The organism is Stenotrophomonas sp. STEN033 (genome assembly GCF_056856655.1).
Genome location: NZ_JBXFWM010000020.1, coordinates 1 through 57478 on the forward strand (window position 1 = coordinate 1; position 57478 = coordinate 57478).

A 57478-nucleotide genomic window follows, 5' to 3' on the forward strand; every position below is an offset into this window, starting at 1 on the left:
CCTCAATGCTACCGTCTTTTGTGCCGAGCCAGGGGGGGCAGGGGGCTTTAGCGGTAATGACTTGCCGAGCATGTCTCGGCACTACGTGAACCACGCAGGCTGTAAGCCGGGCAATAAAAACGGGGGCCTTTCGGCCCCCGCTGCATTAAACCCGGTAAGGCCGGATCAGAAGCTGGCGCGCACGCCGACCGAATACTGGGCGAAGTCGCCCTGCCATTGGCCTTCAGCAACCACGCCCCAGGTCTTGTTGAACTTGACCTGGCCGCCCAGCACGCCGACGAACTCGGTGTCCATGTCGCTGCCATCAAGGGCGCCGCCCTTGATCCAGGCTTCGGTCCGTGCCGACGGCTTGCCACGCAGGCCGATGGTCACACGACCGGCGTTGGTGTGGTCCTTGTAGGTGCCATTGAACTCGCCGGCGCCACTGACCTTTTCTTCAAGGCTCAGACGCAGCCAGGCGATGTCGGCGGTGAAGTCGACGCGCTCGCTCATGTTCATGTGGTAACCGGCACCCAGCTCCGGCTGGCCCAGCTGGAACTTCGAACGCACGCCATTGCCCCAGTTCACCGACTTGCGGACCTGCGAATAACCGGCGAACAGGTTGACCTTGTCGGCGATATCGTACGAACCGCGCAGGTAGGCGCCGTCCAGGCTCGGGTCGTTCAGGTCGTTGTCGTTGATCTGGACCTGGGTCCAGCCTGCTTCGGCGTAGGTGTAGCTCAGCTCGTCAGCGGAGGCGGCAACAGGTGCGGCTGCCAGCATGGCGGCCAGAATCAGGGTCTTGCGCATGGAATCCTCTTCGGTGCGATATCCGTGTCAACCAGCCCATTGCGGGCCGGGACCGTCACGTCATGTAACGGCGGGCGCAGTCTAACGAAATTTTCACATATGGCAAGTCGTGTCACCGAGCAATGATTTTGGATGATCAGCGGAAAATTGATTGTTTTTCCAGATGTTTGGCGACTTTAGTGCTTATTTTGGCGATGAAGCCGCTGTTGAGTCATCTCGGCCCTGTTCTGGATACGTGGTCATTTTCAGAACGATCCCAATGTTCATCGGCTGATCCTGCCTGTTTGCCTGCTGTCCCGCGGCAGGGCGTGATCGCAAAGCCTGGGGCTGCCTGCTCCTCGGTGCGAAGGCTCCCGCCACCGTGTTCCACGGATGGGAAGCACTTGTTCAGCCCGGCCAAGGGCCAGCCTGAAGTGGCGCTGGTACAATCGACGGGCCGGTTCGCCGGCACTCACAAACGTCTTCAGGGCGGGGTGCAATTCCCCACCGGCGGTAGGTGCAGGTCCGCGATAGCGGTGCTGCATGAGCCCGCGAGCGCTCCAGCAAGGGCCGTACATGTACGGATGCCCGGCCGGAGGTCAGCAGATCCGGTCAGATACCGGAGCCGACGGTCATAGTCCGGATGAAAGAAGACGGTGTCTCGGGCCTCTTGCGGGGTCCGTGCGCCTGTTTGCCTTGCGGCGTTTTTCGCTCACATATCGCGGAGAACGTTAGTGTTTACTGGAATCATCGAAGGCGTCGGCCGTCTGGCTGCACGCGAACCCATCGGCGGCGATGTCCGCTTCACCTTCAATGTCGGCAACCTGCCGTTCGAACAAGTGCAGATGGGCGAGAGCATCGCCGTCAACGGTGTCTGCCTGACCGTCATCGACTTTGACGGCAGCAGCTTCAAGGCCGATGCCTCAACCGAAACCCTGGCCCTGACCACGCTCGGCGACCTCGCCGAGGATGCGGTGATCAACCTGGAACGCGCCATGCGCCCCACCGACCGTCTCGGCGGCCACCTGGTCAGCGGCCATGTCGATGGCCTCGGCAAGGTGCTGTCCATCCATGAGGATGCGCGCGCGCTGCGCTGGCGCTTTGCCGCACCCAAGCCGCTGTTGAAGTACATCGCCAAGAAAGGCTCGATCTGCGTGGATGGCGTCAGCCTCACCGTCAACGACGCCGATGACGAGGGCTTCGAGGTCGCGCTGATCCCGCACACCGTCGCCAATACCGCGTTCTCCGCCACCGGCGTCGGCAGCGCGGTGAACCTGGAAATCGATCTGGTCGCCCGTTATGTCGAGCGCCTGCTGGGCCAAGGAGCCGCACAATGAATTTCGCCCCCGTCCCCGAATTGCTGGAAGAGATCCGCGCCGGTCGCATGGTGGTCATCGTCGATGACGAGGACCGCGAGAACGAAGGCGACCTGATCATGGCCGCCGAGCTGGTCAAGCCGTCGGACATCAACTTCATGGTCACCCATGGCCGCGGCCTGGTGTGCCTGCCGCTGACCCGCACCCGTGCCGCCGACCTCGGCCTGGCGCCGATGGTGCAGGCCAATACCGCGCAGTTCCAGACCAATTTCACGGTCAGCATCGAAGCCGCCGAAGGCGTGACCACCGGCATCTCCGCGCATGACCGGGCCCACACCATCCGCACCGCGGTGAAGGCCAATGCCAAGCCGTCCGACCTGCACCAGCCGGGCCATATCTTCCCGCTGATCGCCCAGCCGGGCGGCGTGCTGACCCGCGCCGGCCACACCGAAGCCGGCGTCGACCTGGCCATGCTGGCCGGGCTGGAGCCGGCCGGCGTGCTGGTGGAGATCCTCAATCCCGATGGCAGCATGGCGCGCCGCCCCGAGCTGGAAGTGTTCGCCCGCGAGCACGGCTTGAAGATGGGCTCCATCGCAGATCTGATCGCCTACCGACTGGCCACCGAGCACACCGTAGAGCGTGTGGACGAGCGCGAGATCGACACCGAGTTCGGCGCTTTCAAGCTGGTTACCTACCGTGACCGCATCGCCAACGACCTGCATTTCGCGCTGGTCCGCGGCACCCCGGACAAGGACACGCCGACCCTGGTACGGGTGCAGGTGGAGAATCCCTTGGCCGACCTGCTGCATTGGCGGCGTGATGACTTCGGCGTGGCCAGTACCGATGCGCTGCGCGCCATTGATGCCGCGGGTGCTGGCGTGATGGTGGTGCTGTCGGCACCGCGCGATACCAACGCGCTGCTGGCCCGCCTGCGCCAGCAGCCGGCGCCGGTCATCCCGGGCAAGGACAAGGATGTGGGCCAGTGGCGCCGCAACGGTGCCGGCGCCCAGATCCTGTCGGACCTGGGCCTGGGCAAGCTGCGTGTGCTCGGGACCCCGCGCCGGCAGATCGGCCTGGCCGGTTACGGCCTGGAGATCGTCGAGACCGTCCAGGTCTGAGGCGGTCGCGGACAGGTTGTGCACGCATCCTGTCCCATCGCCCTTGTTCCCCTTCCCGGCGTCAAAGGCGCAGGGAAGGGGCGAGGAGAGGAGAGGTCGCATGGCGCGTTCCCGCAGGCGTCAGCCCTTCCGCTGCTTTCGTGCCGCTCCTGTAAAGCCCGCGCGCGGTAAACTTACCCACCTTTTGGAGTCCTGCCCCCTATGAGCCACTACGAAGGCTATCTCCTCCCGCCGGATTCGGCCCGTTTCGCCATCGTTGCCAGCATGTGGAACCCGCGTATCACCGATACCTTGGTCATTGGTGCCCGCGAATTCCTGGCCGGCAGCGGTGTCAGTGAGGAGGCCATCGATGTGGTGCGTGTGCCGGGCGCCTGGGAGATCCCGCTGGTAGCGGCCCGCCTGGCTGCGGCTGGCCATCATTCGGCAATCATCACCCTGGGCTGCGTGATCCGCGGCGACACCCGTCATTACGAGCATGTATCCGATTGCTGTGCCGAAGGCCTGATGCGCGCGCAGCTGGATTTCGGCGTGCCGGTGCTCAACGGTGTGCTGGCGGTGGAGCGTGAGGAGGATGCCGACGCGCGTGCGGGCGGCAGCCATGGCAACAAGGGTACGGAGGCCGCGAAGGCGGCCTTGGAAATGGTCAATCTTCTGGAGAAGTTGCCGTGAGCAACAAGAACAACGGCAAGCCTGCCGGAAAACCCGTCCGCCGTGACGGCATCGACCCGGTCTTGCGCTCGCGCGCACGCCGCCGCGCCCTGCAGGCGATCTACGCTTGGCAGATCTCCGGCGGCAACGCCGAGTCGCTGCTGGCCCAGTTCGCCCACGAACAGGCCCACGAGATCGCCGATCTGGCCTACTTTGAAGGCCTGCTGCGTGGCGTGCTGGACAACCGCCGTGACCTGGACGAGGCCTTGGCCCCGTTCGTCGACCGTGCGGTGGAAGAAGTGGATGCCATCGAGCGCGCGGTGCTGCGCGTGGCCGCCTACGAGCTGCGCTATCGCCAGGATGTGCCTTACCGCGTGGTGATCAACGAAGCCATCGAAACCGCCAAGCGTTTCGGCTCCGAGCACGGTCACACCTACGTCAACGGCGTGCTTGACCGTGCTGCGCTGGAGTGGCGCAAGACCGAATCCAGCCAGTAACCGCCGACGGCGGCTTTGCTACGACGGATGTTCTGCAGCGCCGGGCCGGCATCATCGGCACCGGCGCTGTCGTTTTTTGGGGAGTGCGATCATGAGTCTTGATGAGTTTGGCCTGATCGAGCGTATCCGCCGGCGTACCGCTGCGCGCGCGGACATCGTCTTGGGGATCGGCGATGACGCCGCGCTGCTGCAGCCGGCTGCCGGCCAGCAACTGGTGGTGACCACCGATACCCTCAACAGCGGTGTGCACTTTCCTGCGGAAACCCCGCCAGCCGATATCGGTTGGAAAGCCCTGGCGGTGAATCTGTCCGATCTGGCGTCGATGGGCGCGCAACCGGCCTGGTGCAGTTTGTCGCTGTCACTGCCGGATGCCAGTGCGCAATGGGTGGACCAGTTTGCTGAAGGTTTCTTCCCGCTTGCCGACCTTCACGGTATCGCCTTGATCGGCGGCGACACCACCCGTGGACCCTTGTCGATCTCGATCACCGCGATGGGCCAGGTGACTGCAGGGCAGGCGCTGCGCCGCGATGGTGCACAGGTTGGCGACGATATCTGGGTCAGTGGCGTGCCCGGTGAGGCTGGGCTGGCCCTGGCGTTGTGGCAACAACAGGCGCTGGATGTCAGTCGCAGCGCGGGTGATGCGGCGCTGGAGCATCTGCGCCTGCGTCTTGCGCGGCCGACGCCACGGGTTGAACTTGGCCTTGCTTTGCAGGGTTTGGCGACTGCGGCGGTTGACGTGTCCGATGGGCTGCTGGCCGACCTGGGCCACATCTGCGCACGCAGCGGGGTTGCCGCGGACGTGTTGGAGGCGGCGCTGCCAGCCTCACCGGCGGCAGAGCAGGCAGGCTTGTGTAAGAGCTTCACTACCTTGCGTATCGGTGCTGGCGACGATTACGAGCTGTGTTTCACCGCACCGCCGGCGCTGCGCCAGGTGCTGCACGAAACCATGGCATCCGTAGCAGTTCCGCTTACCCGGATTGGCTATATTCGAGCCGGAACGGGGGTACAGGTGATCAACCAGGAGGGCGGTGTGCTGGTGGCATCAAGACAAGGCTACAACCACTTTTCAAGCTTCGGGACCTGAGGGGGAGCCCCGCTCGCAGTAAGCTGGATTTCAGTGTTCACGCGGCGTCCACGTATTCATATTTACCATCTCATTCGTGATGGAAGTCGCGGTTTGATGCAATCGAGAGTCTGCATCCAGCGACGGCAAACAGGGGGAAGCGGTGGTGGAATCGGCAACGTTGGAAAAAGTGAGGGCGAAGATGAGTGATGTAGGTACGCCCTCGGTCACGGTGGACAGCCGTGCCTTGGACACAGCACTCGATACCGTCATCAACAGCAACGCCGGCATTTCCATGCTGCTGGTCTCCACGGCAGATGGCCGTGCCATTGCTCACCGTTCGTTGAACAAGCTGGATCCACGACGCTTGTCGGCGATGAGCAATTCTTTCCTGACGCTAGGGGAAACCTTGTCGCGCGAACTCGGCCTGACAGCGGCCGACTACGTGACCATGTCCACCTCGCAGGGCAGCATGGTGCTGGTCCGCGTTGCCGCGGACCGTCCCTATACGCTGGCCGCGCTCGGCCATGCCGATACCTCCCTTGCCATCCTGCTGTATGCCGCTCGCGATGCCGCGGCGCGGATCAAGGTGTTGTTGTAACTCTCTTGCTGTAAATCAACTGCGTCGCGGTTCGCCTGGCATGCCAGGGAGTCGGCGCGGGTGAGTAAGTTCGGGTAAGACAATCAGACGTGTTGCCAGTGCCGCACAACGGCCTGGCTGCACGCGACACTTGGATAACAATCGATCAGGAACGGAGAATCACATGGCTGGGAACGTCAAGCTGGACAAGTTGAATGAAATTGCGGGTTTCGTCGGTGCGGCATTGGTCGACAGTGACAGCGGCATGGCCCTGGGCATGCTGGGTGGTGGCCCGGTCAATCTGGAAGTTGCTGCTGCCGGCAATACCGAAGTGGTGCGCGCCAAGCGCCGCGTTGCCGCCTCGTTGGGCATCACCGATGCGATCGAAGACATCCTGATCACCCTGACCAAGCAGTACCACCTGATCCGCCCGCTGGAAAGCAACGCGGACCTGTTCCTGTACGTGGTGCTGGACCGTTCGCGCGCCAACCTGGCGCTGGCACGTCATGAGTTGAAGTCGTTCGAACAGACGCTCGATTTCAAGTGATGCGATGACATGTCGCTGCTCCATGATGGAGCAGCGGCACGTCGCTAGCGCTTCGACTCACAGACGTCATCGACACCATGACTGCACCTGTCCGCAAGATTTCCGCCGCCGTGATTGGCTGTCAGGGCCTGGATGTCCTGCACATGATGCGACTGAAGGTTGCCAGCTCGCTGCTGATGGCCGAGTACATCCAGGCGGAGGTGCAGGAGTGGAATCACCAGCAGGTGGATCTGCTGGTGGCCTGTATCGATGACAGCAACGGCCAGCAGTTGTTGCGCGAGGCAAGCCAGCAGGGGCTGCCAGTGCTGGCGGTGACACGCAGGATGCTGTCGGGCCTCACCATTCCCGGCGTGGCTTACGGCGCCAGCGTTCGCGATATTTTCCAGCAGTTGCGGCAGATACTGCTGGCATCGGACAGCAGTGGTGAGCGTTTCCAGCCGCGCACGCTGTTCCGTAGCCTCGGGGACACCCGCGGCAAACCCTGCTTGCTGCATATGGGCCTGGTCAAGGTACTGATGGATGCCTCGCACACGCGGGTGACGTTGCTGCGTGATCTGCCCTATGAGAACTGCCTGAAGGCCGCCGCTGAGCCCGGTTGGACCGTGTCGGTGCTGGGCAGCAACGAGGCGCTGGATGAAGGAATGGCTGACGCAGTCAGCACCCATGCCTTCGAGGACTTCTGCTGGCAGGCGGCCGCTCTTTCGCCCGAACCGCTGTTGCAGCGCGAGACCACCAACCCCTGCCAGCTGCGCGGCTGGCCCGAGGTGGAGACCGGCAAATTGCCAATGCAATGGCTGCTGCCGATGGCGGCGATGATGATACGGCCATGGCAACCGGGCGAACTGGCCCAGGCGACGGGCACGTCGTTGGACGATATTGCCCGTATCATGGCGGCGGCGGCGTGTACCGGATTGCTGGATGGCAGTGGCGCCGCCCCGGCACCGGCGCGTAGTGCCGGCAACAAGGTGTCCGGCTTCTTCACACGTATCGCCAAGCGATTCGGGCTCAACTTTTCCAAGGGGCTTCAGGTCTGACGGCTATGGCAACCAAGTTGGTTTTTGTCGGTGAAATGGGTGCGGGTAAAACGACTGCGATCCGGTCGATCTCGGACATGGAACCGATCAGCACCGAAATGCCGATCAGCGACGAGGCAGCGCTGGAGGCATTCGAGGACAAGTCCCACACCACGGTGGCGCTGGATTACAGTTCCATTGAACTGGGTGACGGCGAGTTGCTGCATGTCTATGGCGTGCCGGGGCAGGCCTATCTGGACTTCATGTGGCCTATCGTGGCGGAAGGGGCCATTGGCGTGATCGTACTTGTGAGCGCACTCAACCCGCGCGCGCTGCCAAGTACGTTGACACTGCTGGAGCGCTTCCGTGGTCTGGCACCGGAAGCCTGTTTCGCGGTGGGCGTGACCTGCCAGGACCGCGAGCCCGATTTCAGTTTCAGTGAATTCCGCAATGCCCTGGCCGGCGAAGGCCACCGCCTGCCGGTGATGTGGGTGGACGCCCGCGAGACCAGCCAGGTCGATTTCCTGATCAAGGCATTGCTGTCCTGCCGTTACGCCGAAGCAATTGCCTGAGCCTGCGATGGTGCTGGTTGTGGGAGCGGGGTAAGCCGCGAAGCCAGTGAATCTTCCGACGTTGCGCTTGTGAGACCCCTGCCGAGCATGGCTCGGCACTACAGCCAGCCCAGCGCTACGCCTCCGGCAACACCTTGCCCGGATTGAGGATGCCGTCCGGGTCCAGCGCCTGCTTGATGGCGCGCATGGTTGCCAGCGTGCTTGCCGAAAATGCCTGCGCCATGAAGTCGCGTTTGGCCAGGCCAATGCCATGCTCTCCCGACAAGGTGCCACCCAGCTGCAGGGCCAGCGCAAATACCTTGGGCAGGGCTCCATGCGCGCGTGCGTTTTCGTCGGCGTCGTCCGGGTGATAGAGGATGTTGACGTGCAGGTTGCCGTTGCCGGCATGGCCAAAGGTGACGATCGGCAGCCGGGCCTGTGCCGACAATTGCTGCACGCCTTCCACCAGTGCGGGAATCTGCGATACCGGCACCACCACGTCTTCATTGATCTTGCCCGGCGCGATGGTCTTCAGCGCTGGCGACAGTGCACGCCGTGCCGCCCACAGCTTGTCACGTGCACTGCCATCGGTGGCCACATCCAGCGCCAGCATGCCGTCGCCTTCGGCGGCTTCGGCCAGTGCATTGAGCAGGTAGGGCAGGGTGTCCTCATCGCCGTCGGCATCGATCAGCAGCATCGCGCCGGCGTCGGGCACCTGCGCGCCGTTGTGGCGCAGCAGCTGCAGGCTGCGTGCGTCCATGAACTCCAATGTGGTTGGCGTCACCGGTTGCGCCATCACCCGTGACACCGCGGCGGCCGCCGCCTCCGCGTCGCGATACAGCACGCGCAGGCCGGCCTGGCTGCGTGGGCGGGGAGTGAGCTTGAGCGTGGCTTCGACGATCAGCGCCAGCGTGCCTTCGCTGCCCACCAGCAGGTGGGTGAGGTCGTAGCCGGTCGAGTCCTTGGTATAGGGTCCGCCGCAGTGGATCAACTCGCCGGTACCAGTAACCGCGACCAGCCCCAGTACATTGTCGCGGCTGGTGCCGTACTTCACCGCGCGCGGGCCGCCGGCATTGCAGGCCAGGTTGCCGCCGATGCTGCAGATGTCGGCGCTGGACGGGTCCGGGGGCCAGAACAGGCCATGCGGCATCAGGGCGTGTTGCAGGTCGCCATTGAGCACGCCGGGCTCGACCACCGCGCAGCGATCACCCGGTCGTATCGCGACGATGCGGTTCATGCGCGCGAACGACAACACGATGCCGCCGGCCGTGGCTACCGCGGCGCCGGTGGTGCCGGTGCCGGTGCCGCGTCCGACCAACGGCACGCCGTGCGCGCGACAGGCGCGGACGATGGCCTGCACCTGTTCGCGCGTGCTGGGCATGGCTACGCCCTGTGGCAAGGCGTGCCGCCAGGAGTTGTCCTGCGCGTGCGCTTTCAGCGCTGCGGCGTCGGTGCGCCAGTCGTCACCGAGCAGTTGCGACAGGGTTTGTGCGAAAGCCGTGGGCAGGAGGGTCATGGGGTTTGGCGTGCCTCGGGGGTACGGTGCTGGATCGAGCGCCAGCCGATAACGGCGACCAGCAGTGGTAGCCACACCCAGCGCAGTTCCGACAGCACGGTCTGCAGGCCACGGGCGCTGAAGAAGTTGTTGGCGAACGGTGACACGCGGATGGGTCGCCAAGGCGCGAACAGGCGTTGATCACTCCATGGCCACCACAGCGCGACACCAAGGCCGCCCGATGTCAACGCATCCAGCAACGGGTGCGACAACGCGCAGATGAAGACGAATGTGGCAGCCTGCAGGCGGCTTGCGCGCAGCGTGCTGGCAAAGGCGGTTGCCAAGGCCGCCAACAGCGTGGCGAACAACAGTGAGTGACTGGCGCCGCGATGACCAAAGGCATCGGCATAGGGGACATGCAGGGCGAAGGCCAGTACATCGGCATCGGGCAGCATCGCTGCGACAACGCCGGTGACCAGCAGCCGGGTGGAAATACGTCCGCGTTCGCTGGCGCACCACAGTGCAAGCGGGACCGCGGCGTGGGTGAATATGCTTGGCATCAACAGTCGTCGGCGCGGAAGGCGTCGCGTATCCAGTTCAGGCGGGGAGGCTCGCCGCTGGCTTCGACCACATCGAAGCGGCAGGGGCTGTTGGCCAGTGCAGGGTGTTGGCTCAGGTAAAGCTGCGCGGCGCGAATCAGCTTGCGGCGTTTGTTGATGTCGACGGAGGCTGCGCCGCCGCCAAAGCCGAGCGAGCGCCGATAGCGCACTTCGACAAAAACCAGGCTGGCGGTGCTGCGGTCGTACATCACCAGGTCGAGCTCGCCGCCGCGAAAGCGAACGTTGCTGGCCCGCCACTGCAGGCCAGCGTTCTCCAGCAGCACACGGGCAGCGGCTTCCACCGCTGCGCCGCGTTCACTCTGCTCAGCGGCCATCACCGATAGCGACCGGGCGGCCGGCACTGAAGGTGGACCAGGCCGGCGTGCGCAACACGTTGCCGAAACCGTCCAGATGCAGGGTGCCGGTGGCACCGCTGAGGCCGCCACTGGTGCTGGTGGCCAGCTTTTCCATATAAGCGGTGATCTTCCAGGCGTCGTAGCCGAAGGCGAACAGGCGACCCGCACCGCCGCGTGCGGTTGGCAGGGTGGTGGCGACGCTGGCAGCGGCCGGCAGGCCGGCCACGCCACGGCTGTTCCAGGCTTCGGTCGGGAAGGCGATGCCATCCAGGGCGACGTCGTCTTCGGCCTTGCCAGTGCCTGCGGTCAACTGCGAGGTGCCGACACGGCTGACGCCGGCCAATCCGGCCAAGGCCAACTGCGGCGCCAGTACGCGCGCCTGGTTGCCCTTGACTGCGAGCAGGATCGCGTCGACGCCGGTTGCCTGGCGCAGTTGCGCGGTGATGTCGGCAGGCACTTCGCCGACAGTGATGGTGGTTGCGATCTTGCCGCCACGCTCGCTGAAGCGTTCCTTGAAGGCACCACTGGAGCGACGCCCGGCATCGTCACTGCTGGCGATCACCAGCACGTTGCGGCGCTCGCGACCGAGCAGGTACTCGGCGGCCATCAGGCCATCGTCCTCGGGTGCCAGCGAGAAGGCGGCGTTGCCTGGCGGCGGCGCGTCCTTGCCGCGATTCAGGGCCAGCAGCGGCACCGGCAGCTCGCTGCGGTGGAACAGCGCATCCACCTCGTCGCGGCCGAGTGGGCCGACAATGAAGTCGACACCGTTGCCGACCGCCTTGTCGTAGGCCGCGCCAGCACCGCTGGCCGTGCCCTTGGTATCGATGAAGTCGATGGGCGGGCGACGACGGCTTTCGCCGTAGTAGCCGGCCAGCAGGCCGTCACGGACCGAGGCACCGGCAGCGGCCAGGTTGCCGCTGAGCGGCAGCAGTACCGCCATCTTCACCGGCGGACGATAGCCATCGGGATCGGCGGCCGGGCGCTTGCTGGTATCCAGCTGCGCGGCGCTATCGCGGTCGAACGGCCGCGGCAGCGGCAAGCCGCGGCCGATCATGGCGCGACCGGCGTGGTTGTAGAGCGGATCGCCGACTGGCAGCGCAGCAGCACGGCTGCTGAGGGTGGCGTCGTTCAGGCCGGCCAGCAGGCGGGTGATGGCGCGCTGGTTGTCATTGCGCTCGGTGCCATTGAGCAGGGTGCCGGCACGGGCGCGCTCGGCAGCCGCGGCAAAGGCATCGCCCGTGGTTTCCAGTGCCTGCGCCCGGGCCAGGTACCAGCGCGCCTGCAAGGGTGCCGGCAGCGATGCCGGGTTCTCGGTCAGTACCTGCAGCACCGTGGCCGGCTGCTTGTCGCCCAGCGCCAGCTCGGCCTGCAGCAGGTTGAAGCGCTGGCGGGTCGCAGCGGACAGCTGGCGCGGTTGCACCTGTGCCATCAGCATCCGTGCGCGGGCGCTGTCACCGGCTTCGTGCCAGGCAAAGGCGGCGTCGGCCAGCAATGGGCTCTTGCCGGCACCGCGTACCAGTGCTGCCTGGGCTTCGAGTTGCTGCGCGGCATCGCGCGGTTTGCCCTGCTCGAGCAGGGCGATGGCTGCCTGCTGGGCGGGCGAGCTGGTCGGGGCAACGCTGGTGGTGGCGCAGCCGACGAACAGCAGCATCGACAATGACAGGGCGGAAATCCGTGCGACTGGCTTGTTCATTTAAGGTCCGTTCGACAGGGCGCGGCAGTGCCGGGCGGGGGAAACGGTACGATTCTACCCTTGGCCCACGGAAATACCGATGATGAGTACTGCTGCTGCCACCTTGTATGTCGTTGCCACGCCGATCGGCAACCTTGCCGATCTGAGCCCGCGCGCGCAGGAGGTGCTGCGTTCGGTGGCCGCCATCTGCGCGGAAGACACCCGCCATACCGGTCAGTTGCTCTCGCATTTCGGCATCAGCAAACCCTTGGTGGCCCTGCATGACCACAACGAAGAGGCGATGGCCGAACGTGTCGTGGCACGCCTGCTGGGCGGCGAGTCGTTGGCGGTGGTCAGCGATGCCGGCACGCCGCTGGTCAGCGACCCGGGCTTTCGCCTGGTGCGTGCGGCGCGTGCGGCGGGGGTCAGAGTCAGTCCAATCCCAGGTGCCTGCGCGGCAATTGCTGCCTTGAGTGTGGCCGGATTGCCCAGCGATCGCTTCGTATTTGAAGGCTTCCTGCCGGCCAAGGGCGCGGCCCGCCGCGAGCGTCTCAACAAACTGGCGGCCGAGACCGGCACCCTGGTGTTCTACGAGTCCTCGCACCGAATCGCCGAATCGCTGGCCGACATGGTGGGTGCGTTCGGTGCCGAGCGGCCGGCGGTGGTGGCGCGTGAGCTGACCAAGCTGTTCGAGACCGTGCTCGATGGCAGCCTGGAGCAATTGCTGGCCAAGGTGCTGGCCGATGACAACCAGCGCAAGGGCGAGTTCGTGGTGATGGTGCAGGGTGCTGGCGACGATGAGCAGGCCAGGATTGCCGAAGGCCGTCGCCTTTACGCCAAATTGAACGAGCACCTGCCGCCTTCCACTGCCGCCAAGCTGGCGGCCGAACTGAGCGGCGCGCCGCGCAAGGCCTTGTATGGACAGGGCAGCAACGACTGAGGCGATGTGGGCGGCGGCCGATGCTGCCAGCCTGCGCCAGCAACTGGACCTGCGCGAGCACCCGCTGGCGGGCGGGACCGGCGGCGAGATCAAGACCCAGCGCGAACGCTGGATGATGGTGCGCTGGTTGAATGCCTGGGCGTCGGAGCTGGTTTATCCGCTACGGGTGGCCAAGCGCGAAAGCCCTGACTTCATGGTGGACGCCGGCGATGTCCGGGTCGGCGTGGAATGCATGGAGGTGGTACCCGAGGCCTTCAAGCAGGTACAGGCCAAGTTGCACGGCGTCAATTCTGGTTGGGTGCGGCCGGTACCGCAGCGGCGCGCCGAGGAGGCGCGGGCTGAGTGGGACAGCCCGCTGCTGCGTCAGTTGCTGGCCGACACCTATGAGGGCAGCCCGTGGTCGGGGGATGAGCCGGAGCGGTTATGGGTGGATGTGATGCGCTGGGCGGTGGAGAAGAAGCGTCAGGTGCTGCACAAGCCTGGCTTCGCGCGGCAGTCGCGCAATGTGTTGCTGTTGTACGACAACTGGCCGTTGCCGCGGGTGGCCTTTGTTGAAGATGCCGATCCAGCGGTGTTGCGCAGTTGGGCGCTGGCGGCCCTGGATGAACTGTCGCGGCAATTGCAGGAGGGCGGCGCGCATGCTGACTTCCAACAGGTCGATATCCTGCATGAAGGCTGGCTCCTCTCTTTTACAGAGGCGGGGGTACGACCGTTGCGTTACCAACTGGATGCAGCTGAATGAAATGATCGGCCGGTCAGCTGCTGGACGTGCGACAATGCGCGCGGCGGAGTCGGCCAGACAGTCGCGTCATTCCTTCGGGAATGCCGAGGAAAGTCCGGGCTCCACAGGGCAAGGTGCCAGGTAACGCCTGGGCGGCGCGAGCCGACGGAAAGTGCAACAGAAAGATACCGCCGAACGGCCTTCGGGTGCGTGGTAAGGGTGAAATGGTGCGGTAAGAGCGCACCGCGAGTCTGGCAACAGACCGGTACGGCAAACCCCACCTGGAGCAAGACCAAATAGGGACCTAATGGCGTGGCCCGCGTCGGGTCCGGGTAGGTTGCTTGAGCGTTGCGGTGACGTAGCGCCTAGAGGAATGACTGTCCACGACAAAACCCGGCTTATCGGCCGGCTCCGCCGCTTTCATCGCCTGGCGGGCGATGAAAGCCCCAAAGTTTTGCAGCGCAAAACTTTGGGCCCCGGGCCTCTGCCCTCCAATTCCCTGCGCCTGTCGGCGCGCCCCCTTTACTAAAGGGGGCTGTTGCTCTTCGGATTTAGTGCTTGGCTCGCTGCGCATCGTGGTGGGGAGGAGCGTGGCTGTGGCTTTTGCTCTGGTTTCCGCTCCTGCTCTGGCTCTGATTGTGGCTTTTGCTTTTGCTCTGGCTCTGGCTCTGGCTCTGGCGCTGGCTTTGGCTTTGGCGCTGGCTTTTGTTGCGGCTTTGGCTGTTGCTCTTGCCTTGCTGTTTTTTCTTTCCCTTCTCCCGCCTGCGGGGGAAGGTGCCCGAAGGGCGGATGGGGGGAGCTTTTGATGTTGCTTTGGCTGTGGGTCAAAGCCAAAGCACCCCTCCCTAACCCTCCCCTTCGCCTGCGGCGAAAGGGAGGGGACTAGGAGCCAAAGCCTTCTTTCCCAATTTCCATGCGTGTTTCCCCCAGATACACACCATCCGGGCCGAAACGGCGTTCGTGGATGAAACCGCCGCCATCCTGGCCGATCGCCACGATGGTGCTGGCGCGGGTGCCGTAGTCGGTTCCACGTATGAAGGCGCTCGATAGCAATCGCTCCAACTCCAGTGGAACGCCGGTAGATGGCAGTTGAGCGTCCTGCGCCTGCTGCTCATCGGCCAGCGCCGCCCAGAGTGGCTCCAGGCCGCCATCACCAGCAGTCAACCAATCCTCAAGCACGCCCATCAAACGGCGGGTCTTTGGCCAAGGCGCATCCAACGCGCCGTTGGACATGCCGTGCACGCCGGGCGGCAGGTCCTGCCGGGCGGACGGGTGGTTGCCCAGATAGCTGCAATTCCCGGCGTCGGCAACCAATAGATTGAAGGGGGCAAACGCTGGCGCCCGGCTGGCCAGGTTGTCGGCATAGTCCTTGGCCCCCTGTCCGCCAGCCAGGTAGCTGGCGATCAGTTCGCCGCGCGAAGGTCCGCCTGTAGCTGCGCTTGGGTCACGCACATTGGTGACCACGGCGGCTTGCCCGCGCAGATTCACCCCCATCCAACTGCCGCCCGAACGCAGGTCGCGGCCGGCAATCACGTTGTCGTGAGGGGGAGGCCAGCGCTGCAAGGGGGCGGTGGGGCGGGCATGGAACTCGTCACGGTTGCCGACCATGAACAGGCGCCAGTGCGGGTGGGTTTTCCAGGCGAGGGCGACGAGACACATGCACGGAGTGTGCCGTTTTGCGCGCTTGTCAGCCATCGGCGGCTGAATGGCGGCTGGGCCGTGGCCCGCTTTTCACGCGGCCTCTACACCACTGAATTTCATACAAATCTCAAAATTTGAGACGAAACAGTAACTTGTGGATAAACCTTGAACAACTCTCTAAACATTGGCGCAAACCATTGATGCGGCACGTGATTTTGTGCGCGGAAAGTTGTTGACAACCCTAGGGTCGCTGCTAAGGTGGGCATCAGAGGGAAAACCGGGTTTTTTGTGGTTTTTCGTGGTTCAATGACTTCCCAAGCAAAACGAACGAACGGGTGCCTCAGGCGTGTTTCAGGGTGAGACTGCCATCACGGTTGACGACAAGGGACGCATGGCGGTGCCAACCGCCTACCGCGACCTGGTTGCGCGCGCCAGTGGTAATCGCCTTGTGCTGACCTATAACCCGTTCGAAGCCGGTTGCCTGTGGTTGTACTCAGAGCAGGAGTGGGAGCGGGTGCGGGACGACGTAATGGCAAAGCCCAATACCCAGCGTGTAGTACGCACCCTGCAGCAGAAGCTTGTCGGCTCGGCCGCCCATCTGGAACTGGATGGCAATGGCCGTATCAGCCTGCCGTCCAGTCACCGCAGCGCGGTGGGCATCGAGAAGAAAGCAGTGCTGATGGGCATGGGTGAGAAGTTCGAATTGTGGAGCGAGCAAGCGCATCGCGCACTGATCCAGCAGACGTTGTCTGACGAGGATCTGGGCGATGGGCTTCTCGATCTGAAGTTGTGAGCCGGGGTGCCCGGGTGCGCGGTGAAGCGCAGGCCGGTCACCCTCCGGTGTCGCAGCCGCCGGCGGCTCACCTGCCGGTGCTGTACACCCAGGTCCTTGACGGCCTGAGGGTGATCGAAAACGGTACTTATCTGGATGGCACGTTCGGTCGTGGCGGTCACGCTGGCGGCGTGCTGCGCCAGCTCGGCCCGGAAGGGCGCCTGCTGGTGATGGACAAGGATCCCGAGGCCATTGCCGTGGCCGAGCGCGATTTCGCGCCGGACAGCCGTGTCGCTATCTATCGCGGCAGCTTTGCCGACCTGCTGGACTGGAGCGAAACCGCTGCCGGTCTGGATGGCGTTCTGTTCGACCTGGGCGTGTCCTCGCCGCAGCTCGACGTGGCCGAGCGTGGTTTCAGCTTCGGCAAGGACGGCCCGCTGGACATGCGCATGGACCCGGACTCGGGTGAAAGCGCTGCGGATTGGTTGAACCGCGCCGAAGACCGCGAAATCGCCGACGTGCTGTTCACCTATGGCGATGAGCGGCAGAGCCGTCGCATCGCCCGCGCCATCGTTGCCCGTCGTGAGAAGCAGCCGTTCACGCGTACAGCTGAACTGGCCGAGCTGATCGCCTCGGTGATGCCGCGTGGCAAGGACAAGATCCATCCGGCGACGCGCAGCTTCCAGGCCATCCGCATCCATATCAACCGCGAACTGGCCGACCTTGAAGCCGGTCTGGACGCGGCAATGGCGCGGCTCAAGCCCGGTGGCCGTCTGGCCGTGATCAGCTTCCACTCGCTGGAAGACCGCATCGTCAAGCAGTTCATGAACCGCCATGCCAAGGCGCCGCCGACCAATCGCCGGCTGCCGGAACTGCAGGCCTTCGTGCCGACGCTGGAACTGATCGGCGGCGCCATCAAGGCTGATGACGACGAGCTGGCGATGAACCCACGCTCGCGCAGCGCCGTGCTGCGCGTGGCGCAGAAGTGCGAGGTGGCCGGATGAGCCGCCTGCTGTTGATCGTCCTGCTGGCATGCACGATTGCCTCGGCAATCGGCGTGGTGTTCATGCGCCACCGCCACCGCCAGCTGTTCGTCGAGCTGTCCAAGCTGGAGCACGCGCGTGACGAACTCAACATCGAGTTCGGCCGCCTGCAACTGGAACAGGCCACCCTGGCCCAGGCCACGCGCGTGGACCAGGAAGCCCGTGGCCGCCTCGGCATGAAGTTCCCCGAGGCTGCTGACATCGTGGTGATCCGGCCATGAACAAGCCCAGCCGCAACCGTACCCGCACGCAGTTCAACCTGCGTAACCGCATGCTGATGGTTGGCGTGGGGCTGGGTCTGTGTGCGGTGACGCTGGTCGGTCGTGCGGCTTACGTGCAGCTGATCAACAACGATTTCTACCAGCGCGAGGGCGAAGCCCGCTTCCTGCGCGATGTGCCGATCCCGACCTCGCGCGGCATGATCACCGACCGCAATGGCGAGCCGGTGGCGGTGTCCACGCCGGTGGCATCGATCTGGGTCAATCCGCAGGAACTGCTGCGCGCGCCGGAGCGTATTCCCGAGTTGGCGCGCGCGCTGTCGCTGCCGGTGGATGAGCTGACCACCAAGCTGACCCAGAAGGCCGACAAGGAATTCATGTACCTGCGCCGCCGGATCAATCCGGACGTGGCCGAGCAGGTGGTCGCGCTGAAGATTCCGGGCGTGTTCTCGCAGCGCGAGTTCCGTCGCTATTACCCGCAGGGTGAGGCGATGGCACACGTGCTCGGCTTCACCAACATCGATGATCTCGGCCAGGAAGGGCTGGAGCTGGCCTTCGACGAATGGCTGCGCGGCAAGCCGGGCGCCAAGCGTGTCATCCGCGACCGCAAGGGCGCGATTGTCGAGAGCATCGATCTGGTGCGTCCTGCCGAGCCGGGCAAGGACCTGACCCTGAGCATCGATCGCCGCATCCAGTTCCTGGCGATGCGCGAGCTGCGCAATGCGGTCACCACCAACAAGGCGGCTGGCGGTTCCATCGTGATCATGGATGTGGCTACCGGCGAAGTGATGGCCATGGCCAACCTGCCGACCTACAACCCGAATTCGGTCAGTGGCGCGACCCCGGACACCCGCCGCAACCGCGCCGTCACCGACCTGGTCGAACCCGGCTCGACGATGAAGCCGCTGACCATTGCCACCGCGTTGCAGAACCACGTGGTGACGCCGGACACGATCATTGACACCAATCCGGGTTACATGTCGCTGGGTCGTTACACCATTCGCGATGTGCCGCGTAACAACGGTGTGCTGAATGTCACCGGCGTGATTACCCGCAGCTCGAACATCGGCGCGGCCAAGATCGTGGCGCGCATCCCGGACCAGACCTTCTATGACTCGGTGCGTGGCTTCGGCTACGGCGTCGCCCCGAACAGCGGCTTCCCTGGCGAATCGTCGGGTGTGGTCGCGCGCCCGGGCAGCCCGAGCTGGTATGGCACCACCAAGACCACCATGTCCTACGGCTACGGCTTGTCGGTGACGCCGCTGCAGATCGCCCAGGCGTACTCGGCGCTGGCCAATGGCGGGCAGGTGATCCAGCCGACCTTCATCAAGGGCCAGCGCAACGAAGCGCGCCAGGTCATCGACCCGGAAGTGGCGCGCGAGGTCGTGCGCATGATGGAAACCGTGGTCACCAATGGCGGTGCCAAGCAGGCGGCGATCCTCGGCTATCACGTAGCCGGCAAGACCGGTACCGCGCGCAAGAACGGCCCCAATGGCTACGAGCGCGGCCACTACAACCTGCTGTTCGCGGGTGTGGTGCCGGCAACCAACCCGCGCTACGCCGCGGTGATCGTGGTCAACGACCCGCAGGGCTCGCTGCAGTACGGCGGTCTGGTTTCCGCACCGGTCTTCCACCACGTGATGGAAGGCACGCTGCGCCTGATGGACGTGCCGCCGGACGACATTCAGTCGTGGCTGGCCGCGCAGGCCGCAGGCAAGGTGGGCGGCAAGCCGGGTAGCAGTGCTGCGCCGCTGCCGATTCCGCAGGACCCGGACGAGGCGCCCAATGCCACGGCCGAATTTGATGCCGCACTGCCGACGGCCGTCGCTCCGACGCCTGCCGCCACGGAGGTGCGCCAGTGAGCCACACAATGAAATTGTCACAGTTGCTGCCGGATCTGGTCCTGCCGCAGGACCCGCAGATCGGCGGCCTGGTTCTGGATTCACGGCATGTGCGCGCCGGTGATGCGTTCGTCGCAATCGCCGGCTTTGGCGCGCATGGGCTGGGTTTTGTCGAGCAGGCCAAGGCTGCCGGCGCGGCCGCAATCCTGTTTGATCCGCCGGCACCGGCCGAACTGCCGGCACCAGCCGATGCCATCGCCGTGCCCGGTCTGCGTTCGCGCATGGGCGCGATGGCCGACCAGTTCCACGGCCAGCCCTCGCGGGCGATGACCATGGTTGGCGTCACCGGCACCAACGGCAAGACCTCGACCGTGCAGTTGCTTGGTCAGGCCTGGCATCTGCTGGGCAAGCCCAGTGGCTCGATCGGCACGCTGGGTGTTGGCCTGTACGGCGATGTGGTGCCGACCGGCTTCACCACGCCGCTGGTGCTGCAGATGCATGAAGTGCTGGCCCAACTGCGCGATGGCGGCGCCAAGGCGGTGGCGATGGAAGTCAGCTCGCACGCACTGGACCAGGGCCGCGTTGATGCCGTGCACTACGACGTGGCGGTGTTTACCAACCTCACCCGTGACCATCTTGATTACCACGGCGACATGCAGGCCTATGGCGCGGCCAAGGCCAAGTTGTTCCACCGTCCGGGCCTGAAGGCTGCGGCGATCAATCTGGACGATGCGTTTGGCCGCGAGCTGATCACCACGCTGGCAGCCGACGTGCAGGCGATTGGCCTGAGCTCGACTGGCCAGGCTGGCGCCACCATCCGCGCCGAGAAGCTGGTGCTGGACGGGCGGGGCCTGGGTTTCGATCTGGTCATCGGTGATGAACGCCACGCGCTGCGCTCGCCGCTGCTGGGCCGCTTCAACGTCGACAACCTGCTGGCCGTGGCCGGTGCGCTGCATGGCCTGGGCGAAACCAGCGCCAGCATCGCCAAGGTGCTGGGTCAGCTGCAGCCGATCCGGGGTCGCATGAACCGCCTCGGCGGTCAGGGTGAACCGACCGTGGTCATCGATTACGCGCACACGCCCGACGCGCTGGAACAGGCGCTGCGCAGCCTGCACGGCCATCTGGATGGCCGCCTGCTGTGCGTGTTCGGCTGCGGTGGCGAGCGTGACACCGGCAAGCGCCCGCAGATGGCGGCAATTGCCGAGGAATTGGCCGACGTGGTGTTCGTCACTGACGACAATCCGCGCGGCGAGAATGGCGACGTGATCGTCGCCGACATCATGGCCGGGTTCGTGACGCCTGCGCAGGTGAACGTGGTGCGCGATCGCGCCCGCGCCATCGACGCCGCGGTCGCACAGGCAGGGGCTGGCGACATCGTGTTGATCGCCGGCAAGGGCCATGAGCCCTACCAGGAGATTGCAGGTATCAAACATCCTTTCGATGACACCGATGTGGCATCGCGTGCGCTGCAGGCGCGCCGTTCCGCTGCTGCGGAGGTGCGTCCATGAAGCGCACGCCGCTGTCGCTGATTGCCCATTGGGCCGGTGGCGAAATCCATGGCGACGACGCCAGCATCGATGCGGTCAGCAACGACACGCGTACGCTGGCAGTGGGCAGCCTGTATGTCGCCCTGCGCGGTGAGCGCTTCGATGGCCACGACTTTGCCGCCAACGCGGTCGCGCAGGGCGCAAGCGCCTTGTTGGTGGATCGCCTGTTGCCGCTGGAAGTGCCGCAGATCGTGGTTGCCAACACCGAGCTGGCGCTGGCGAAGATTGCCGCGGCGATGCAGGCGCAGCGCGCTACCCGCGTGTTCGCCATCACCGGCAGCAACGGCAAGACCAGCGTGAAGAACCTGCTGTTGGCTGTGATGCAGCACGCTGCTGCGGTGCTGGGCCAGCATGTCTACGCCACGCCGGGCAATCGCAACAACGAGATCGGCCTGCCGCTGGCGGTGATCGATGCGCCGGAAGATGCCGACTTCGCCATCTATGAGATGGGTACCGGCAAGCCGGGCGATATCGCCTACCTGACCGCCATCGCCGCACCGGACGTGTCCATCGTCAACAATGTCGCCCCGGCGCACCTGGAGCGCATGGGCAGCCTGCTGGAGATCGCCAATACCAAGGCAGCCGTCTACGACGATCTGCGCGATGGCGGTGTTGCGGTGGTCAACGCCGACGACGCGTTCTCTCCCTACTTCGCTGCGCGTGCTGGTGACCATCAGGTGATCCGCTTCGGTCTGGACGTCAGCGCCGACGTCACCGCGACCGGCATCGTGCTGGACGAGGCGGGTTCGCGCTTCCAGCTGCGCACGCCGCAGGGCGATGCGGAGGTCGCGCTGCAGTTGCCGGGTCGGCACAACGTACTGAACGCACTGGCCGCCGCCTCGATGGCACTGGCCGCCGGTATTGCGTTGCCGCTGGTGGTCGAAGGCCTGGCGCAGGCGCGCCCGGTCGCCGGCCGCCAGGTCGCCCACGTGCTGGACAATGGCGCGGTGCTGATCGACGACAGCTATAACGCCAACCCGGGTTCACTGGCTGCGGCGATCACCGCGCTGGCCGCTGGCAAGGGTGAAGGCTGGCTGGTGCTGGGTGATATGCGTGAGCTGGGCCCGGACGCACAGTCGCTGCACGCGCAGGCTGGTAAGCGCGCCCGTGAGGCGGGGCTGAAGCGACTGTATTCGCTGGGTCCGCTGAGCGCAGCGGCATCGGCGGCGTTCGGCGAAGGAGGGCGCCATTTCGACTCCCATGCCGCGCTGGCCGCTGCACTGGAAACCGAACTTCATGCTGGTGTGCGTTGTCTGGTCAAAGGCTCGCGCGGCAGCGCCATGGACAAGATCGTGACCGCGCTGTTGAAGCGCGGCGAGGACACTACACATGTTGCTTGAATTGGCCCGATGGCTACAGCAGTTGGACGGCCTGTTCCGGTTGTTCAACTACATCACCTTCCGCGGCATCCTCGCCGCGCTGACCGCCTTGTCGCTGTCGTTGTGGTTGGGCCCGATGGCGATCCGCCGCCTGGCCCAGCTCAAGGGCGGCCAGCCGATCCGCAAGGACGGCCCGCAGTCGCATTTCTCCAAGGCCGGCACGCCGACCATGGGCGGCGGCTTGATCCTGACCACGGTACTGGTGTCGGTGCTGCTGTGGGGTGACCTGCGCAACCGCTACGTGTGGCTGGTGCTGGTGGTGATGCTGTGCTTCGGTGCGATCGGCTGGTACGACGACTGGTTGAAGATCGCCAAGCGCGACCCGAATGGCCTGAAGTCGCGCTGGAAGTACCTGCTGCAGTCGATCTTCGGCCTGGCGGCTGGTCTGTTCCTGTACAAGACCGCGGTGGTGCCGGCCGAATTGACCTTCTACATCCCGATGTTCAAGTCGATCGCCTTGCCGCTGGCGGGCATCAGCTTCGTCGCGATTGCCTACTTTTGGATCGTCGGCTTCTCCAATGCGGTCAACCTGACCGATGGTCTGGACGGTCTGGCGATCATGCCGACGGTGCTGGTGGCCTGTGCGCTGGGCGTGTTCGCCTATGCCTCGGGCAACGCGGTGTTTTCCAGCTACCTGCAGATCCCGCAGATTCCCGGTGCCGGTGAACTGGTCATCATCTGCGCGGCGATTGCCGGTGCGGGCCTGGGCTTCCTCTGGTTCAACACCTATCCGGCCATGGTGTTCATGGGCGACGTCGGCGCGCTGGCGCTGGGCGCGGTGCTCGGCACCATCGCGGTGATCGTGCGCCAGGAACTGGTGCTGGTGATCATGGGCGGCGTGTTCGTGATCGAAACCCTGTCGGTGATGATCCAGGTGGCGTCGTTCAAGCTCACCGGCAAGCGCGTGTTCCGGATGGCGCCGATCCATCACCACTTCGAGCTGAAGGGCTGGCCGGAGCCGCGCGTGATCGTGCGCTTCTGGATCATCTCGGTGGTGCTGGTGCTGATCGGCCTGGCAACCCTCAAGGTGCGCTGATGGACGACTACTCGCGTCAGGCAACCCGACTTGAAGCCATTGGTGGCAGCTACGACAAGTGGCTGCTCGGCGCCGCCGTGGCGCTGGCTTCGATCGGGATCGTGATGGTGGCTTCCAGCTCCATCGCGCTGACGCAGAGTCCGTTCTACTACCTCACCCGCCACCTGGTCTTCATCGCCATCGGCGTGATCCTCGCCGCGGTGACGATGCGGGTGGAGCTCAAGGAAATCGAGAAGTACAACCAACTGCTGTTGCTGGGCTGCTTTGCCCTGCTGATCGTGGTGTTCGTGCCGGGCCTGGGCAGCAGCGTCAACGGCGCACAGCGCTGGATCAACCTGGGCTTCTCCAAGTTCCAGACCGTGGAAGCGGTCAAGGTGCTGTACATCGTCTGGTTGTCCAGTTACCTGGTGCGTTTCCGCGACGAGGTCAATGCCACCTGGCAGGCCATGCTCAAGCCGGTCGGCGTGGTCGGCGTGCTGGTCGTGCTGCTGCTGCTGCAGCCTGATTTTGGTTCGTCGATGCTGCTGCTGGGCATCACCACCTGCATGCTGGTGTTGGGTGGTGCGCAGATCAAGCGCATCATCCTGCCGGTGCTGTTGCTGCTGCCGGGCCTGGTCGCGCTGGTGATCTTCGAGCCCTACCGCATGCGCCGTGTCACCTCGTTCATGGATCCGTGGCAGGACCAGCTGGGTTCGGGCTACCAGCTGTCCAATGCGCTGATGGCGATCGGCCGCGGTGAGTGGACCGGCGTGGGTCTGGGCGCATCGATCCAGAAGCTCAACTACCTGCCCGAATCGCATACCGACTTCATCTTCTCTGTGATCGCCGAAGAGCTGGGTTTCCTTGGCGTGTGCGGCATCATCAGCCTGTACGTGCTGCTGGTCGGCCGTGCGTTCTGGCTGGGCCTGCGCTGCATCGAGATGCGCCGCCATTTTGCCGGCTACATCGCCTTCGGCATCGCCCTGTGGATCAGCCTGCAGACCTTCGTCTCGATTGGCGTGAACCTGGGCATGCTGCCGACCAAGGGCCTGACCCTGCCGCTGATTTCTTCCGGTGGCTCCAGTGTGATGATGACCTGCGTGGCAATGGGCCTGCTGCTGCGCGTGTCCTACGAATACAACCGTGCGGTGCGCCGCCAGGAAGTGCGCGAGGACCTCGAGGGCGCCGAACTGGATGTGGTCGAAGTGCGTGATGCCGCACCGGCCGAGCCGCGCATGGACACCGCCACCGCGGTTGCCGCAGCAGCGCAGAGCAGTGCCGCACGTGGCACCAGCCGCATGCAGCAGCGCGTCGAGCCGACCTTCGGGAGGATCGCGTAATGGCCTTGGCGAACAGCAACAAGGACCTGCGTCCGGTGATGATCATGGCCGGTGGTACCGGTGGCCATATCTTCCCGGGCCTGGCCGTGGCCAAGGTGCTGCGCGAGCGCGGCATCCCGGTTACCTGGCTGGGTGCAGACGGCGCGATGGAAACCCGTCTGGTGCCGCAGCACGACATCCACGTCGATACGCTGGCCATCTCCGGCCTGCGCGGCAAGGGCAAACTGGCCCTGCTGGGCGCGCCGATCCGGGTGATGCGCGCGATCCGTAGTGCCGGCTATGTGCTGCGTGATCGAAAGCCGCGCGCAGTGGTCGCCTTTGGTGGCTTCGCCTCTGGCCCCGGTGGCATGGCCGCGCGCCTGCTTGGCCTGCCGCTGCTGGTGCACGAACAGAACCGCGCGCCGGGCATGACCAACCGCATCCTGTCGCGTTTCGCACGCCGCGTGCTGTCGGGGTTCCCGGGCAGCTTTGCCGGTGGCAAGGAAGAAGTGGTTGGCAACCCGGTACGTGCCGAGATCGCCGCATTGCCGGCACCCGAGCAGCGTCTGGCCGATCGCAGTGGCCCGATGCGGGTGTTGGTGCTGGGCGGTAGCCAGGGCGCTCGCGCGTTGAACAACGCCATGCCCAAGGCATTGGCCGCGTTGGGTGACAGCGTCGCCATCGAGGTCTGGCACCAGTGCGGCGAGAAGCTGCACGAAGAAGCGCTGCAGGCCTACCGTGCCGCTGGCGTGGAAGGTCGCGTCGACATGTTCATCAAGGACATGGCCGCCGCCTACAGCTGGGCCGATCTGGTGGTGTGCCGTTCCGGCGCTTCGACCCTGGCCGAGTTGTGCGCTGTCGGTATCGGCAGCGTGCTGGTGCCGTTCGCCGCTGCGGTCGACGACCACCAGACCCGCAATGCCGAATATCTGGTCGAGCGCGATGCCGCCGAACTGCTCAAGCAGGACGACGCATTGGCAACCAATCTGGAAGGCGTGCTGCGCACGCTGGCAAACAATCCCGGCCACCGCATGCAGATGGCGCAAGCCGCGCGTGGGTTGGCCAAGGTCGATGCGGCCGAACGCATCGCAGACATCATTCTTGAGGAAGCAGCATGAACACGGCACCGCGCACCCGCGCCAGCCACACCGGAGGCCAGGCATGATCCGCCGCCTCAACGACACCACCGACCTGGTTCGCGCGTTCCCGCGTGTGCATTTCGTCGGCATCGGCGGCACCGGCATGAGTGGCATCGCCGAAGTGATGCTGACCCTGGGCTATGAAGTCTCCGGTTCCGACAACGCCGACAACGCAGCCACCCGTCGACTGGCGCGGCTGGGCGCGCGCGTCATGCGCGGCCATTCCGCGGCCAACGTGCTGGGCACCGATTGCATCGTGGTTTCCAGTGCCATCCGCGAAGACAACCCCGAGCTGATGGAGGCGCGCAGCCAGCGCATTCCGATCATGCCGCGCGCGGCGATGCTGGCCGAGCTGATGCGCTTCCGTCGCGGCATCGCCGTCGCCGGTACCCACGGCAAGACCACCACTACCTCGTTGACCGCTGCCATCCTGAGCGAAGGCAAGCTGGACCCGACCTTCGTGATCGGCGGCCAGCTGCTGGCGGCCGGTGCCAATGCCAAGCTTGGCGGTGGCCAGTGGCTGGTGGCCGAGGCCGATGAAAGCGACGGCAGCTTCCTGCGCCTGAACCCGCTGGTGGCGGTGATCACCAACATCGACGCCGACCATCTTGAGAACTACGGCAACGACTTCGCCCGTGTGCAGGCAGCGTTCGCCGAGTTCCTGCAGCGCCTGCCGTTCTACGGTCTGGCGGTGCTGTGCATCGATGATCCGGAAGTGGCTGCGCTGGCCGCCAAGACCCCACGTCACGTGATGAGCTACGGCCTGAGCAGCAATGCCGACGTACGCGCCGAAGACGTGGTGCAGGATGGTCCGCGCATGCGCTTCACCCTGCGCCTGCCGGAAGGCACCAGCGTGCCGGTCACGCTGGCACTGCCGGGCAAGCACAACGTGCTCAATGCGCTGGCCGCTGCTGCGGTTGCCTGGCAGTTGGGCGTGTCGCCGGAAGACATCGCCACCGCGCTGGAGAAGTTCGAAGGCGTTGGTCGTCGCTTCAACGATCTTGGCGAAGTCACCACCCACAAGGGCGCCAAGGTGCGCGTGATCGATGACTACGGTCACCACCCACGTGAGCTGGAAGCGGTGTTCGCCGCTGCCCGTGGCGGCTGGCCGGACAAGCGCCTGGTGGTGGCTTTCCAGCCGCACCGTTACAGCCGTACCCGCGATCAGTTCGATGCGTTCGCTGCCGTGTTGTCGGAAGTGGACGCACTGGTGCTGAGCGAAGTCTATCCGGCCGGCGAAGCGCCGATTCCCGGTGCCGATTCCAAGTCGTTGGCACGTGCCATCCGCGCGCGCGGCCGCAGTGAGCCGGTGGTGGTGGGGCATGCCGCCGACCTGGGCTCGGTGCTGCCGGACGTACTGCAGGACGGCGATCTGCTGCTGATGATGGGCGCCGGCGACATCGGTGCCGTTGCCCAGCAGGTGATCACCGAGGGCTTCAAGGAGAGCAAGGGCGAATGATGTTTGCCGCGCTGCTGCTGCGCCGTACCCACGCAACCGCGATGCGGGCTGCGACGGCTGCCTGCGGCCGCGCTGCAGGGCAGGGCGCGCGATGAATGCCCTCCTGCGCATGCTTGCCTGGCTGCTGGCCATCGCCTTGGTGGTGTTGCCGGTCGTGGCCGTGGTCAACGGTTGGGTCGGTGCCGAACGCTGGCCGCTGGCCAAGCTGCGCGTGCACGGCGAGTTCAAGCGGGTGCCGGCGGAAGAACTGCAGAAGACCTTGCTGCCCTATGCACGCTCCGGCTTCTTCGCAGTGAAGTTGCAGGACGCGCAGGCGGCAGTGGAAAAGCTGCCGTGGGTGGAAAGCGCGCAGGTCCGCAAGCAGTGGCCGGATGTGCTGGAGGTGAGCATCGTCGAGCACCGTCCGTTTGCACGCTGGGGCAAGGACCGCCTGCTGTCCGAGCAGGGGCGCTTGTTCGCGGTGCCGCACGGTCTGGAAAACGCGCCGCTGCCCGAACTCGATGGCCCCGATGGCATGACCACCGAAGTGGTGGAGCTGTACAACGATTCGCGCGCACTGTTCGCACCGGCCGGTGTAGACGTACGCAAAGTCGCGATGGACGCGCGCGGCAGCTGGTCGCTGGCACTGGACAACGGCACCGAAGTGGTCATCGGCCGCAACGATGCACGCTCACGCCTGGGTCGCTTCGTGCGCGTGTTGCCGCAGCTGACCCGCACCCAGGTGCCGATCGTGCGCGCCGACCTTCGCTATACCAATGGATTCACGCTGAGCTGGGGAACCCCGCCGCCGGCAACAAAGCAGACGCAGGACAGGACATGAACCGCAAGGGAGACAAATCACTGATCGTTGGCCTGGATATCGGCACCTCCAAGGTGGTGGCGTTGGTCGGCGAGTACTCGCCGGGTAGCCCGATCGAGGTCATCGGCATTGGCTCGCACGAGTCGCGCGGTCTCAAGCGCGGCGTGGTGGTGGACATTGAATCCACCGTGCAGTCGATCCAGCGCGCCATCGAAGAAGCCGAACTGATGGCCGGCTGCGAGATCCGTTCGGTGTACGCCTCGATCTCCGGCAACCACGTGCAGTGCCGCAATTCGCAGGGCATCACCCCGATCCGCGAAGGCGAGGTGAGCTGGGGCGACCTGGACCGCGTGCTGGAGGCGGCCAAAGCCGTGGCCATTCCCGCCGACCAGAAGATCCTGCACGCGATCCCACGCGAGTACGTGCTGGACGATTCGCAGGAAGGCATCCGCAATCCGGTTGGCATGACCGGCGTGCGCCTGGAAGTGCACGCCCACCTGGTCGTGTGTGCGCAGTCGGCCGCCGCCAACGTCAGCAAGTGCGTGCAGCGCTGCGGTTTGCAGGTGGACGACCTGGTGCTGTCCTCGCTGGCTTCCAGCGTGGCGGTGCTGACTGCCGACGAGCGCGAGCTGGGCGTGGTGATGGTCGACATCGGAGCCGGCACCACCGATATCGCGGTGTTCGTGCAGGGCGCGATCTGCCACACCGCCTCGCTGCCGATTGCCGGTGACCACGTCACCAACGACATTGCCCACATGCTGCGCACGCCGACCCCGGAAGCGGAGCAGATCAAGGTGCGTTACGCCTGCGCGCTGGCGCAGATGGCGACCGCCGAGGAAAGCATCCAGGTGCCATCGGTCGGCGACCGGCCGCCGCGTCGCATGCCGCGTCATTCGCTGGCGCAGGCAGTGCAGGGGCGTTACGAGGAAATCTTCGAGATGGTGCAGGCCGAACTGCGCCGCTCGGGCTTCGAGGAAATGGTGCGTGCCGGCCTGGTGCTCAGCGGCGGCGCCTCGAAGATGGAAGGCGTGGTCGAGCTGGCCGAGGAAATGCTGCAGATGCCGGTACGTGTGGGCATTCCGCAGCACGTCACCGGCCTGGGCGAAGTGGTCGGCAATCCGGTGCATGCCACCGGCGTGGGCCTGCTGCTGATGGGCAGCCAGATCGAACACCCGCGCCGCCCGTCGCTGCCCACCGGGCGCGCCGGCAGCATGTTCAACAAGTTGAAGAATTGGTTCCGCGGCGAGTTCTGAGCGCGGCACCGGTGGTAGGGCAGTGAGGCAGTCAGAAGGGCAAGCAGTAAGGCAAGACGAAGTGCAGTAACGCAGTCATTGAAGCAAGCAACAACCACCGTGCAGGGGCAACCCGAAGCGGTACACCTAAAACAACTCGCCGGTGCGGGCGGGCGCAGAAGGAGAAGGATTCTTCCCGGATGCCCGAACCAATCACGGCAATAGAGAGGACATGGACATGGCGCATTTCGAACTGATTGAAAAGATGGCACCGAACGCGGTGATCAAGGTCGTTGGCGTGGGCGGCGGCGGCGGCAACGCCGTGGCGCACATGGTCAACAGCAGCGTGGATGGCGTGGAGTTCATCACCGCCAACACCGACTCGCAGGCCATCAAGAACTGTGGTGCCAAGCTGCAGCTGCAGCTGGGCACCAACGTAACCAAGGGTCTGGGCGCAGGCGCCAACCCGGAAGTCGGCCGCCAGGCCGCACTGGAAGACCGTGAGCGCATCATGGACGCCCTGCAGGGTGCGGACATGGTGTTCATCACCGCCGGCATGGGTGGCGGCACCGGCACCGGTGCGGCACCGGTGGTGGCACAGCTGGCCAAGGAAATGGGCATCCTGACCGTGGCCGTGGTCACCAAGCCGTTCCCGTTCGAAGGCCGTCGCCGCATGCAGGTGGCGCTGAAGGGCATCGAGGAGCTGAGCCAGCACGTCGATTCGCTGATCACCATCCCGAACGAAAAGCTGATCACCGTGCTCGGCCGCAACGCCACCATGGTGCAGGCTTTCCGTGCTGCCAATGACGTGCTGCAGGGCGCGGTGCAGGGCATCGCCGATCTGATCGTGCGTCCGGGCCTGATCAACGTCGACTTCGCCGACGTGCGCACCGTGATGTCGGAAATGGGCCTGGCGATGATGGGCACCGGCACCGCACGTGGCGATGACCGCGCCCAGGCTGCCGCCGAAGCCGCGATCCAGAACCCGCTGCTGGACGACGTGAACCTGGCCGGCGCCAATGGCGTGCTGGTCAACATCAGCGCTGGCACCGACATCACCATGAGCGAGTTCGACGAAATCGGCCGCACCGTGCATGCCTTCGCTTCGGAAGACGCCACTGTTGTGATCGGCACCGTGATCGATCCGGATCTGGGTGACGAGATCAAGGTGACCGTGGTTGCCACCGGCCTGAACCGTGCCGTTGCCAAGAACGCGCAGCGCCCGGGTGAGCGCGGCCCGATCAAGCTGGTGCGCAACGCCACCACCGGCCAGGCCGAGTTCGACGAGTACGAGAGCCCGGCCGATGCCGTGGCCAAGGCCGTGGGTCACACCATGGGCATGGGCCTGCGTCGTCCGAGCTCGGACACCGTGTCTGCTTCCACCGCGTCGGCGTCGCCGGCGGCTGCAGAGCTGCCGAACGACTACCTGGACATCCCGGCGTTCCTGCGCCGCCAGGCCGACTGATGCGGTAGCAGGGGCCATCCAGGCCCGATCAGCGCTTGCGCCGGCAACGGCGCCGCGGGTCGGACTGGTCGGCCTCTGGATGCAGAGCTGATACGTCGGGGCTGTCCACCCCGATGGAAAGACCATGTCCTTTATCGCCGGGCCAAGGCCGGCCCGGCGATATTTTCGGTACTGGACGGCAGCTGACGGGCGGTTTTTGCACCGCGAAGGGCGCGTGTTAACGCGTGTTATTCTTGTTTGTCCCCCTGGCTGCGCCTGCGCGGCCCCTCCGGCCTTACACACATGATCCAGCAACGCACTCTCAAGAACACGATCCGCGCCACCGGCGTCGGCCTGCACAGCGGTGACAAGGTCTATATGACCCTGCGCCCGGCACCGGTTGACCATGGCATCGTGTTCCGACGGGTGGACCTGGATCCGGTAGTGGAAGTCCCGGCCCGTGCCGATCTGGTCACCGAAGTCACCCTGTGCACCGGTTTGACCTGTGAAGGCGCCAAGATCCAGACCGTCGAACACCTGATGTCGGCCCTGGCCGGTCTCGGCGTGGACAACGTCATCGTCGAACTGTCTTCGGCCGAACTGCCGATCATGGACGGTTCGTCGGGTCCGTTCGTGTTCCTGCTGCAGTCGGCGGGCATCGTCGAGCAGGGCGCGGCCAAGCGCTTCCTGCGCATCCTCAAGACGGTGGAAGTGCGCGACGGCGACAAGATTGCCCGGTTCGAGCCGTACGAAGGCTACAAGCTGGGTTTCACCATCCAGTTCGACCACCCGATGATCCCGGCCAAGCAGTCGCGGGTGGAGATCGAGTTCTCCTCGGCCGCCTATATCAAGGAAATCTCGCGCGCCCGTACCTTCGGTTTCATGCGTGACCTCGAGTACATGCGTGAGCGCAACCTGGGCCTGGGCGGCTCGATGGACAATGCCATCGTGCTCGACGAGTTCCGCGTATTGAATGACGACGGCCTGCGCTACACCGACGAATTCGTCCGCCACAAGATCCTGGACGCCATCGGTGACCTGTACCTGGCCGGCGGCCAGGTGCTCGGTGCCTATGAGGGTTTCAAGTCCGGCCACGCGCTCAACAACAAGCTGGTGCGTGCCTTGCTGGCTGACCAGAGTGCCTGGGAATGGGCCAGTTACGACTCGCCGGTGGCGGCGGAGCCGGTGCTGTACGGCGTCCCGGCCTACGCCTAAGTTAAATAGTGGTCAGGTCGTAAGAGACACGGCCTTCACAAACTACGACTAGTCCTAATTGTCGTCATTGTGTGAACCCGATCCGGGTTCCAGTCTGAATTTAACTATTAATTAACAAAAGACTAACTCCTTCGCTGCATTCCGCGGCTAGGATTCCTGCTGCCTCCAATCCGGCCCGCAAGACGGCCAGGTGGAGACCGGGGCCGATCAGGTTCCCGGTGGCCTTCAGGATTTTGTGGATTTCACATCCTGCAGGGCTGCCAAGGCGTCGCGCAATCCTTTATGCGTGGCTTGGCTTACTGCGGTACTGCGTTGGTCGTTACGCACTGGGGAGTGCGCGGACGCGGTCGCAGTCTTGACGGTCACCCGGGTGGCCTTCAGCCCGATGGATCGGGCCGCGTCGAGCAACTGGTCTTCGGCAAGCCTCACTTTGGCGTGCCACACCGGTGATTCGACGAGAAAAACGAGGTGTTCGCCGTCCACATTGGCCAACCGGCAACGGTTAGCCAGCGCCGGCGGCAAATGGGGGCGCAATTGCCGGTCCATCGCATCGAGCCACAGGGCCCGGCGCAGCGGATTTCCTGCTTTGTCCGCCATTGCCGCTTCCAGCGCCTGTTTGGGCGCGGAACGGGAACGAACACTGGATTTCGGCTCTGACATAAGAATTCTTCAATGACATTTAAAAAGATCGTAATCAAAACGCGTGAACAGAAGGCCAAGACGCCGTTATCACGTGTTCAGATGTTCTTCGAGGATCGTCCTCAAGCCCTGTTGGGTAGCGTACTTGGCCTGGGTTGCCTGATGGGTGTGGCGTTGAGCTTCGCCATCGGCATGGCCGGCGACGCGGCGCTGCAGTCCAAGGTCGACCACCAGCAGCAGGAACTGGCCAAGGTCCGCGCCGATGCGCAGACCCAGGTCAACGCGCTGGCTGCCCGCCTCGGCGAGCTGCAGGCGCAGGCCACCCGGCTCAACGCCCTGGGTGAGCGCCTGACCCAGATGGGCAAGCTGGAAGACGGCGAGTTCGACTTCCAGGAAACCCCGGGTATGGGTGAAGGCGAGCCCGGCCCGACCCAGGATATCCCGGTCAGCGCGGTAAACAGCGACTTACAGGTGCTGGAGCAGCGGTTTGCTGCTTCAGGCAAGCAGTTGTCGGTGATGGAATCGCTGCTGTTCGACCACCAGCTCGAGCAGAACGCCGTGCCCTCGCGCATGCCGATCCGCAACACCTACATCACTTCCAGCTTCGGCGGCCGTGCTGACCCGTTCGGCCGCGGCGTGGGCAACCACAAGGGCATGGACTTCCACGCCCGTGTCGGCGACCCGGTGCTGGCCGTGGCTGACGGCGTGGTCAGCTTCTCCGGGGTGAAGGGCGGTTACGGCAATGTCGTCGAGATCGACCATGGCAACGGCTACAAGACCCTGTACGCACATAATTCGCGCCTGACCGTGCGTGAGGGCGGGCTGGTACGCGCCGGCCAGGAAGTGGCCAAGGCTGGTTCCACCGGCCGCTCCACCGGTGCCCACGTGCATTTCGAGGTGTGGCAGAACGGCGTGGTGATGAACCCGCGCAAATTCCTCGGCGAGGGTGGTAACACCCCGGTTGGCCGTCTCAGCCGTGGCTGATCGGGAGCAACAGGTCAGCTCAGGCTGACTTGTTGCGGGGAGCTTGAAACCCAAGCGTCCGCCCCAAGCTACAATAGGCGTTGCCATCGACAGGGCGCATTGCGCCCTGTTTCGTTTGTGACCGGTGAACCCAGGGGGTGAGCCAGGTCGCACGGCATTTCATTCAAACCGGTTCCTTCAATGATCAACAGCCTGCTTACCCGCGTTTTTGGCAGCCGTAACGAGCGCCAGCTTCGCCAGCTCAACCGTATCGTCGCCAAGATCAATGCCTTGGAACCGGAGATGCAGAAGCTCTCCGATGACCAGCTGAAGGCCAAGACCCCCGAGTTCCGTGAGCGCATCGCCGCCGGCGAAGCCCTGGACAAGGTGCTGCCGGAAGCCTTTGCGGTCTGCCGCGAAGCCTCCAGGCGTGTGCTGGGCATGCGTCACTACGACGTCCAGCTGATCGGCGGCATGGTCCTGCATCTGGGCAAGATCGCCGAAATGCGTACCGGTGAAGGCAAGACCCTGGTGGCTACGCTGCCGGTCTACCTCAACGCGCTGGAAGGCAAGGGCGTCCACGTGGTCACGGTCAACGACTACCTGGCCCGTCGCGACGCTGCGCAGATGGGCAAGCTCTACAACTGGCTGGGCCTGAGTGTCGGCGTGGTCTATCCGGGCATGCCGCACAGCGACAAGCGCGAAGCCTACGGCAGCGACATCACCTACGGCACCAACAACGAATTCGGCTTCGATTACCTGCGTGACAACATGGCGCTGACCCGCGCCGACCGTTACCAGCGTGGCCTGCATTACGCCATCGTCGACGAAGTCGACTCCATCCTGATCGATGAAGCGCGTACTCCGCTGATCATCTCCGGTCCGGCCGATGATTCCCCCGAGCTGTACATCCGCGTCAACCGCGTGGTGCCGGGCCTGGTCAAGCAGGAGGTCGAGGACGGCGAGGGCGACTATTGGGTCGATGAGAAGGGCAAGCAGGTGTTCCTGTCCGAAGCCGGCATGGAACACGCCGAAGAGTTGCTGCGCGAAGCCGGCATCATCGGTGCGGACAACGACAACGGCCTGTACGCCGCGCAGAACCTGACCGTCGTCCACCACCTCAACGCCGCCCTGCGCGCGCACGCCATCTACCAGCGTGACGTGGACTACATCGTGCGCGATGGCGAAGTGGTCATCGTCGACGAATTCACCGGCCGTACTCTGGCCGGCCGCCGCTGGTCCGACGGCCTGCACCAGGCGGTTGAAGCGAAGGAAGGCGTGCCGGTCCAGCGAGAAAACCAGACGCTGGCCAGCATCACCTTCCAGAATCTGTTCCGCATGTACAAGAAGCTGTCCGGCATGACCGGTACGGCCGATACCGAAGCGTTCGAGTTCCAGAGCATCTACGGCCTGGAAGTGTTGGTCATCCCGACCAACAAGCCGACCGTGCGCAAGGATTACCCGGACCAGGTGTTCCTCAACCGCAAGGGCAAGTTCAACGCGGTGCTGGCGGACATCGAGGAATGCGCCAAGCGCGGCCAGCCGGTGCTGGTGGGTACCACCTCGATCGAAACCTCGGAAATGCTGTCCGAGCACCTGCGCAAGGCGGGCGTGAAGCACGAAGTGCTCAACGCCAAGCAGCATGATCGCGAAGCGACCATCGTCGCCAATGCTGGCCGTCCGGGCTCGGTCACCATCGCCACCAACATGGCCGGCCGTGGTACCGACATCGTGCTCGGCGGCTCGCTGGAAACCGAACTGCACGAGCTGGGTGAAGACATCAGCGAGGAGCAGAAGGCCGCAGTGAAGGCGGCATGGCAGGAACGTCACGAAGCCGTCAAGGCGGCTGGCGGCCTGCACATCGTCGGCACCGAGCGCCACGAATCGCGTCGTATCGACAACCAGCTGCGCGGCCGTTCCGGCCGTCAGGGTGACCCGGGTTCGTCCCGTTTCTACCTGTCGCTGGAAGACAACCTGATGCGCATCTTCGCCTCTGACTGGGTGCAGAAGGCGATGCGCATGATGGGCATGAAGGAAGACGACGTCATCGAAGACCGCATGGTCAGCCGGCAGATCGAGAAGGCACAGCGCAAGGTTGAAGCGCACAACTTCGACATCCGCAAGAACCTGCTCGACTTCGACGACGTCAACAACGACCAGCGCAAGGTGATCTACGGCCAGCGCGATGAGCTGCTGGACGCCGAGTCGGTGAAGGAAAACATCGACGGCATCCGCGGCGACGTGATCTATGACCTGGTCTCCCGTTTCGTGCCGCCGAACTCGGTGGACGAACAGTGGGACCTGCAGGGCCTGCAGGCCACGCTGGAAGGCGAGTTCGGCGTGGACATGGACGTGGTTGGCCTGGTCAAGGCGCACGAAGAACTGGACGCCGAGGCGATCGTGCAGAAGGTCATCGACCGCATGGACGAGCACTTCGCGCAGAAGGAAGCAGCGGTTGGTGCCGAGACCATGCGCGCACTGGAAAAGCACGTGATGCTGACCGTGCTCGACCAGAGCTGGAAGGAGCACCTGGCCCGCATGGATTACCTGCGCCAGGGCATCTACCTGCGCGGTTATGCGCAGAAGCAGCCCAAGCAGGAATACAAGAAGGAAGCTTTCGAGCTGTTCTCGGAAATGCTGGAGAACGTCAAGCGCGAAGTGATCACCATGCTGTCGCGTGTGCGCGTGCGCAGCGAGGAAGAAGTACTGGCGATGGAGCAGCTGGAGCGCCAGCAGGCCGAAGCACGTCTGCAGATGTCGCAGTTCCAGCACCAGGACAACGGCGGCTACAGTGCCGACGAGGAAGCGGCGGACGTGCTCGACGAGGCCAACGCGCCCAAGGTCGGCCGCAACGACCCCTGTCCGTGCGGCAGTGGCAAGAAGTACAAGCACTGCCACGGCCAACTGAACTGATGAAAAGGCCCCGCGATTGCGGGGCTTTTTTTTGGCATTGCCCCTGTAGTGCCGAGCCATGCTCGGCAGGGGCTTCACCGGTAAGGCCCCTGCCGAGCATGGCTCGGCACTACAGTCAGCCTGGCTTTTGCAGGAGCGGCGTAAGCCGCGAAGCCGATCCCCTGTCCGATGCATCGCCGGTGAGGCCCCTGCCGAGCGTGGCTCGGCACTACAGTCAGCCTGGTTTTTGTAGGAGCGGCGCCAGCCGCGAAGCCGATGACCTGTCCGCCGCATCGACGGTAAGGCCCCTGCCGAGCATGGCTCGGCACTACAGTCAGCCTGGCTTTTGTAGGAGCGGCGTCAGCCGCGAAGCCGGGTTCCCGGCCAGGCCGGCCATCTCTGCACTCTGATGGTGCGCCAGCTTCGCGGCTGGCGCCGCTCCTGCAAAATGGCGCCGTTCCGGTATGGCTGCACCGCATCGAACGATTGCACCGACCGGCCTGTTTTCGGCATGCTCAGTCCATGACATCCCCTTCACGCTCGATCCACGTCGTGGCCGCCGTCATCACCGACGCGCGCGGTCGCATCCTGCTCAACCGCCGCACCGGCGACAGCGACATGGCTGGCCTATGGGAGTTTCCCGGTGGCAAGCGCGAACCCGGTGAGACCTCGGAACAGGCCCTGATCCGCGAATTGCGCGAGGAACTGGGGATCGAGGCCGAGGTAGGCGAATGGGTAATGGACGTTCCACAGATCTACCCGGACAAGCGCCTGCGCCTGGAAGTGCGCCGCGTGCAGCATTGGAAAGGCACCGCGCGTGGCCGTGAAGGCCAGGCCATCACCTGGGTGGCGCCGGACAAACTCTCGCGCTACTCGATGCCGCCGGCCGATCTGCCGGTGGTGGCGGCGCTGCGCCAGCCGGGCCAGTACCTGATCACCCCGGAGCCCACCGACGGCGACGAGGCCTGGTTGGCGTCGATCGAGGCCGCCATCGCCGGTGGCATCCGGCGCGTGCAGCTGCGTACGCCGATGGCAGCACAGCGTCAGGCATTGGCCAAGGCCGTGGTCGAGCGCTTTGGCAAGCAGGTCGAGGTGCTGGTCAATCGCGACATCGTCCTGGCCAGCGAACTGGGCGTTGGTGTGCATCTGGGCAGCGAGCAGGTGCTGCAGCTGCAGGCGCGGCCCTTGCCGGAGTCGTTGCTGGTGGCGGCATCCTGCCACGACCTGGCTCAACTGCAGGCAGCACAGCGGTTGGGTTGTGACTTCGCGGTGCTTGGGCCGGTGCAGCCCACGGCCAGCCATCCAGGCGTTGCGGGCCTGGGCTGGGATGCATTCGTGGAGCTGCGCGAGCAGGTCTCACTGCCGATCTATGCGATTGGCGGCATGGGCGCTGGCGATGTCGAAACCGCGCGCCGGCATGGGGCACTTGGCGTTGCCGCGATTCGCGCGCTATGGCCGTCGTGCTGAGCAGATGACGGCAGCGGGCAAGCCGCTTACAGCGTGATCCAGAAACAATTGTATTGGCGGCGCAGATGCAGGATGGTCCGGGTCGGCGTGGCGCTGCGCGGCAAGGTCTGCTCCAGGCGCAGGGCAATCGGTCGACGCGGGCCGGTGCGGACATTGGTGATCACGTGTACCTCCGGATCGGCGCCGCTGCTGGCGGCCTGCGCAGGATCCACCGGCGTGCCGTCGGTATAGGTGAACGGTTCGGTGGGCGCGGGAACATAGGCTGGTTCCTCGGGGAATACCGGCGCGATGTCGATCAGCGGCCGCTGCACGATCTCATCCAGCCTGTCCATGACCCGGGTCGCGGCTGCGTTTGAGAGGCCGTTCCACAGATAAATGCCTGACAGGCGATTGGGGTCGCGTGCATCGGCGGCGGACTGGATCTGTGCGACCAGCTCGCTGAGCCGGCGCGCACAGCTGTCGCGGTACAGGCCACTGCTGCCCAGCGCACGCGTATTGGGCAACAGGCGGGCGCGTGCCCCCATGGCGTCGCAGGGCTTGTCACCGTAAACGGTTTGTCCCTGTGCGTTGGTACAGCGGTTGATCTGCTGTGCAGGCGCGTCGAACGCCGCCAAGGCAGGGCAGGTCAGCAACAGGAGTAACAGCAGGCGCATCGGCCAAGGGTAGCGGTTGCCCGGGCGCGCAGGAAGTGATGGATGCTCAGCCGCGACCGAGCCGCTCCAGCACCGCATTGGTCGGCTTGGCCAGGTTGAGCGTGTAGAAATGCAGCGAGGGTGCACCGCCTGCGATCAGACGTTCGCACAGGCCGGCAACCACGTCGGCGCCGAAGCTGCGCACCGATTCGGCATCGTCACCATACGCCTGCATGCGCTTGCTGACCCAGCGCGGGATCTCGGCCCCGCATTGCTCGGAAAAACGACGCAACTGGCTGAAGTTGGAGATCGGCATGACGCCGGGAATGATCGGAACTTCCACGCCAAGCTGCCGCGCTGCGTCGACGAAGTGGAAGTAAGCGTCGGCGTTGTAGAAATACTGGGTGATGGCGGCGTCGGCACCGGCATCGATCTTGGCCTTGAAATGGCGCAGGTCGCTCAGCGCGTCGCTGGCTTGCGGGTGGGTCTCCGGATAGGCGCCCACCTCGATGCGGAAGGCATCGCCATGCTCTGCACGAATGAAGGCGATGAGCTCGGAGGCATAACGCAGGTCCCCGGGGAAGCCCATGCCCGAAGGCAGGTCACCGCGCAGGGCGACGATGCGCTTCACCCCGATGGCGCGATACAGCTTCAGCAGCTCGCGGATCTCCTCGCGGGTACCGCCGACGCAGGACAGATGGGGGGCTGCCTGCAGGCCATGGTGCTGGTTGAGGTGGCGCACGGTCTCGGAGGTGTAACTCAGCGTCGAGCCACCCGCACCGAAGGTGCACGATACGTATTCCGGCGCATGGCCTTTGAGCTTGGCGGCGGTACGGTCCAGCTGGGCACGCTGGTCATCGGTCTTGGGCGGGTAGAACTCGAAGCTGAGCGCGGTCATCGGGAGCGGCCGGGGTCTGACGGGATGCGGGCCATTATATCTCTCCATCAAGATGGATATGCAATTGTTTCAGGCGAGACTTGGGCAGCCGCGGGATTTTCAGTGCGCCTGGCTGGCGGGGCGCTGTGGCAGCAGGGCGATGCAGGTCACGATGGCCAGCAGCAGCACGCTGGTGCCCACATACCGGCTCAGGGCAAGGCCGCCATGATCCAGGGGCTTGTCGAGGAAGTCGCCGACTACCGCGCCCAGTGGGCGGGTCAGGATGAAAGCTGACCAGAACAGCGCGGTGCGGGAGATACGGGTGCGCAAGTACAGCACCGCAACCAGCGCCAGCAGCCCGGCAAACACGGCGATGCCGCCGGTATAGCCAAGCCCTTGGGTATCCGCGGCCCAGTCGCCCAATGCCGTGCCCAGGGTTTGCGAGAAGGTGATGGTCAGCCAGTAGAACAGTTCGCTGCGCGAGGAGTTGATCCGGCTGACCGAGATACTGCCGGTGCTGCGCTGCCAGACGAACAGCGTGCTCAACAACAAGGCGAGCAGCAGCGTGGTGCCACCGCTATAGCCGATGCCCAGCGAACGGTCGACGTAGTCAGCCAGGGTGGTGCCGACGGTGGTGCTGGCGATGATGGCGAACCAGTACACCCAGGGCCGGAAGCGGGGCGAGCGGATCTGGACGAACACCGCCACCGCGAACACCGTGGCGAACAACAGCGTGCCGACAAGGTAGCCGAGGTCCATCGACATGGTGACGGCATCCCCGCCGACCTCGCCCAGGGTGGTGGCAAGGATCTTGATGATCCAGAAGCCCAGCGTGATGGCGGGGACTTTGCTGAGTGATTCGGTCGGCGACATGGCAGTCATCTACGCGGGAGTGCAGCCACTGTCGGTGGGCGGTTGTCGGAGTTGCGTCGTAGCCATGTGTTCGTTGAGCGTGGAGTTCATTGCGGCGCGCAGCCGTTCGCCGCTAGTGAGGGCTGCGGGGTTGGCCCCCTCCCTTTGCCGCAGGCAAGGGGAGGGTTGGGGAGGGGTGCTTTTGCTGCTAGGTGTTGCTCTTGGCTTTTGGCCTCCGGCACTTCGCTTGAGCGCAGAATCAGAAGCACCAAGCCAGAACCATTTGCAGGTTGAGCTTCCTGCGCAGAGCCCCCCTCCCCAACCCTCCCCTGCGCCTTCGGCGCAAGGGAGGGGGCAAGGCATTTGCCGCTTTCGGCATCTCAGTGAACGGAAACTATCCTGCGGCCATGCCGGTTCTGGCAGCAACACCCAACCAGCAAGAACCACGCCCGGCTTAACGTCCGGTTTGCGATCATCGAGCGCCAACGCCATCCCGGCGACGCTGCAACCGGAAAACCACCATGACTGCATCCAGCGCCATCCGCCGCGACGTCGGCCCCATCGCCCTGATGCTCACCGGCCTGGGCTCGATCATTGGCTCAGGGTGGTTGTTCGGCGCCTGGCGCGCCGCCGGCCTGGCCGGGCCCGGTGCGATCTGGGCATGGGTACTGGGTGCGGCCATCATCCTCACCATCGCCCTGACCTACGCAGAGCTGGGCGCGATGTTTCCCGAGTCCGGTGGCATGGTGCGCTACAGCCATTACTCGCACGGTTCGCTGGTCGGCTTCATCGCTGCCTGGGCCAACTGGATCGCCATCGTCTCGGTGATTCCGGTCGAGGCCGAAGCCTCGGTGCAGTACATGGCATCGTGGCCCTGGCAATGGGCGCAGGACATGTATGTGCAACAGCCAGGCGGAATGGGGGAGCTCAGCCATGCCGGCCTGCTGATCGCCGCAGTGCTGGTGGTCGTCTATTTCCTGATCAACTTCTGGAGCGTCAAGCTGTTCGCACACTCCAACAGCGCCATCACCCTGTTCAAGCTGATCGTGCCGACGTTGACCGGTGTGGCCCTGATCGCCAGCGGGTTCCATGCCGAAAACTTCTCGGTTGGGTTGAAGGGGCCGGGTACGCCGACCCTGGACTTCTCCGCCATCCTCACCGCTATTGCTACTGCTGGCATTGTTTTCAGCTTCAATGGCTTCCAGAGCCCGGTGAATCTGGCGGGTGAAGCGCGCAACCCCGGCCGCAGCATTCCGTTCGCGGTAGTTGGCTCGATCCTGCTGGCGGCAGTGATCTATGTGCTGCTGCAGGTGGCTTACATCGGCGCGGTACCCAGCCAGATGCTGGCCGAGCACGGTTGGCATGGCATCGACTTCCGTTCACCGTTTGCCCAGTTGGCCTTGATCCTCAACCTGCATTGGCTGGCGATGCTGTTGTACGTGGATGCCTTTGTCAGCCCCAGCGGCACCGGCATGACGTATACCGCCACCACCGCGCGCATGATCTACGGCATGCAGCAGAACGGAACGGCCCCCAGGGTGTTGGGCAACATCCATCCGCGTTGGGGCGTGCCGCGCCCGGCGATGTGGTTGAACCTGGCGGTGTCGTTCCTGTTCCTGTTCTTCTTCCGCGGCTGGGGCACGTTGGCGGCGGTGATCTCGGTGGCCACCGTCATTTCGTACATGACCGGTCCGATCAGCGTGATGTCGCTGCGCCGCACCGCCCCCAACCTGCATCGCCCGTTGCGGGTGGTCGCACTGCCGATACTGGCGGGCGTGGCCTTCGTGATGGCTACCGAGCTGTTGTACTGGGCACGCTGGCCACTGACCGGCGAGATCATCCTGCTGATGGTGGTAGCACTGCCCATCTACGTGTATTACCAGCGCAAGATTGGTTGGCATGATTTCCGCCGCCAGCTGAGAGGCGCGCTATGGCTGATCTGCTACCTGCCGCTGCTGGCGCTGGTGTCGTGGGCAGGCAGTGCGGCGTTTGGCGGTGCCGGTTACCTCGGTTACGGCTGGGATCTGCTGCTGGTGGCGGTGATCGGCGTCGTGTTCTATCTGTGGGGCGTCAACTCCGGCTGGCGCACCCCTTCGATGGATGTCGCCGAGCACGAGGCGCAAGCGCACGCCTGAGCCAGGCAGCGAATGCCCGCTGCTTGCGCAGGTGTCGGGAGGCGATGGTTCCGGTCTACGTGCTGATCGCCGACAATGTCGCCATCCTTTGTTGGAAGCGATGATGTCCATCTACTTGACGCCGTTTGCACGTACCCGCTTGTTCCCGCGCACGCCACGCGCCAACACCATCCAGGACTGCAGCGCTGAGGAATTCGAGCAGTACTTGAATGCGCATGCTGCCGACAAGGTGCTCGATGGCTATGCGCCGTTCTGCAAGCTGCATGTCTACAGGAACTGGACCAGCACCCGCTGCCTGACCGTACCGGTCACCGAGCAGAATCGGCACCTGCTGCGTTCCGGCTACGAGGCGCGCAGCCGCGAGGAGCTGCCGGTGCTGGTGCGATGGTTCGAGGGTGTGGAACCGGCGGTGGCCGAGTATCTGGTGGTCATCCTCTATAGCCGCGAGCAGCTGCAGAAAGAAGGTTCGCCGATCGAGGCCGATTGGGGCGTGGTGGGCTGTCTGTATACCGCCACTGCCGAAGAGATTCCGATGGCGCCGATCACCATGATGCGCAATGCATTGGGTGTTGAAGAAGGCGGGTCTGGTGTGCCGATTGACCGTGCGGCCTACGCGCGTGCGGTGGAGTTCTGGGGCGCCAATGCAAACTGGCGCTGATTCGCTACGCAGCGCTGCGGAAAGAAATGGCATCGTTGCCATCAGTCGCTGGCATCTGCTGCTGGCGATGCTGGTGTTCGTGATGGAGGTGTTCATCGCCACGCGTCTGCCGCATGTGTCCTGGGTGCGTGCTTATCTTGGCGATGTTCTTGTTGTGGTGTTGCTCTACGCAATGATCCGTAGCCTGCTGCGCATCAACGACTACCTGGTTCTTTGGGTGGTGTTCGTGTTCGCCTGCGGCATCGAGTTCGCCCAGTATTTCCGTGTCGCCGAACGTCTTGGCTACGTACGTGGCGACGTGATGTACACGGTGATCGGCAATACTTTTTCATGGGGCGATATCGCCTGCTATGCGGCAGGGTGCGCGGCAACAGGTCTCATCGTGCGTCTAACGCGTGGATTTTTGCGCATTCATCGCTGAACTCAACGTGTTTGCTTTCTGCACGGATCACCGTGTACGCATCTTTAACAAGCCTTAACAGCTGTTCGCGTAAAATACGCCGGCTAAGCATCTTTCAGCGATAACGCACAGGCAGCCTGCCTGTTGATGCTCGGACAGCCGGCACTACGCCTTACCGGGATGATCCCGGTTTTTTCTGTCCCTGACCGTTCCCGTGGCTTTGTCGCGGGGCATTCCTTCGTGCGCATCACGGCCTGCGCGAATTCATGCAAGCCAAGGCCAAGCGTGCAATCAACTCAGTAACGGGAGGACTGGTCCTGTCATGTCTACAGGTGAATCCACTATCCGCAATGAGCCGCTTCAAATCGAGGACATCACCGTCATCGATAAGGCAAAAGTAAAGAAAGCAGTCACTGCCGCCGCGTTGGGTAACGCGATGGAGTGGTTCGATTTTGGTGTGTACGGTTTTGTCGCCTATGCCTTGGGCAAGGTGTTCTTTCCCGAGGCCTCGCCCAGCGTGCAGACCATCGCTGCGTTGGCGACATTCTCGGTGCCGTTCCTGGTGCGTCCGCTGGGCGGCGTGTTCTTTGGGGTCATGGGGGACAAATTCGGCCGGCAGAAGGTGCTGTCGGCAACCATCATCCTGATGGCGGTCAGTACCTTCTGCATCGGTCTGATTCCGTCGTACGAGAGCATCGGCATACTCGCGCCCATCCTGTTGCTGCTGTGCAAGTTGGCGCAGGGCTTCTCCGTTGGTGGTGAGTACACCGGTGCCGCGGTGTTCGTGGCCGAGTTTGCGCCGGACAGGCGCCGCGGTTTTCTGAGCAGCTGGTTGGACTTCGGCTCGATCATTGGTTTTGTCTCCGGTGCCGGCGTGGTGGTGCTGCTCAGCAGCATCGTGGGCGAAGCGCGGTTCCTGGAGTGGGGCTGGCGGATTCCGTTCTTCCTCGCCGCACCGCTGGGCTTGATCGGCCTGTACCTGCGCCACGCGGCGGAAGAAACCCCGGCCTTCACCGAGCAGCTGGAGCGCATGGAGAAGGAGGACCAGGATGCCGTCGGCAGCGCGCCACGGATCTCCTTCAAGGAAATCGTCAGCAAGTACTGGCGTTCGCTGCTGATCTGCGTCGGCATCGTGCTGGTCACCAACGTGACCTACTACATGTTGCTGACCTACATGCCCACCTACCTGTCGCACAACCTGCATTACTCCGAGGACCACGGCGTGCTGATCATCATCGTGGTGATGGTGGGCATGTTGTTCGTGCAGCCGTTCGTCGGCATGGCCAGTGACCGTATCGGGCGCCGGCCATTCATCGCTGCAGGCAGCATTGGTCTGCTGGTCGCCGCGATCCCGGCGTTTCATCTCATTACCAGCGGCAACACCGGTTGGATCTTCGTTGGCCTGTTGTTGTTGGCCGTGTTGCTGAACTGCCTGATCGGGGTGATGGCTTCCACTTTGCCGGCGATGTTCCCCACCCGCGTGCGTTACAGCGCGTTGGCCAGCGCGTTCAACATCTCGGTGATCATCGCCGGCGTGACCCCGACACTTGCGGCCTGGTTGGTGGAGACCACCGGTGATCTGATGATGCCGGCGTACTACCTGATGGTGGTTGCGGTGATTGGCCTGATCACCGCCTACTTCATGCACGAGACGGCCAGCAAGCCGATGCGCGGCGATACACCGAATGCATCAAGCCGTCGCGAGGCGCGCGAGCTGCTGCAGGAACAGTACGATCATATCGAAGCAAGCGTTGATGACCTGGACGTAGAGATCAACGACATGCAGGGCAAGCTTGCCGACCTGGAGCGCCGCAAGCAGGCGTTGATCGACCGTCATCCGGATCTGGTCTGATCAGCCTCCTCCCTTGCACCGAAGGTGCAGGGGGCGGCTTTTGCCCGTGTAGAGCCGAGCCATGCTCGGCTGGGGCCCTGCCAGGAAAGCTTTTGCCGAGCATGGCTCGGCACTACCGCTTTTCTCCCTCCCTTTCGCGCAGCGAAGGGGAGGGTTGGGGAGGGGATGGCTTTTGCCCGTGTAGAGCCGAGCCATGCTCGGCTAGGGCCTTACCGCGAAACCCTCTGCCGAGCATGGCTCGCCACTACCGCTTTGTTTCCTCCCTTTCGCGCAGCGAAGGGGAGGGCTGGGGAGGGGTTGGCTTTTGCCCGTGTAGAGCCGAGCCATGCTCGGCTGGGGCCTTGCCGGGAAAGCCTCTGCCGAGCATGGCTCGGCACTACCGCTTAGCCCCCTCCCTTTCGCGCAGCGAAGGGGAGGGTTGGGGAGGGGTTGGCTTTTGCCCATGTAGAGCCGAGCCATGCTCGGCTGGGGCCTTACCGGGAAAGCCTCTGCCGAGCATGGCTCGGCACTACCGCTTCGCTCCCTCCCTTTCGCGCAGCGAGGGGGAGGGGTGGGGAGGGGTTGGCTTTTGCCCGTGTAGAGCCGAGCCATGCTCGGCTGGGGCCTTACCGGGAAAGCCTCTGCCGAGCATGGCTCGGCACTACCGCTTTGCTCCCTCCCTTTCGCGCAGCGAAGGGGAGGGTTGGGGAGGGCTTGGCTTTTGCCCGTGTAGAGCCGGCCCATGTTCGGCTGGGGCCTTACCGGGAAAGCCTCTGCCGAGCATGGCTCGGCACTACCGCTTCGCTTCCTCCCTTTCGCGCAGCGAAGGGAAGGGCGGGGATGGCGCGTTCGCAAGAAACGCAAATCAATCATTGCAACGAAAGCGCAACGCATCAAGCTGCGGAGAACGCGCGATGGCCTCCTTCCAGTAGGTTTCAAGCGCATCTTCTTCCACCGCTAGAAACACCGGCGCGACATCATTGAAGCGGAACTCTATTCCGCGGTCCGGTAATCGCTGGCGACTTATCGCCGTAGGCGTGCGGCCATTGCGCAGATGCCAGACACGTTCTTCAATCACGTTATTGCACGCATCCGCTCCAAGATCACCAATCCACTGCATGTGGCGGGTCCCTGGCTCGGTGGTAATGCAGGGCAATGCGGGAGGGTGAAGTGCTGGGTACGGCTGAATCCGGATAATGACCAACCGATCAGCGCTCAGTTGTGCTGGCGGCGCTCGATCTGCGCAGATGGGCTGTCCAATGCGCCTGATGGCCTCAGGAACGCGCTCATGTTCGGACATTCGAGACGAATCTGGCTTTTGTACGGATTAGTCGTGAAAAACAGTGCGCCAGCGGGCGTTTCCGCGGCTTTCGGGTTGATCGGTAACCATTGAAATCAAGCTTCTTCCCCCTACGCACTGGCAGCAGGCGCTGTGGATAGGCCCGGGCACCGGGCGGTGGCTGCAACGCAGGCGCCGTGAAAACCCCCGGAGCCGACTTCTGGTAAATTCCGCGAAAGGAATCCGATTGGTGTCTGCAGATTGCAGACAGTCATCACATCTGGAATAGGCATGGATAAGCTGAATAACCTGATGGCGCAGGTCGCTGTGCTGGGTAATGCCCAGCGGCAATACCAACTGCAGTGCGATGCGTTTGGCAACAACGTGGTCGAGCGTTGGCGGGGGCGAGATGCCTTGTCTGCACATGCCGCCACCGAGGTGGATGTACTTGCCACCGAGCAGGGCGCGGACCTGCAGGCACTGCTCGCCAAGCCGGCGATCTTGCGTATGCGCACCGCCGATGGTGGTGAACAACGCCGCAGCGGTTTGATTGCATCGGCAACGTGCCTGGGCAGCGACGGTGGCCTGGTTCGCTACCGCTTCTCACTGCAGTCCTGGACCTGGTGGTTGCAGCACGCACGGCATAGCCGCGTATTCCAGGACAAGACGGTTCGGCAGATCGTGGACAGCGTGCTCGAGGGCTATCCGGAGCTGGCGCGTTGGCGCTGGGCCGAGGGTTGCGATGAGTTCATTGCCGCGCGCGCGCGCAGCTACTGCGTGCAGTACCGTGAAAGCGATCTGGCCTTCGTGCAGCGGCTGCTTGCCGAAGAGGGCCTGGGCTGGCGCCTATGCCAGGATGAGCAGGCACCGTGTGGCAACAGCATGGAGATATTCGCTGACAGTTCGGCGCTGCCGCAGGATGCCGCAAGTGCCTCGGTCGGCGTGCGCTTCCATCGCAGTGACGCCACGGAATCCAGCGATAGCATCCAGACGCTGGGCCGGCAGCGTGCACTGGGCAGCAACCGCATCAGCTTGCTGAGTGACGATTACCGTTCCGTACGTGGTATCAGCGCGCAGCTGCCGGTGGATGGCGGTGGCGAGCAATCGCAGCGCGAGAGCTACGATGTGGTAGGTGCTTATGCATTCAGCAACGCGGCTGCGGCGGGGTGGTATGCGCGGCTGCAAGCGCAGGCGCATGAGGTGCACGCGTGTACCTGGCTTGGCCAAGCTACGGTGCGTGGTTTCCAATCCGGCACCTGGATACAGGTGCAGCAGGCGCCGTTTTCATCCGCGCCGGAATTGCTGCTGACCGAGTTGGATCACGCCGGCATCAATAACCTGCCCACCGATGTTCGGCAGGCGCTGGATGACGCACTAGGCAAGCCGCCCATCAACACGGCAGATGCAGCCCTGTGGCTGCAGGCCGAGAAGGTGGGTTATGCCAATCGCTTCAAGGCGACCGAGCGCGCGATGCCATGGCGGCCTGCGTTGGTGGATGGCACCGGCCAGCGGCTCAACCCGCGCCCGACCGCACCGGGCTACCAGACCGCACGCGTCATCGCTTCGCATGGCGGCAAGGGCCAGGACGTCCACGCCGACAGCTTGGGCCGTATCCGCGTCTGCTTCCATTTCCAGAATGGCGAGGCCGATACCACCTGGCTGCGCGTGGCCCAGCGTTACGCAGGCCCGGGTGTGGGCGCACAGTTCCTGCCGCGCATCGGCCAGGAAGTGCTGGTGGGTTTTCTGGATGGGGATATCGACCGGCCGATCGTGCTGGGCGCGCTCTACAACGGCCGCGGTGAAGCAGGTGTTGCACCGACGCCCGCAGGCGCCAGCGGCAACGACGAGCGCAGTGCCTATGCACAGGCACGCGATAACGCCGGCAGCGCACAGGGCAATCTGAGTGGCGGGCACGCACCCGCATGGCATGCCGCAGGCGCGGGCGACGACGCCCACCGCAATGCGGGTGCTGTCTGGGGCATCCGCTCGCGCGAATGGGAAGGCGGCCAAGGCAGCAATCACCTCCTGTTCGACGACAGCGATCAACAACTGCGCGTGCAGCTGGCCAGCAGCCAGCAGACCTCGCAGCTGAGCCTCGGTCACCTGCGCCACCAGGCCGACAACTTCCTCGGCAGCCTGCGCGGCACCGGTTTTGAACTGCGCAGCGACGCCTGGGGCGCGGTACGCGCCAGCTCCGGTGCATGGTTCAGTGCCTATACGCATCGCAGCAACAGCCCTGCTGGCGAAGCCGTGCAGCCAGCGGCGTTGCTCGGCCAACTGCAAAGCCTGAGCACCCGTTTCAGCCAAGCCGCCCGCACCCACCTGACCAGCACGTTGGTGATGAAGGAAGGCGCGCGCGGCAAGGAGCGTTCAAGCATCGTGCCGGATCAGGCGCCTCTGGCCGCCATGCTGGCCAGCGCCAGGACGACGGTCGCGGGCACGGCATTCGACGCCGCCAGCGGCGAAGCTGCACAGCGCCAGGCCACAGCAGGCAGCGGCCGCGTCCCGCACAGCGGCGACCCCCTGCTGGGCTTTGCCGCGCCCGCAGGCATCGTCCACGTCGCAGGGCAGGCCCTGCACTGGTCGGTAGGCGACGGCCTGCTGCTGGCCAGCGGTGGCGACAGCGACACTGCGGTAATGGGTAACGCCCGCCTGCACGCCGGGCAGGCCATCGGCATGTTGGCCTGTGCGGTAGAGGGCGGCGCGGAAGGCGGAAATGCCTTGAGCGTGGTGGCTGGCACCGGCGAATTGAACGTGCAGGCACAACACGACGAACTACGCCTGCAGTCACGTCAGGCGCTACGCGCCGCCAGCGCGCAGGGCGTGGTGGAGCTTGCAGCAGGCAAGACGATCCACATTGCGACTTCAGGCGGCGCCAGCGTGACCATCGAGGGCGGAAACATCACGTTCAACTGCCCGGGCACGATTACCGTGCATGCGAGCAAGAAGTCGTTTGTGGGGCCTGCCGAGTTGGCCAGGGAACTGCCAACTTTCCCGGTCCCCAGCTTCGCGCCGGAACCGATGGACTTCGATTTCTGGTTGCAGGATATGCCCGGTCCAACCGGTAACCCGCTAGCGGAAACGTCCTGGAGAATCATCAGGAACCGTGGCAAACCTTTCGGTGCTGCCTTGCGTGATGCAAAGCGGGTACTGCTGGAGGGGGTAACCGATGCTGACGGCCATGTTGTGCTGGATGACGATCAGCAGCAGCTGTTGGCGCGCGAATACGCTGGCACACCCAGCCAGCTTTGGTTGCTGTACCCCGGCCACTCGGTGCAGATCGATGTTGCCCGTGACAAGGGTGACTGGGATGAAGATCAACGCTTGCGCATGGAGCTTGGCGCCGCTGGCTTCACCGCGGCGGTACGCACCGACATGGTCGGCATCCGCCAGCAAGGTGAAATGAATTATGCAAGGAACGCCGTTGAGCGATTCGACCAAGGCGGCACATCGGCAAAGTTGAAAGATTTCATAAAGCGTTGACTAACCGCGCAACAATTGCGCGTTGGCGCAAGGAAGGGACTCATGAATGGTAGAAGGACCGTAACGCAGATTGTTGATGACAGCGGTAAGGCGCAGCGCGCCTATGAGCAACCTGGCTGGTTCTTGACCAATACCGATGACAAGTTGGGGGAGGCCTTTGAAGGCCAGAGTGTTGTGCTCGATCCAGCGCTCCCCGAATGGTCCGAAGTATTCGGGCAGCCATTGCCAGGTCACGATGTTGAGTTCTTTGTCTGTGGTGACAGCTACTTCAAGCGCGTGGCTCGTGAGATCAGCAACGCACAAGAGAGCGTTTTCATCGCTGGCTGGCAGATCAATTATGCCGTACAGATGGGCGACGGCAGTACGTTGCTGTCTTGTCTGGACAAAGCTGTGGAGAACGGCGCCACGGTCTATGTGATGCCGTGGTTGGCGCCGCCGGGGCCGATAGACACCGGTTATCTGCACACCATGATGGCGGTGTTCCATCTCAATGGCGGCAAGGGACTGATCAATAGAGTTCCCAGGAAGGGCCGTGCGTACTGCATGCCGGCGCTCGGCCAGAGTGACATGAGCAGCTTGAACGCATTCTTTTCGCATCACCAGAAAATGGTGGTGGTGGATAACAAAAAAGCGTTCGTTGGCGGCATCGACCTGGCCTACGGTAGGCGCGAAACCGGTACGTATAGTTTGCTGGCTGAGGGGCGTACTTTGGGGGAATACTATTCGCCAAATATCCCGCCCATCAAAGAGCCAACGGCGGTGGAGCTGAGTGATTGCGTGCCGCTGATAGAGCTGCTGATCGCTGGCTTGCTGCCGATAGGGCGGGGATTGGCCGTGTTTCCGTTCACGCCAGCGAGGGGCATCTTTGCGCGTACGGTCGACTTCAGTAAAAGCATAAGCGACTGGATGGGCGATCAACGCGATGGCATAAAAGACTTCGTTGATCGCCATAACCCGCTGGAAGGAGAAGGTGCCAAAGCATTGGAGTATGGCGAGGCCAAAGTCGTCGAGGCCCAGCAGTGGCTTTGGAACAAAGTGCCCTCTCCGCAGCGACGTGAAATTCGTAGGCTCTGGGATAAAGGTGGCCAGGAGTTCAGGCAGAGCGTTGACCTGATGTGGGACCTGTTGCTCGGGGTCGATATCTCCCAGCTTCCCTATAAAAAAGAGATCTTCGCTTTGGTCGGGGACGCGGTAAATGCTCTCGTCGGCGTACTCGTTAGCCTCTCCAGCGAGTGGATAGGTGCGTTCGAGCGCTATGACCGCTTGTTTGACGAGCCTGTAAAGCAGCATCCAGGCCAGACCCGCATGGTCGACCCGGAGCGCCAGCCTCGGCAGCCTTGGCATGACGTACATTGCGGTATCGAGGGGCCGGCAGTTCACGATCTCAGCCGGAACTTCACTCAGCGTTGGAATGCAGTCGCGCAAGCGTATCGGGGGACGTACTCCGCCAATCGCCATCAGCCTTTGGTGCACTATTTCATGCTGCTATTCAATATAGTGACACCCTCGAGGTCGAATGTAGCCAACATCGAGCCGCAACACAGACCAAAGAATATCGTTGCGGGCGCGGCGCCCAACAAAAGCTGTTGGGTTCAGGTATTACGCAGTGCTCCAGAAGAACTATTGCGGGCGGAACATGCGGCAGGCGCCCAACAAGCCAAGGCACCTGTACAGAATAACTGCCTGAAGGCCATGCTGAAGGCGATTCATGGTGCCCAGCAATTCATCTACATCGAAGGCCAGTTTTTTCAGAGTGACAACGCCGGCTTTGTGGATGACTACGAGCCTGACAAGCCGCTGTCAGGGCCAGCGGGCGCGATGGTTTCCATCCGCGGACTGGAAGGCTACGACAAGTACGCGGAATTGTTGGGCATCAAGGATGTGCCGATCAACACCATCAATCCGGCCACGGTGAAGTGGCAGAACACCGGTAAAGTACTGCTTGATGATGACTACCAGGCGTTCGAGCGTGCGGTGCGGCGTATCCTCAGTAATCACGAGACCATCACTGCTGTCGATGTGCTGGAGCGCGCGGGCAAGGAGAAGCCGAGTCAGCAGAACCCGCGACCGAAATCGCTGTACCAATCGAAGTTGCTCAACCCGATCAACAAGGCTCTGGCGCGGCGCATCGAGCGTGCAATCAACGAAGGCAATCCGTTCCACGTCTATCTGGTGGTGCCAGTGCACCCGGAAGGCATGCTTGACCAGATAACACTTATGCGCCAGGTGGATTTGACCATGCAGTCACTGGTGCATGGTACCCAGAGCTTGGTCAATTGTGTGCGCCGGGCATTGGTTGCACGGTATGAGCAAGAGCACGGTGGACTGAGTGAGGAGCAGGCGCTGAAGAAGGCGCAGGAGATGTTGTTGGAAGATCTGCTGCGTCAGGATGCGGGTATGCGTTGGTCGGACTATGTAACGCTGCTCAACCTGCGCAATCACGCAGTCGTCGCCAGCGGACGACCAGTAACCGAGCAGATTTATGTGCACAGCAAGCTCTTGATTGCCGATGACAATGTCGCAGTGCTCGGTAGTGCCAACATCAATGACCGCAGCATGCTGGGGGCAAGAGATTCTGAGTTGGCGGTGATTGTAGCCGGTGGCCCACAGGCGACGGTGAAGTTAGATGGGGTGCGCACGTCAAAGGTTTCCGCGCGCGTGCATGAATTCAGAAAGTCCCTGTGGCGGAATATCTTTGGTGAAAAAAGTAACGGGAGTGTGCGGCCAGCGGACAAGCTGCTGGCCCCGGAAGTTCTCGCGCAACCCGCCGCCAAGCGCTCCATTAGTTTCATACGAGAACAAGCCATTGATAATGCGAACGCGTATGAGGCGGCTTTTGCCTTTGTGCCGAGGAGCGCGCCTGCACCGGTTGTTTCGACAGATCCGCGTAACGCATTGAATATGAGCACAGCGCTTTGGCCTACATGGCGCTATCCGGAACCAGGGGATACAAAAGCGGCGGAGCAGTACGGAGAAAGTCGCGGCAAGCTGAAGTTCCGGATGCCGTTTGACCCCCTGTTCTGGCGTGAGGCAAAGCGTGCCGATGATGACGGGCATCTGATCTGGGAGGTTAGTTATGACGCCAAATCCCGCCCGCAAGGCGTGACCGGTGTCGCACCGGAGGGTGTGCCGGTTGGGGTGCTGGGCTTCATTTGTGCTTTGCCGTTGGGGTGGTTGGCTAAAGAAAGCAATAACACGGGCTTTGCGCTGTCTATCCTGGCCAAGGTTGAAGCAGGTCAGGCCCACGATGATGGTGTACATATTGCACGGGTTGAGACTGTGCCGCTGCCAACTAAAGCTTGAGGCAAACACGTAATGGAATTGCAAATGAAGATAGCTCGAACGCTGACATTTGTTTCTGTGCTGCTGTTCGGGCCGGTAGCTTGCAACGCGTCAACGCCGCCGTCGGTGCCACTCTCCGGGCCTGTGGTTGAAGAGCGTCTGCAGCGGCACATGCCGCGTTTGCAGACAACGCGTGATTTCAGTCCGACCTGGACGGCAGGTTCTACCCGCGAGTGCCTAGGGCGACTGGTATTCGAGGTAGATGGTCCCATCGAATGGGCGCTTGACCCGCTGCGAAAGGTGGAGGACAACGAACCACCCTTGTTCCCGGATGGCGTACCTGGCGATCGTCGCGAACGTATGGGCTACGGGGTAATGCGGGTAATGGTGTCGCAGTCGGCGACGGAGGAAGTGATGGAAATGCATCGGGATCGATATCAGGTTGCTGATCGTGGTGCGAGCGTTGCGGCGTGGACAAGGGGTGTGCAGAGGCGTGAAGCTGAAGCCGAGCAAGCTCGGGCAGCGGGCGAAGATGAGGCAATCGTCAGGGGCTATGAGCGTGTGGTTAGGGAAGCCAAGGAAGAACTGAAGATCGCCCATAATCGACGCATCCACAGTTTCGGCTTTCCCGGCGAGCTTGCGACAGAAAGCGGCACCGGCCGATTGGCAGTACGCACCCTACTGGGTGGCAACGTCATTTCGTTGGTGGCCTATGTGAACTCCGAGGAGGGCAATCCGCTCCGAGAGGAGGCCATGGCCAAGATCCGCCGCGACATCAAGCGCATGCGGCTACGCGCGCCTGGCGAAGTACCGGACGAACCCGGTGTCTGTTTCCCCGGCCTGTTCTTCGCCGACGACGGCACCACGGACTACCACGCGCATGCATCGTTCCGTTACGTGGACCGGCCCAATGTGGCCTACAGCATCGATACGGGTTACCGGCCGGCACCAGAGGAAGGCGAAGGTATCGCCAAGCAACCCATCTCCAACTGGAGGCAGGTCCTGGCCTATCCCGGTGTGCTGCTGACAATGCCGGCAGATGACGTGCAGCGGCGCGATGTAGTCAAACCGGGTGGAATTCTAGCGGGCGGGTTGAGCTTCGATAAAACCGGTATCGCGATCACCCGTGAAGGGGATACCAAGCGCGATCCCAGCGTGCGGACTTACCAGCTGTATGCAGGCATGCCAGGGATTGAAGGCGTTCAAGCAATGCCCTTCGTTTCGATGACGATGCAGGGTTGGTCGCAACAGACCTATCCGCAGTTGAAGCAGCAACCGCCGCCGCTGGAGGAAAGTGAAAAGCGTTTCGACGCCATCCTGCACAACCTGCACCTGCGGCACACCACGCCGGAGATGCCGGATTACGAACGCCTGTTGGGCAAGCAGACTGCTTCACCCAAGTAAGCAAGGGCAGCAGCGCTGCTCCCTCCCTTTCGAGTAGCGAAGGGGAGGGCTGGGGAGGGGGCTTGAGGCTGTGCACGCCTGCAGCAACCCCCTCCCAACCTCCCCCTGCTGCGCAAGGGGAGGGGCCGAAGCGCAGCTTTGCTCAGGGGTAACAAGGAAGTTGCTGGGACATAGTTCCGACCAAGAAAATCATGAAGAGCGCTAAGCGACGCATGAGCTGGCAATAAGCAGATCGCAGAAGTGTTTTGAGGCGCGCCCGGCGAAATCGAAGAACCGTGACACCAGTCTCTCTACGAGCGATCAGGTGGAGTTCTACACATTTGTGAATAGAACTGGTGTCTTCACGCAAGCATTCGCAAAGGCCGCAATTTGAGCCAATTTCCAAGCTGTCCCCACCAATCCGCCCCCTCCAACCCGTAACGCGGGCTATAGGAAAGTTCTGATAGATTCGGACTGGGGGATCCGATTGCGTCTGTTGAAGGGCGGGCGGGTATGGCATTGGGTTGGCATGGATAAGCTGAATAGCCTGATGGCGCAGGTGGCTGCGCCGGGTGATGCACAGCGGCAGTACCAGTGGCGCTGCCCAGGATTTGACGGGGGCATGGTCGAGCGCTGGTGGGGCCGCGATGGACTGTCTGCGCATGCGCAGACGGATGTGGATGTGCTGTCCACCGATCAAGGTGTCGCGCTGGATACGCTGCTTGGCACCCAGGCGGTGCTGGTGATGCGCATGGCCGATGGCGGTGAGCAGCAACGTAGCGGTCTGGTCGCGCAGGCGCAGCGCTTGGGCAGTGATGGCGGATTGGTGCGCTATCGCCTGTCGCTGCGGTCGTGGACCTGGTGGCTGCAGCATGCGCGCCACAGCCGGGTGTTCCAGGACAAGAGCGTGCGCGAGATCGTCGACGCGGTGCTTGCCGACTATCCGGACCTGGCCAATTGGCGGTGGGCCGAAGGCTGCGACGAATTCATTGGTACGCGCGTGCGCAGCTATTGCGTGCAGTACCGCGAGAGCGACCTGGACTTCCTGCAACGGCTGTTGGCCGAGGAGGGACTGGGTTGGCGTTTGTACGCCGAAGAACAATCGCCATGCGGCAATGGCATGGAGATCTTTGCCGACAGTCTGGGCCTGCCACAGGACGCAAGCAGTGCCGCCTCCGGTGTGCGCTTCCATCGCAGTGATGCCACCGAATCCGCGGACAGCATCCAGACGCTTGGCCGGCGTCGCGCCTTGGGCAGCACCAGCCTGAGCCTGCTCAGTGATGACTACCGCCAGGTGCGCAGCATCAGTACGCAGCTGCCGCTGGAGGGGGGCGGTGAGGCCTCCAGGCGCGAGAGTTATGACGCGGTGGGCGCGTATGCGTTCAGCAATGCCGGTGCGGCCGATTGGTACGCCCGTTTGCAGGCGCAGGCGCATGAAGTCCATGGCCGCAGCTGGCAGGGCCAGGGTACGGTGCGTGGCTTGCGTTCCGGCACCTGGCTTGAGGTGCAGCAGGCACCGTTTGCGACCACGCCCGAGTTGTTGCTGGTGGATGTGGAGCATGCCGGCGTCAACAACCTGCCGACTGACGTGCGGCAAGCGATGGACGATGCCTTGGGTGTGGCCCCGCTGGCGGCAGGCGATGCAGGGCTGTGGGAGCAGGCCGAGAAAGTAGGTTACGCCAATCGCTTCAAGGCCACGGAGCGTAACCTGCCTTGGCGGCCTGCGCTGGAGGATGGCAATGGCCATCGGCTGAATCCACGGCCGACTGTGCCGGGTTATCAGACGGCGGTGGTTGTCGCGGGGCAGGGCGGCAACAGCAAGGACGTGCACGCAGACAACCTTGGCCGGATTCGAGTGCGCTTCCATTTCCAGGACGGGCAGGGCGACACCACCTGGTTGCGGGTAGCCCAGCGTTATGCAGGCCCCGGGGTCGGTGCACAGTTCCTGCCGCGCATCGGGCAGGAGGTGCTGGTCGGGTTCCTCGATGGCGATATCGATAGGCCCATCGTGCTGGGTGCCCTGTACAACGGGCGTGGCGAAGCGGGTGTTGCGCCTACGCCGGCCGGCGCCAGTGCCGATGCGGATCACAGCGCATATGCGCAGGCGCGCGATGGCACCGCCAGCGCACAGGGCAACCTGAGTGGTGGCCATGCACCGGCCTGGCATGGGGCCGGTGCAGGCGATGATGCACATCGTAATGCCGGGGCGATGTGGGGTATCCGGTCGCGCGAATGGGAGGGCGGCGAAGGCAGCAATCACCTGCTGTTTGACGACAGCGACCAGCAGTTGCGGGTGCAGCTGGCCAGCAGCCAGCAGACCTCGCAGTTGAGCCTTGGCCATCTGCGCCATCAGGCCGACAACTTCCGCGGCAGCCTGCGTGGCACTGGTTTCGAACTGCGCAGTGATGCCTGGGGTGCGGTGCGCACTACCTCGGGCGCGTGGTTCAGTGCCTATGCGCATCGGGCCGGGAGTCCCGCGGGTGAAGCCGTGCAACCGGCGGCGTTGCTCAATCAGTTGCAGGTCTTGAGCACGCGCTTCAATCAAGCGGCACGCACGCACCTGACCAGTGCATTGGCGATGAAGGAAGGTGCGCGCGGCAAGGATCGCTCCAGCATCGTGCCGGACCAGGCACCGCTGGCGGCGATGCTGGCCAGTGCCAGGACCACGGTGTCCGGTGCCGACTACCAGGCTGCCAGCGACGAGGCTGGGCAGCGGCAGGCAACGGCCGGCGATGGCCGGGTACCACATAGCGGTGAC

Annotated in this window: 48 protein-coding genes, 1 other RNA gene and 1 riboswitch (1 of these 50 cut by a window edge); of the genes, 38 read left to right on the forward strand and 11 right to left on the reverse strand. The window is 63.9% G+C overall.

From position 1 onward, the window contains the following. Window positions 1–165: 165 nt before the first annotated feature. Complete coding sequence (locus tag AC1VXC_RS08965) at window positions 166–789, reverse strand: outer membrane beta-barrel protein (RefSeq protein WP_313172362.1); 624 nt, start codon at window positions 787–789, stop codon at window positions 166–168. Window positions 790–1244: 455 nt separating this feature from the next. Then, a riboswitch (FMN riboswitch) is annotated at window positions 1245–1427 on the forward strand. Window positions 1428–1502: 75 nt separating this feature from the next. Here AC1VXC_RS08965 and AC1VXC_RS08970 point away from each other — a divergent pair. The 9 genes from AC1VXC_RS08970 to AC1VXC_RS09010 all read left to right on the forward strand — a co-directional run bounded on the left by AC1VXC_RS08970 (window position 1503) and on the right by AC1VXC_RS09010 (window position 8122). Beyond that, window positions 1503–2105 (forward strand): riboflavin synthase, encoded by a 603-nt coding sequence (locus AC1VXC_RS08970; RefSeq protein ID WP_313172360.1) that lies wholly within the window; start codon window positions 1503–1505, stop codon window positions 2103–2105. Next, complete coding sequence (ribB, locus tag AC1VXC_RS08975) at window positions 2102–3202, forward strand: 3,4-dihydroxy-2-butanone-4-phosphate synthase (protein ID WP_313172358.1); 1101 nt, start codon at window positions 2102–2104, stop codon at window positions 3200–3202. Before AC1VXC_RS08970 ends, ribB begins: the two co-directional genes overlap by 4 nt. Window positions 3203–3403: 201 nt before the next feature. Continuing rightward, window positions 3404–3871 carry a 6,7-dimethyl-8-ribityllumazine synthase gene (ribH, locus tag AC1VXC_RS08980; protein WP_313172355.1) on the forward strand — a complete coding sequence of 156 codons (468 nt, stop codon included), beginning with the start codon at window positions 3404–3406 and terminating at the stop codon, window positions 3869–3871. Then, complete coding sequence (gene nusB / locus AC1VXC_RS08985; RefSeq protein ID WP_481538711.1) at window positions 3868–4347, forward strand: transcription antitermination factor NusB; 480 nt, start codon at window positions 3868–3870, stop codon at window positions 4345–4347. The genes ribH and nusB overlap by 4 nt, the downstream gene beginning before the upstream one ends. A 91-nt stretch (window positions 4348–4438) precedes the next feature. Continuing rightward, window positions 4439–5431: a thiamine-phosphate kinase gene (thiL, locus tag AC1VXC_RS08990; protein ID WP_481538712.1), complete on the forward strand. Its 993-nt coding sequence runs from the start codon at window positions 4439–4441 to the stop codon at window positions 5429–5431. 181 nt (window positions 5432–5612) lie between these two features. Further along, entirely contained in the window at window positions 5613–6011 is a 399-nt protein-coding gene (locus tag AC1VXC_RS08995; RefSeq protein WP_313172349.1) for a roadblock/LC7 domain-containing protein, read from the forward strand. A gap of 163 nt (window positions 6012–6174) precedes the next feature. Then, entirely contained in the window at window positions 6175–6537 is a 363-nt protein-coding gene (locus tag AC1VXC_RS09000; protein WP_313172347.1) for a roadblock/LC7 domain-containing protein, read from the forward strand. A gap of 77 nt (window positions 6538–6614) precedes the next feature. After that, complete coding sequence (locus AC1VXC_RS09005; protein ID WP_481538713.1) at window positions 6615–7571, forward strand: hypothetical protein; 957 nt, start codon at window positions 6615–6617, stop codon at window positions 7569–7571. Then, window positions 7568–8122, forward strand: a complete 555-nt coding sequence (locus AC1VXC_RS09010) for a GTP-binding protein (protein ID WP_313172650.1) — start codon at window positions 7568–7570, stop codon at window positions 8120–8122. The genes AC1VXC_RS09005 and AC1VXC_RS09010 overlap by 4 nt, the downstream gene beginning before the upstream one ends. Before the next feature lie 115 nt (window positions 8123–8237). Here AC1VXC_RS09010 and AC1VXC_RS09015 read toward each other — a convergent pair whose 3' ends face one another. Genes AC1VXC_RS09015 through AC1VXC_RS09030 form a run of 4 tightly spaced genes read right to left on the reverse strand, consistent with a single transcriptional unit; the run spans window position 8238 to window position 12244 of the window. Then, window positions 8238–9617 (reverse strand): FAD-binding oxidoreductase, encoded by a 1380-nt coding sequence (locus AC1VXC_RS09015; RefSeq protein ID WP_481538714.1) that lies wholly within the window; start codon window positions 9615–9617, stop codon window positions 8238–8240. After that, a complete protein-coding gene (locus AC1VXC_RS09020; protein WP_481538715.1) occupies window positions 9614–10156 on the reverse strand; it encodes a metal-dependent hydrolase in 543 nt (180 codons plus the stop codon). The genes AC1VXC_RS09015 and AC1VXC_RS09020 overlap by 4 nt, the downstream gene beginning before the upstream one ends. Further along, window positions 10156–10530, reverse strand: coding sequence for a YraN family protein (locus tag AC1VXC_RS09025; RefSeq protein WP_313172340.1), 375 nt, complete (start codon window positions 10528–10530; stop codon window positions 10156–10158). Before AC1VXC_RS09025 ends, AC1VXC_RS09020 begins: the two co-directional genes overlap by 1 nt. Further along, window positions 10520–12244, reverse strand: coding sequence for a penicillin-binding protein activator (locus tag AC1VXC_RS09030; RefSeq protein ID WP_481538716.1), 1725 nt, complete (start codon window positions 12242–12244; stop codon window positions 10520–10522). Before AC1VXC_RS09030 ends, AC1VXC_RS09025 begins: the two co-directional genes overlap by 11 nt. Before the next feature lie 82 nt (window positions 12245–12326). Between AC1VXC_RS09030 and rsmI the strand changes: the two genes are divergently transcribed. From rsmI to AC1VXC_RS09050, 4 genes are all read left to right on the forward strand, one after another. Further along, window positions 12327–13163 (forward strand): 16S rRNA (cytidine(1402)-2'-O)-methyltransferase, encoded by an 837-nt coding sequence (gene rsmI, locus AC1VXC_RS09035; RefSeq protein ID WP_481538717.1) that lies wholly within the window; start codon window positions 12327–12329, stop codon window positions 13161–13163. Next, window positions 13141–13905 (forward strand): hypothetical protein, encoded by a 765-nt coding sequence (locus tag AC1VXC_RS09040; protein ID WP_481538718.1) that lies wholly within the window; start codon window positions 13141–13143, stop codon window positions 13903–13905. Before rsmI ends, AC1VXC_RS09040 begins: the two co-directional genes overlap by 23 nt. A 45-nt stretch (window positions 13906–13950) precedes the next feature. Further along, window positions 13951–14301: RNase P RNA component class A (gene rnpB / locus AC1VXC_RS09045), an RNA gene on the forward strand. A 179-nt stretch (window positions 14302–14480) separates the two neighbouring features. After that, on the forward strand, window positions 14481–14690 hold the full coding sequence (locus AC1VXC_RS09050; RefSeq protein ID WP_481538719.1) for a hypothetical protein: 210 nt from the start codon (window positions 14481–14483) through the stop codon (window positions 14688–14690). Between the two features lie 76 nt (window positions 14691–14766). Here AC1VXC_RS09050 and AC1VXC_RS09055 read toward each other — a convergent pair whose 3' ends face one another. Then, window positions 14767–15543 (reverse strand): NRDE family protein, encoded by a 777-nt coding sequence (locus AC1VXC_RS09055; RefSeq protein ID WP_481538720.1) that lies wholly within the window; start codon window positions 15541–15543, stop codon window positions 14767–14769. 328 nt (window positions 15544–15871) lie between these two features. Here AC1VXC_RS09055 and mraZ point away from each other — a divergent pair, with 328 nt between their 5' ends. From mraZ to lpxC, 14 genes are all read left to right on the forward strand, one after another. Beyond that, complete coding sequence (mraZ, locus tag AC1VXC_RS09060; RefSeq protein ID WP_057627453.1) at window positions 15872–16318, forward strand: division/cell wall cluster transcriptional repressor MraZ; 447 nt, start codon at window positions 15872–15874, stop codon at window positions 16316–16318. 14 nt (window positions 16319–16332) lie between these two features. Next, window positions 16333–17301 (forward strand): 16S rRNA (cytosine(1402)-N(4))-methyltransferase RsmH, encoded by a 969-nt coding sequence (rsmH, locus tag AC1VXC_RS09065; protein ID WP_481538729.1) that lies wholly within the window; start codon window positions 16333–16335, stop codon window positions 17299–17301. Next, window positions 17298–17561, forward strand: coding sequence for a cell division protein FtsL (gene ftsL / locus AC1VXC_RS09070; protein ID WP_057633384.1), 264 nt, complete (start codon window positions 17298–17300; stop codon window positions 17559–17561). The genes rsmH and ftsL overlap by 4 nt, the downstream gene beginning before the upstream one ends. Further along, the gene (locus tag AC1VXC_RS09075) at window positions 17558–19420 is read left to right on the forward strand and encodes a peptidoglycan D,D-transpeptidase FtsI family protein (RefSeq protein WP_313172327.1); all 1863 of its coding nucleotides are present in this window, start codon (window positions 17558–17560) and stop codon (window positions 19418–19420) included. Before ftsL ends, AC1VXC_RS09075 begins: the two co-directional genes overlap by 4 nt. 8 nt (window positions 19421–19428) lie before the next feature. Beyond that, window positions 19429–20907: a UDP-N-acetylmuramoyl-L-alanyl-D-glutamate--2,6-diaminopimelate ligase gene (locus tag AC1VXC_RS09080; RefSeq protein WP_313493128.1), complete on the forward strand. Its 1479-nt coding sequence runs from the start codon at window positions 19429–19431 to the stop codon at window positions 20905–20907. After that, entirely contained in the window at window positions 20904–22286 is a 1383-nt protein-coding gene (locus tag AC1VXC_RS09085; protein ID WP_481538721.1) for a UDP-N-acetylmuramoyl-tripeptide--D-alanyl-D-alanine ligase, read from the forward strand. The genes AC1VXC_RS09080 and AC1VXC_RS09085 overlap by 4 nt, the downstream gene beginning before the upstream one ends. Continuing rightward, entirely contained in the window at window positions 22276–23361 is a 1086-nt protein-coding gene (gene mraY, locus AC1VXC_RS09090; protein ID WP_282266363.1) for a phospho-N-acetylmuramoyl-pentapeptide-transferase, read from the forward strand. The genes AC1VXC_RS09085 and mraY overlap by 11 nt, the downstream gene beginning before the upstream one ends. After that, entirely contained in the window at window positions 23361–24680 is a 1320-nt protein-coding gene (gene ftsW, locus AC1VXC_RS09095) for a putative lipid II flippase FtsW (protein WP_313172321.1), read from the forward strand. The genes mraY and ftsW overlap by 1 nt, the downstream gene beginning before the upstream one ends. After that, window positions 24680–25777 (forward strand): undecaprenyldiphospho-muramoylpentapeptide beta-N-acetylglucosaminyltransferase, encoded by a 1098-nt coding sequence (gene murG, locus AC1VXC_RS09100; protein WP_481538722.1) that lies wholly within the window; start codon window positions 24680–24682, stop codon window positions 25775–25777. The genes ftsW and murG overlap by 1 nt, the downstream gene beginning before the upstream one ends. 43 nt (window positions 25778–25820) lie before the next feature. Continuing rightward, window positions 25821–27257, forward strand: a complete 1437-nt coding sequence (murC, locus tag AC1VXC_RS09105) for a UDP-N-acetylmuramate--L-alanine ligase (protein WP_313172317.1) — start codon at window positions 25821–25823, stop codon at window positions 27255–27257. A gap of 91 nt (window positions 27258–27348) precedes the next feature. After that, complete coding sequence (locus tag AC1VXC_RS09110; protein ID WP_481528833.1) at window positions 27349–28077, forward strand: cell division protein FtsQ/DivIB; 729 nt, start codon at window positions 27349–27351, stop codon at window positions 28075–28077. Beyond that, a complete protein-coding gene (gene ftsA / locus AC1VXC_RS09115; RefSeq protein ID WP_282266374.1) occupies window positions 28074–29309 on the forward strand; it encodes a cell division protein FtsA in 1236 nt (411 codons plus the stop codon). Before AC1VXC_RS09110 ends, ftsA begins: the two co-directional genes overlap by 4 nt. A gap of 217 nt (window positions 29310–29526) precedes the next feature. Beyond that, window positions 29527–30753, forward strand: coding sequence for a cell division protein FtsZ (ftsZ, locus tag AC1VXC_RS09120; RefSeq protein ID WP_313172313.1), 1227 nt, complete (start codon window positions 29527–29529; stop codon window positions 30751–30753). 282 nt (window positions 30754–31035) lie between these two features. After that, window positions 31036–31947 carry a UDP-3-O-acyl-N-acetylglucosamine deacetylase gene (gene lpxC / locus AC1VXC_RS09125; protein ID WP_313172311.1) on the forward strand — a complete coding sequence of 304 codons (912 nt, stop codon included), beginning with the start codon at window positions 31036–31038 and terminating at the stop codon, window positions 31945–31947. Window positions 31948–32172: 225 nt separating this feature from the next. On the opposite strand, the gene AC1VXC_RS09130 is transcribed toward lpxC, so the two are convergent. Then, the gene (locus AC1VXC_RS09130; RefSeq protein WP_313172309.1) at window positions 32173–32607 is read right to left on the reverse strand and encodes a DciA family protein; all 435 of its coding nucleotides are present in this window, start codon (window positions 32605–32607) and stop codon (window positions 32173–32175) included. A 12-nt stretch (window positions 32608–32619) separates the two neighbouring features. On the opposite strand from AC1VXC_RS09130, the gene AC1VXC_RS09135 reads away from it, so the two are divergent. From AC1VXC_RS09135 to AC1VXC_RS09145, 3 genes are all read left to right on the forward strand, one after another. Further along, entirely contained in the window at window positions 32620–33570 is a 951-nt protein-coding gene (locus AC1VXC_RS09135) for a peptidoglycan DD-metalloendopeptidase family protein (protein ID WP_313493136.1), read from the forward strand. A gap of 180 nt (window positions 33571–33750) precedes the next feature. Then, a complete protein-coding gene (secA, locus tag AC1VXC_RS09140) occupies window positions 33751–36462 on the forward strand; it encodes a preprotein translocase subunit SecA (protein WP_481538723.1) in 2712 nt (903 codons plus the stop codon). A gap of 501 nt (window positions 36463–36963) precedes the next feature. Next, window positions 36964–37908, forward strand: coding sequence for a Nudix family hydrolase (locus AC1VXC_RS09145; protein WP_481538724.1), 945 nt, complete (start codon window positions 36964–36966; stop codon window positions 37906–37908). Window positions 37909–37934: 26 nt separating this feature from the next. Here AC1VXC_RS09145 and AC1VXC_RS09150 read toward each other — a convergent pair whose 3' ends face one another. The 3 genes from AC1VXC_RS09150 to AC1VXC_RS09160 form a co-directional block, all read right to left on the reverse strand. Beyond that, a complete protein-coding gene (locus AC1VXC_RS09150) occupies window positions 37935–38561 on the reverse strand; it encodes a DUF4124 domain-containing protein (protein WP_313173390.1) in 627 nt (208 codons plus the stop codon). Between the two features lie 46 nt (window positions 38562–38607). Next, window positions 38608–39438: a methylenetetrahydrofolate reductase [NAD(P)H] gene (metF, locus tag AC1VXC_RS09155; RefSeq protein WP_313173391.1), complete on the reverse strand. Its 831-nt coding sequence runs from the start codon at window positions 39436–39438 to the stop codon at window positions 38608–38610. Between the two features lie 99 nt (window positions 39439–39537). Further along, entirely contained in the window at window positions 39538–40290 is a 753-nt protein-coding gene (locus tag AC1VXC_RS09160) for a COG4705 family protein (protein WP_481538725.1), read from the reverse strand. Window positions 40291–40790: 500 nt separating this feature from the next. On the opposite strand from AC1VXC_RS09160, the gene AC1VXC_RS09165 reads away from it, so the two are divergent. The 4 genes from AC1VXC_RS09165 (at window position 40791) to proP (ending at window position 45314) form a co-directional block, all read left to right on the forward strand. Then, window positions 40791–42404 carry an APC family permease gene (locus AC1VXC_RS09165; RefSeq protein ID WP_481538726.1) on the forward strand — a complete coding sequence of 538 codons (1614 nt, stop codon included), beginning with the start codon at window positions 40791–40793 and terminating at the stop codon, window positions 42402–42404. 103 nt (window positions 42405–42507) lie between these two features. Continuing rightward, window positions 42508–43062 (forward strand): DUF3228 family protein, encoded by a 555-nt coding sequence (locus AC1VXC_RS09170; RefSeq protein ID WP_313495705.1) that lies wholly within the window; start codon window positions 42508–42510, stop codon window positions 43060–43062. Then, entirely contained in the window at window positions 43046–43483 is a 438-nt protein-coding gene (locus AC1VXC_RS09175; protein WP_481538727.1) for a ribosomal maturation YjgA family protein, read from the forward strand. The genes AC1VXC_RS09170 and AC1VXC_RS09175 overlap by 17 nt, the downstream gene beginning before the upstream one ends. A 301-nt stretch (window positions 43484–43784) precedes the next feature. Then, a complete protein-coding gene (gene proP / locus AC1VXC_RS09180) occupies window positions 43785–45314 on the forward strand; it encodes a glycine betaine/L-proline transporter ProP (RefSeq protein ID WP_481538728.1) in 1530 nt (509 codons plus the stop codon). 844 nt (window positions 45315–46158) lie between these two features. Here proP and AC1VXC_RS09185 read toward each other — a convergent pair. Beyond that, window positions 46159–46413 carry a hypothetical protein gene (locus AC1VXC_RS09185; RefSeq protein ID WP_481539655.1) on the reverse strand — a complete coding sequence of 85 codons (255 nt, stop codon included), beginning with the start codon at window positions 46411–46413 and terminating at the stop codon, window positions 46159–46161. 450 nt (window positions 46414–46863) lie between these two features. On the opposite strand from AC1VXC_RS09185, the gene AC1VXC_RS09190 reads away from it, so the two are divergent. The 4 genes from AC1VXC_RS09190 to AC1VXC_RS09205 all read left to right on the forward strand — a co-directional run. Next, on the forward strand, window positions 46864–50055 hold the full coding sequence (locus tag AC1VXC_RS09190) for a type VI secretion system Vgr family protein (RefSeq protein WP_481539656.1): 3192 nt from the start codon (window positions 46864–46866) through the stop codon (window positions 50053–50055). Between the two features lie 42 nt (window positions 50056–50097). After that, complete coding sequence (locus AC1VXC_RS09195) at window positions 50098–53358, forward strand: hypothetical protein (protein WP_481539657.1); 3261 nt, start codon at window positions 50098–50100, stop codon at window positions 53356–53358. A gap of 24 nt (window positions 53359–53382) precedes the next feature. Further along, window positions 53383–54741 (forward strand): hypothetical protein, encoded by a 1359-nt coding sequence (locus AC1VXC_RS09200; RefSeq protein WP_482995035.1) that lies wholly within the window; start codon window positions 53383–53385, stop codon window positions 54739–54741. Between the two features lie 508 nt (window positions 54742–55249). Beyond that, window positions 55250–57478, forward strand: the 5' portion of a protein-coding gene (locus AC1VXC_RS09205; protein WP_481539659.1) for a type VI secretion system Vgr family protein. It continues 669 nt past the right edge of the window; 2229 of the gene's 2898 nt are visible here — the first part of the coding sequence; its start codon is at window positions 55250–55252; its stop codon lies beyond the right edge, outside the window.

Coding starts and splice junctions, on each gene's coding strand:
- ftsW (WP_313172321.1), top strand. CDS start 23,361: ATGGACGACTACTCGCGTCAGGCAACCCGACTTGAAGCCATTGGTGGC.
- AC1VXC_RS09025 (WP_313172340.1), bottom strand. CDS start 10,530: ATGGCCGCTGAGCAGAGTGAACGCGGCGCAGCGGTGGAAGCCGCTGCC.
- AC1VXC_RS09005 (WP_481538713.1), top strand. CDS start 6,615: ATGACTGCACCTGTCCGCAAGATTTCCGCCGCCGTGATTGGCTGTCAG.
- AC1VXC_RS09150 (WP_313173390.1), bottom strand. CDS start 38,561: ATGCGCCTGCTGTTACTCCTGTTGCTGACCTGCCCTGCCTTGGCGGCG.
- AC1VXC_RS09110 (WP_481528833.1), top strand. CDS start 27,349: ATGAATGCCCTCCTGCGCATGCTTGCCTGGCTGCTGGCCATCGCCTTG.
- AC1VXC_RS09040 (WP_481538718.1), top strand. CDS start 13,141: ATGGACAGGGCAGCAACGACTGAGGCGATGTGGGCGGCGGCCGATGCT.
- AC1VXC_RS08995 (WP_313172349.1), top strand. CDS start 5,613: ATGAGTGATGTAGGTACGCCCTCGGTCACGGTGGACAGCCGTGCCTTG.
- ribB (WP_313172358.1), top strand. CDS start 2,102: ATGAATTTCGCCCCCGTCCCCGAATTGCTGGAAGAGATCCGCGCCGGT.
- secA (WP_481538723.1), top strand. CDS start 33,751: ATGATCAACAGCCTGCTTACCCGCGTTTTTGGCAGCCGTAACGAGCGC.
- proP (WP_481538728.1), top strand. CDS start 43,785: ATGTCTACAGGTGAATCCACTATCCGCAATGAGCCGCTTCAAATCGAG.
- murC (WP_313172317.1), top strand. CDS start 25,821: ATGATCCGCCGCCTCAACGACACCACCGACCTGGTTCGCGCGTTCCCG.
- AC1VXC_RS09200 (WP_482995035.1), top strand. CDS start 53,383: ATGAAGATAGCTCGAACGCTGACATTTGTTTCTGTGCTGCTGTTCGGG.
- murG (WP_481538722.1), top strand. CDS start 24,680: ATGGCCTTGGCGAACAGCAACAAGGACCTGCGTCCGGTGATGATCATG.
- thiL (WP_481538712.1), top strand. CDS start 4,439: ATGAGTCTTGATGAGTTTGGCCTGATCGAGCGTATCCGCCGGCGTACC.
- AC1VXC_RS09145 (WP_481538724.1), top strand. CDS start 36,964: ATGACATCCCCTTCACGCTCGATCCACGTCGTGGCCGCCGTCATCACC.
- AC1VXC_RS09135 (WP_313493136.1), top strand. CDS start 32,620: ATGACATTTAAAAAGATCGTAATCAAAACGCGTGAACAGAAGGCCAAG.
- AC1VXC_RS09130 (WP_313172309.1), bottom strand. CDS start 32,607: ATGTCAGAGCCGAAATCCAGTGTTCGTTCCCGTTCCGCGCCCAAACAG.
- AC1VXC_RS09055 (WP_481538720.1), bottom strand. CDS start 15,543: ATGTGTCTCGTCGCCCTCGCCTGGAAAACCCACCCGCACTGGCGCCTG.
- metF (WP_313173391.1), bottom strand. CDS start 39,438: ATGACCGCGCTCAGCTTCGAGTTCTACCCGCCCAAGACCGATGACCAG.
- AC1VXC_RS09185 (WP_481539655.1), bottom strand. CDS start 46,413: ATGCAGTGGATTGGTGATCTTGGAGCGGATGCGTGCAATAACGTGATT.
- AC1VXC_RS09160 (WP_481538725.1), bottom strand. CDS start 40,290: ATGTCGCCGACCGAATCACTCAGCAAAGTCCCCGCCATCACGCTGGGC.
- ftsA (WP_282266374.1), top strand. CDS start 28,074: ATGAACCGCAAGGGAGACAAATCACTGATCGTTGGCCTGGATATCGGC.
- AC1VXC_RS09080 (WP_313493128.1), top strand. CDS start 19,429: ATGAAATTGTCACAGTTGCTGCCGGATCTGGTCCTGCCGCAGGACCCG.
- AC1VXC_RS09085 (WP_481538721.1), top strand. CDS start 20,904: ATGAAGCGCACGCCGCTGTCGCTGATTGCCCATTGGGCCGGTGGCGAA.
- AC1VXC_RS08965 (WP_313172362.1), bottom strand. CDS start 789: ATGCGCAAGACCCTGATTCTGGCCGCCATGCTGGCAGCCGCACCTGTT.
- ribH (WP_313172355.1), top strand. CDS start 3,404: ATGAGCCACTACGAAGGCTATCTCCTCCCGCCGGATTCGGCCCGTTTC.
- AC1VXC_RS09020 (WP_481538715.1), bottom strand. CDS start 10,156: ATGCCAAGCATATTCACCCACGCCGCGGTCCCGCTTGCACTGTGGTGC.
- rsmI (WP_481538717.1), top strand. CDS start 12,327: ATGAGTACTGCTGCTGCCACCTTGTATGTCGTTGCCACGCCGATCGGC.
- AC1VXC_RS09190 (WP_481539656.1), top strand. CDS start 46,864: ATGGATAAGCTGAATAACCTGATGGCGCAGGTCGCTGTGCTGGGTAAT.
- AC1VXC_RS09000 (WP_313172347.1), top strand. CDS start 6,175: ATGGCTGGGAACGTCAAGCTGGACAAGTTGAATGAAATTGCGGGTTTC.
- AC1VXC_RS09195 (WP_481539657.1), top strand. CDS start 50,098: ATGAATGGTAGAAGGACCGTAACGCAGATTGTTGATGACAGCGGTAAG.
- AC1VXC_RS09175 (WP_481538727.1), top strand. CDS start 43,046: ATGCAAACTGGCGCTGATTCGCTACGCAGCGCTGCGGAAAGAAATGGC.
- AC1VXC_RS09030 (WP_481538716.1), bottom strand. CDS start 12,244: ATGAACAAGCCAGTCGCACGGATTTCCGCCCTGTCATTGTCGATGCTG.
- AC1VXC_RS09015 (WP_481538714.1), bottom strand. CDS start 9,617: ATGACCCTCCTGCCCACGGCTTTCGCACAAACCCTGTCGCAACTGCTC.
- ftsL (WP_057633384.1), top strand. CDS start 17,298: ATGAGCCGCCTGCTGTTGATCGTCCTGCTGGCATGCACGATTGCCTCG.
- mraY (WP_282266363.1), top strand. CDS start 22,276: ATGTTGCTTGAATTGGCCCGATGGCTACAGCAGTTGGACGGCCTGTTC.
- ftsZ (WP_313172313.1), top strand. CDS start 29,527: ATGGCGCATTTCGAACTGATTGAAAAGATGGCACCGAACGCGGTGATC.
- lpxC (WP_313172311.1), top strand. CDS start 31,036: ATGATCCAGCAACGCACTCTCAAGAACACGATCCGCGCCACCGGCGTC.
- AC1VXC_RS09165 (WP_481538726.1), top strand. CDS start 40,791: ATGACTGCATCCAGCGCCATCCGCCGCGACGTCGGCCCCATCGCCCTG.
- AC1VXC_RS09170 (WP_313495705.1), top strand. CDS start 42,508: ATGTCCATCTACTTGACGCCGTTTGCACGTACCCGCTTGTTCCCGCGC.
- AC1VXC_RS09075 (WP_313172327.1), top strand. CDS start 17,558: ATGAACAAGCCCAGCCGCAACCGTACCCGCACGCAGTTCAACCTGCGT.